Source organism: Paenibacillus sp. J31R109 (genome assembly GCF_059692055.1).
Genome location: NZ_JCAUAR010000012.1, coordinates 1 through 57,671, shown reverse-complemented (window position 1 = coordinate 57,671; position 57,671 = coordinate 1). Strand labels below are relative to the sequence as shown.

Genomic DNA, 57,671 nt, shown 5'->3' with positions numbered 1-57,671 from the left:
CGAGTCATCGTCGAAGATCGTGAGCGCGAGCCTAAGCGAGAGGAACGTGGTTCGGAGAGCCACTTGGAAGCGGAGCGCTTTCAAGTGGACTCGGCGGAGCAAACCATTAGGGCTATGATCAGCGCGCAAGTCGAAGAGCGCGCACAAGCCCTTGAACCTGCGGCGGCTTCGCCTGCCGCAGAGGTCGTGACAGGCACGCGCGTTGCACGCGCGCCAAGGGCTCGCCAGAGCGCAAGCATGACACAACGTGTCATGCCGGTGCTGGCGAGCAGCGCAGGAGCGCTTCGCGCTGCTCCTGCGGGCATAGCTGCGGCTTCGCCCGCCGCAGCGGAACAACGACTGCCCTCCCGTGGGATGGGCAGTCTCATTCAGGCGGCTGCCTCCGGCAGAGCCGCAGCACCAACTGCTGGCGTGCAGCGCGCCGCCAGCCTCACGAACAGCAGCAGCCAAGGCATGCCCGCAATGAGCATGCTCATGCAGGCGCGAACGCAGCAGCCGCCAATCGGCGCGAGCCAGGCAAGCCCGCCAGTGAGGAGCGTGCCTATGCAGTCGCGCATACAGCCAACGGGGCTGTCCGTGCCGGCTGCAGGGCAAGAGCAGCTGGCTTCGCCAATCAGCATGCTGGAGCATAAACAAGCTGTAACTAGTCAGCTTGCAGATACACCGCTGGAGATGGATTGGCTGCGCACCAAAGCGAGTGCGGATCAAGAATCAATACCAGCAGCACCTGTTGAGCAGACACCACCGGAGCTAAGCGAAGAGCAGCTGCAAGAGCTGGTTAAGCAGCTTCCACAGCTGGATATCGCCAAGATTGCGGAGAAAGTCTACCGCGAAATTGAAAAAAAGATGAAGTTCGAGCGGCAACGGCGTGGTGTATAATGAGTAATCATATGAATCGTTAATAACGTTAATTATATACATAATGGCAGAGAGGACGGATACCTATGGCGCTCAAGAAAGCGATGATTATTGTTCATAAAGGCAGCAAAACCGAAAATGTGCAAGTGATGTTCAATCCGGGCGAGTATACGCTCGACACCGGCAACAGCTATTCTTGGAAAACAGTGCCGGGTCTGTCCATGCCGATTGCACAATTTGTGAGTGGAGGCACATCGACGCTCACGATGGATTTTTATTTTGACACCTATGAGAAAGGCACGGATGTTCGTCAGTTGACGACGAAGATTTCAGGTCTTCTGGATGTTGAAAAGGAGATTCATGCTCCGCCACTTTGCCGATTTGTGTGGGGTTCACTGGATTTTAAAGGAGTCGTTGAGAAAGTCAATCAGCATTTCACCATGTTTCTCGATACGGGAGTTCCAGTGCGTGCCAAGCTGAAAGTGACTTTTAAATCAACGCTCAGTAAGAAAGATCAGTTGAAGCAAATTCCACGTCATTCCGCAGATAGAACGAAATTAAAGATGCTTAACCAAGGTGATCAACTGTGGACGATAGCTGCCAATGAGTACGAAGATCCTACGCTTTGGCGGGAAATTGCGAAGGCAAATGGTATCGATAATCCAATGAAAGTGACCACGGGACGCCGCATTTCAGTTCCGAGGTTGGATTAAGCCTATGGCCTTAGATCTAGAAACAAGCTCATTTACATTTGACGATTTGGCCAAGAAGTACGGCGATTTTTATGCCCCTTACTATGATATTAAAGTAGATGGCAGTAAGATTTCGGATGATATCGCACTGGACAACCTGCGGGTGGAGACATCGATTGATGGAACAGCAGACTCCTTTTCTTTTCGAGTAGCCAATGCTTATGATATTACGAAAAATGAATTTCAATGGCTTTCTATCTTCTCACTTGGTAAAGCCATTGATATTGGTTTGGGATATGTTGATAAATTCACCGCCGTCTTTTCAGGCCAAATTACTTCCGTGGTTGTGGATTTTCCAGAAGGCGGTGCTCCTGGTCTCGTGGTACGCGGGATGGATATTTCTTATTTGATGATGAAGGGGACGAAGTCCCGTTCTTGGAATAAGAAGAAATATAGTGATGTTGTTGAAGAAATTGCCAAGACATATGGCTTCAAGACACATATAGATGCAACAACAACCGAATTTCCAGCACTTTCGCAGAGTCAGATCAATGATTATCATTTCATTCAAAACTTAGCGAATTTAGTTAACTATGATTTTTTCATAGTGGGGAAGAATTTATATTTCCGTAAGCCATTAACGGCAATGACAGCCGTGATGACACTGGAGATGGGAAAGACAATCCGCAGTTTAATGATCGATCACAATTTGGCCGAGCAAATTACGGGCGTAACCGTTCGAGCTTGGGATAATAAAGAGTTAAAGGTCATCGAAGGCAAATCAGCCAGCGTGACGAAGCTTGGTTCCAATAGCAAGACGGGCAAGGACATCTTAGCTTCAAAGGGTGATTTCGTCGAGCATATGTATACAAATGTAAGCTCCGTTGAAGAAGCTAAAAGCTACGCGGATGCGATACTGAATCGCCGAGCCATGAAGCTCGTAAGCGGCAGCGGGGAATGCATTGGCATTCCAGAGATTCGCGCGGGGCGCTATATTAAGCTGAGCGGTATAGGCAAGACGTTTGATCAGCCTTATTATGTGACAGGGGCAACCCACATTTTGGATGACGAAGGTTACACGACTCGGTTTTTACTGGGAGGGAATGCAGTCTAATGTTCAAAACTCCCGATATTACAATTGGCGGCATCTCCGATTTTTCCAGCCAGAAGATTGGCGGCGTCATGGTGGCTGTTGTAACGAATAACGCGGATCCCGATAAAATGGGACGAGTAAAACTCAAGCTTCCGATGCAAGAAACGGAAACAGAAACGGATTGGGTGCGCATTGCCACAATGATGGGCGGTAAGGAAATGGGCAGTCTTTTTATCCCTGAAGTAGGGGATGAAGTGTTAGTTGCCTTCCATTTAGGCGAGCTGCGGATGCCTTTCGTCATCGGTATGCTGTGGAATCCGAAGAATATGCCACCTCCACCTGCTGAGAAAAATGATTTGCGCATGATTAAGACACGTTCTGGTCATGAGCTTTCTTTTAATGATAAAAGTGGTGACGAGAGCATCACCTTAAAGACTAAAAAAGGTCAAATTATTGAACTTAAAGATAAGGATCAAAGCATTTCGATTGCTGATTCCAGTGGCAACAATAAGATTCTGATCAAGGGCGGGTCTGCGAATGAAATATCTGTCGTCAGCCAAACATCTAAGATCACATTGAACGCCAAAGGTGAAGTCGGTATTGAAAGCACGAAGGAAATCAAAATTAAATCTACGCAAATTAATATAGAAGCTTCTGCTACGATGGCTTTGAAGGCAGGGGCGACGCTGGATCTGAAGTCAGATGGCATCATTAATATCAAAGGTAGTATGGTGAAAATTAACTAACGTTATGATCAATTAACGAGAGGGCGTGGCGAGATGTCGGAAGCATTTTTGGGACGGGGCTGGAAATTCCCGATTCAGGTTGATCCTGCAACAGGAAGGATCCGAATGTCCGAGTATGAGGAAGACATCGCAGAAGCGATTCGCGTTATCTTGGGAACGACACAAGGAGAGCGCGTGATGCGTCCCTCTTTTGGATGCGGAGTTCAAGAATTTATATTTGGTTTAACCGATGATACAACGCTGCATTTGCTGCAAAGTAATATTGAAGAAGCCATCCGAAACTGGGAGCCACGGGTTCATGAGGTTGAAGTGAAAGCTGTACCCGAAATAGATGATCCCGCTAAAGTGATGATTCATATTGCCTATCAGGTACGTACAACGAACAACTTGTTTAACCAAGTTTATCCGTTTTATTTATTTGAAGGTTCGAAATAGAAAGAGGATGCGGAAGCGATGACGAGACGTGTAGAGAGGAGGTGGAGCTGTGCAACCTCCCAAAATTGATCACAGAGACATACCTGATCTGATCGCTCAAATGAAGGAAATGGCCCCGTATTATACGCCAGAGTGGCGATTTACGCCTGAGAACCCGGATCCAGGTTCAGCGCTATTCCTGATGTTTGCCGATATGTTTCATGACAATATTAAGCGATTGAATCGCGTGCCTACGAAGAATTTGATCTCATTTCTGAATATGTTCGATGTCACGTTGTTACCAGCTAGACCAGCAAGTGGGTATCTAACGTTCGCGTTGAATGAAGGAACGAAAGAGTCGGTGTATATTTCCGCAGGAACACAGATTGCAGCGGCTGTTCTAGCGGATACGGTTCTTTATGAAACGGCACGAAGTGCGCTGTTAACGCCAGCGGTACTTACAAGCATCTACGTAACGAGCCGTAAGCAGGACATTATCGTTCGAGTCGCGGATGAGTTCTTAACCGCCAGCCGTCAAGGCTTATCGATGCCGAAAAAGTTATTCCGTCTGCAAGATGGCGATAATTTACAGGAACATGCCTTGTATTTGGAGCACAGCTCGCTTTTCACCGTCACTCATCCGGCGCAGATTGAGATCGAATTCCGTAACTCGACGAAACGTTTTGAAGAATTTGGGATGTCTAGTCAACTCGCAGATCCTAATCTTACCGAATGGTTATACGCTACAGCGGATGGTTGGAAACAGTTCGACAAGGTAGAGGCGAAGGATAATCGAGTTATTTTGCTCAAAAGTATTCGTGAAGAACTTGCTCCGAAAGAAGTGAATGGCATCACGGGGCGTTGGATTCAATGTCGATTAAAGCCACACGTAACTGATCGCAAAACGCTGGCTGATAGCAGACTTTCCATGGATCACGTCTCCTTCAAAACAGACTATGTGGATACACTCGAGACTGGCGGCATCCCGCCTGATCAAATGTTCTACAATGACATTGATGCTGACCCGTCCGGTTTTTACCCATTCGGAGATCAATTTGCTCTGTATGGCTCCTTTTATATTGGAAGTCAGGAAGTATTTACGAAAACCGATGGCGATATTAAGCTGAGCTTCGGATTGCAGGCGCGAGAGAATCGTTTTGGGGCAGAACAGACGGATCCTATCGATTGGAAAATGGTCATGAAGAAGAGCAAGTTCGATAAAGCACCTGTCGTGCATGTAACGGTTCTTCAAGTGGCTTGGGAATATTGGAACGGTACGACTTGGGTGAGGCTCGATGTGGGCAAGGATGCCGAGAAGCTTTTCTACTACCCAGTGGAACAAAAGGTTCATAAGGAGATTCATTTCAAATGCCCATCTGACTTGCAGCCTACGTATGTGAACGGGAATGAGAATCGCTGGATTAGAGCACGGATTTTGCATATCGAAAATGCGTATATCGCGCAGGCGTTGTATTTGTCACCATGGATAGATGAAGTAGCTTTAACGTATGCGTATGAGGATCGCCTCTACCAAGCGGAACGCTGCTTAGCTTTTAATAATACTGTTTATGAAGAGCGGACGAAGCATAGTCGTCAATTGCAAGGCGGATTTGAGCCTTTTCAGCCATTGGAAGGCAGCCATCCAGCTTTATGCTTTTCATTCGATACACCACCGGTGAGAGGCCCGATCTCCATATTCGTATCCATCAAACAGCAGCGCTTCTCGGAGCATGACGTGCCTATGCTGGAATGGGAGTATTTACGAGCAGGCTTGCTGCCGGGAACCCCGCCAGAGTGGGTGGCACTCAAGGTTATTGATGAAACGAATGGCCTGACGCAGAGCGGAACAGTTCAGTTCGTAGGTCCGTCCGATTTTGCAGGAGTATCGCTGTTCGGGCAGGATGGTTACTGGATTCGCGCTACGAATCGGGACGATATTTACGATGATGTGACGGATCGTGTCCAGATTCCGACCATTCAGGGCGTCTATATGAACACGGTACATGTCCTCCAGCAGGAGACAATTACTGGTGAAGTGCCAGATGTTAAAGGACTGGATGAAACGGAATATCAACTCAGCAGACTAGGCATCGTATCTGAGGAAGTATGGGTGGATGAAACTGATTTTGTAACCGAAGAGGAGATCTCGGAGTACGAGGTATCCGGAGCACCACTGATGGATATCCGTCGCGATTCGGAAGGCAACATTCTACAGGTGTGGGTTCGTTGGACGGCTGTACGGGACTTGACTCTATCGGGTAACCGAGATCGGCATTATCTCATTGATCATACTTTCGGACGTATCAGAGTTGGTGATGGTGTTCATGGGATGCACCCGCCGAAGGGCGGTTTGGAGCAATTGAAGGTCACTTATCAAGTGACAATGGGCAAAATTGGCAATGTTGCCGCCAGGCAGATCAATCAGATGCAGGATTCGATTGCGTTTGTTGGAGAGGTTTATAACCCAGAGCCCGCATCTGGCGGGTGTCAGGCGGAGAAGTTGGAGTCCGCGCTAGCGCGGGGGCCGGAGCTTTTGAAGCACCGTAATCGAGCGGTTTCGTCGAAAGACTACGAGTGGCTGGCTAGAGAAGCCTATCCGAATATCGCGAAGGTGACGTGTATTCCGAATCGGAATGCGTACATGCACAAAGAAATTGGAGCGATGACGCTTGTCATTTTGCCCAAAGAAGGACAACAAGGCAGTTCGACGTTCCCAGAGTTGAAAAAGCAAGTCGAGCGATACATTCTTGGACGTGCCTCAAGCTTGGTTGCTTTCCCTGAGCGCTTGCAGGTTATCGAGCCTGTATATATGGAAATCTCCGTCTCAGCGATTGTTGCTGTGGAGGGGATGGACGCCGTCGTTCAGACAGAAATTCAAGCGTTGGAGAAATTAAATCGATTCCTTGATCCGTTAACGGGCAATTTTGATAACAAGGGCTGGGCGATCGGTCAACAAATTCATCCTTCTGTCTTTTATGCCTTGTTAAAATCGATTCGGGCAATCAGCCATGTCGAGAAGCTGTACATGACCGTTTACAAAATCGAAGACGGCGAACGCGTGGAGTTGGATGTCAATCGTCTGCCGACACTGCCGCATGGCATGATTGTGAGTGGAAAGCACAAGGTTGTTGTGAACGTACTTTAAACGAAGGAGGTGAGCACAAGTGCTGCCTATACCTAATTTAGATGACCGGATGTTCGAACAAATGGTGATGGAGGCGCGGAAGTCGATTCCGAAGCTATTTCCAGAATGGACAGATGAGAATGAGCATGACCCAGGGATTACACTGCTAGAGTTAATGTCCTGGATGACAGAGATGCAGCAGTATTATTTAAATCGGGTGACAGAACGCAGTGAACGCAAGTTTCTGAAGTTGTTGGGGATTCGTCCGCGCGATGCGGTATCCGCCGTTTGCGATGTGACGTTTACAGGCGCCACGCAGCAGCTTGTGCTCCCTAAAGGGACACCGCTGACCGCGATGGATCTACGTTTTGAGACACAGGGAACGATACAGTTTGTTCCTGCTGTTTTGGAGAAAGTGCTGGTGCGTACAGAAACGGCAGCCGCCGATTATACCTCAAACAATCAGGCCAAAATTGCCTACTACGCCTTTGGTGCTGAGGCACGTAAGGGAGCGCATCTGTATCTCGGATTCGATCGGGCACTGCCAATGGACACGGAGATTTCGATCTATTTTAATTTATTTGATCGTTACCCTGTGAGGGTGAGCCATCATGCTGAGAAAACAGCGCCGATGATCTCATCCGCCAAGGTGACTTGGTCATTTGCCGGTGCTGACACGGATGGACAGTCGGAGAGCTGGCTGCCGATTGAACCAACGGTGGATAATACCGTTCATTTATCACAAAGTGGTGAGCTCAAGTTTCTCGTCACTTCCGAAATGAAGCCGATGTCCTTGTATCCGGCAGATGACCGCAGTCGCTATTGGATCTGCTGTACACTGGAGGAGGACGGCTACGAGCTGGCTCCCAAGATTGAAAAGATTACGCTGAACACGGTAAGAGCTGTGGAGCAGGAAACCTTTAGCGAGGTGACTGGTTTCAATAGCTCAGGCGAATCAGGTCAAAGCTACGAGCTGAGCTCTTATCTTGCCTATAACGGACTGCATACTGTCCAGGTGTTGGACGAGCGTGGGCGTTGGCGCGACTGGCACACTGTCGCTGATTTAAGCACCTGCGGGCCTGATGAGCTATGCTGCGAGTTGCAGCAGGATTCGGCCCGTCGGACGACCCGTCTTCGCTTCGGCGACGGGGTACATGGCAGCATCCCGCCGCAGGGCGCGAAGCGGGTCCGGCTAATTGCTTACTCGGCTGAGTTTGATTACAGCCGCTTTGTGGGAGGCAGCAAAGGTCTGCCTGGGCAGACCTTCGAGATCAGTCGCGGACGCGTGTATATACCTAGCAGCATGCTGCTGCAGGTTGGTTATCGTCTGCGCGGCGAAGATAGCGTCGTCTGGGACGACTGGACGGCCGTGGATGACTTCGATAACTCGAAGTCAACAGACCGGCACTACGTCTACGACGCCGCTGCAGGCACGATCCGCTTCGGGAATAACGAAGCGGGGTTGGTGCCGCGCAAGTCCGGGGAACCGAACATTCGGTTCCTGGCCTTGCAGGCAGGCGGGGGCGTACGAGGCAACGTGAAAGACGGCCTCGTGACGGGCTTGGGCTTCGCGGCTGAGCCAGGCGTGAGCGTGACGAATCCGTTCCCGGCGCGAGGCGGCCTGGAGGCGGAGACGCTCGCGCAAGCGAAGCTGCGCGTGCAGCGCGAGCTGGCTGCGCCGACGCGCGCGGTGACCGCCGAGGACTACGAGGCGATCGCGAAGGCGGCGCCGGGGCTCCGCGTCGCGCGGGTGAAGGCCATCCCGCTGTACAAGCCGGGGATGCGGGATTTCCCTCGGGTATCGGCGCCGGCGCAGATGACCGTGGTGGTTGTGCCTTACAGCGAGAGCGATAAGCCTAAAGCTGGCAAGGGTTTCTTGCAGACGATCAAGCAGCATCTGGATCGGCATCGGCTTTTGACAACAGAGCTGCATGTCATTCCAGCGGAGTATATCAAGATTACCGTACACGCAGTTGTGGTGATGGAGCCGAAGTATAAGAACGAGCAGCGGCGCATCGCAATCGAGCTCCGAAATCTGCTTCAACCCATGGATCATGGGCAGGGAGCGGAAGGTTGGCGTTTTGGGCGTACGGTATATAAGGGAGATATTTACGGCGTCATTTCCCGAATTAAAGGTGTCGTGTATGTGCAGGACATTTGGCTGGACGCCGAAGGAACAGGCTTCCACAAGGACGGCGCTGGGGATATTCATATCCCGCCGTATGCGCTAGTGTATTCGGGCGTTCACGAGATCGAAACGATTAGTCAGACGGATTTGTAAGTGCCGGTGAGGCTGTCGGTTGGTGATGTGAGGGAAGCAGTGGTTTTAGATGTTGAAGTACAGAAAAGAGGTGACGAACGATGCAGGATGGACAAACGTTTTTTTCGCTAAACAAGCGGATGGATTGGGAAGAGGGCTTTGAGGCTAATATTCATATGTTGGAGCAGGGATTTTCGATTCAGCAGACGGAGAAGTACAGCATTCATCGCATCGTTCGTACGGATGAGCTTGAAGGTATTCCTCCGATTCATGAGATGACGGTGGGACCTGGGCGAAAGCTAATCTTGTTGGACGAGACAGCGAATGTGTGGATTTATGACGACGAAAGCCGACACAGAGAGTTGCTATTCCGTCAGGGCCATGAATTATTTAGCTCACAAGCGATGCTGGCGTCGATGTCGGATCTTCTTGTGATTGCGGATGCAAGCGAAGGGGTAGAGAGAAGACTTGCTGTCTACTCCATCTCAAACGGTCAGACCATGTGGGCGATACAGTCCTGGGAAGGTTTGAGTTTATATCCGCTCTCCTTGAATACGAAGTTACAAGCTACGAATATGCTGTATATAGCGGTACCTTTGGACATTACGGTTGGTATGAATGGAAGTCCCGAAGTCCCGAAAGACGGGCGGATTGGCATTATACAGTGGAATTCAGCTGGAGAGATGCTGCATGTGTATGAACATGAGGCACACCGTATGACGGAGGCGGTTCCGATTGCGGAGCTGCAGGGGCGTTACTATACGGCGGCCACAGATGGAACCATAGCTCTGCTGGATAATCAGCAACGATCTGTGACGGTTTTCCATGAAGATGGGCGAGAGCCGTTCCATTTCAAGTTGGAGCAAGAGGGCCGATTTGCCGGAATTTCCATTGATACGAATCATAATCTCTATATAGGGGATAGCGGTTACGCGCAACAAGAAGGTGTGACAGAGCGGTTTATTTTAAAATATCGCGGCAATGGCGACCCCTTGGATAAAGTAACGGGCTTCCGAGGACGAACAGATAAATTAGTGCAGGATGGACGCAATCGCCTGTATGTGTTTGATCGGTTAAGTGGGCAGATCAGCTTGTTAGACCTTAGGGCGCGCACGATGCTGCTGGAGGATACCCAGTTGCCAGAGGCGGTGTACTTCTCTGCTGATTTGGATACGACGGAGACGGAGACGACGTGGCACAAAATCCGGCTCGAAGCAGATATTCCAGAGGAGACACAGGTTCGATTCTCGTATTTTGCCTCGGATGAAAGTGAAGGGATGGTTGATGGGGATTATGTGAATCTCACTGACTATTTCACAGATCCGACTATCTCGGTCAAAGAAAAGCTAAGAGCGAGCTGTGACCTGTGGTCTGAACCGATTTTGAATCCAAAGGATGCGTTGCTGATGCATGCGAAGGGGCGTTATCTCTGGTTCAAGATCGAGCTGGTCGGCAGCGAGCAGAAATCACCTTTCATTCGCAAACTGCGAGTGTACTACCCGCGGACTTCGTTGATTGCCTATTTACCGCCGATGTACCAGCAGGATGAGGAGCATAGCCCATTCTTGGAGCGGTTTCTAGCGATGTTTTCTACGTTTTTTGACGACATGGAGGATACGATTGATCAGATTTCAGGTCATTTTGATCCGGATGCTGTGTCGGGGCCGTATTTGGAGTGGTTAGGCGGTTGGCTAGCTATTACGGAGCATGAGGCTTGGGGCGAGAAGAAGCTTAGAGAGCTCATTAAGCGGGCTCCTGAATTATACAAGCTGCGGGGCACGCGTGAAGGCTTGATGAATATGCTTCAGATTTACACCGGTGCAGAGCCGTTTATACTGGAGTATTTTCAGTTCAAGCAAATGCAAGAGACGTCAGAGCTGCGACAGCTTTTCACCCAGTTATATGGTGATAATCCGTATACGTTCTGTGTCCTCCTTAAGCCAGAAAGCGTGCGCACGGATGAACAGCGCTTAGTGATTGAGCAAATTATTGACGATCAGAAGCCAGCCTATACGGAAGGCAAACTGATTGTGCTTCAACCTTGGATGTACGCGGATATGCATACGTACCTCGGTATTAATACGTACTTATCTGAGCCAACCTTATTGACCCTCGATCATCGCTCATCGATGCCTTATAACACGGTGTTGATTGATGTAGATCGTGATAAACGGATGGATATACATACGCGCTTGGGACTGGATTCCGAAATCGAATAATAAATGGTAGAGAAGGTGAGGGTATCCCTATGAAAAAATCACGTTATTACCCGTTTGAACGCAATCGGTATTTCTATGGGAAGCTGCTGACGGTCAGAGATTTCGAGTCTGAGCAGAAGTATTTTAATGATAAACGCCGCATGATGAATCGGTTGCTGCATGGTTCCGGCGTTTTAACCGGATTGCAAGTTGTAGCGGTGGATGAGAAGTCTGTTTCGGTCGAAATGGGTGCTGCTATTGATGCCCTAGGACGTGAAATTGTCGTACCATCTCCGATGACAATGAAACTGTCCATGATGGATGGATTCAGTAACAACCAGTACGCGAAGAACGTATACTTGTGCATTGCCTATGATGAAAAAGAAAAAGAACCCGTTCACGCTGTAGCGAACTCTTCCGTCCGTTCGGACGAAATTAATGATTATAATCGTGTGTTAGAAAGCTACCGTCTATTTATTCGTGAGGATGCGCCGGACCCGGCTTCATTGCCGCTGGCTACGTTATCAGATCAGACGATTGTCCTGTACCAGGATAAACAAGTACGTGTCCTGCAAACGACTCCGCGGTATGTGAATCCAGGGCAGTTGTTCGAGATGACACTGCGCTTCGAGAAAACGTTGAAAGCAGGAAGATTGTCCTTCAAGTATGATCTGGATGCTAACCGCGTCGAGGCGATCAATGGAACGAATATCGTGTTCCAAGAGCCGCAGGATGCGCAAGAGAGTGAGTACGAAATGAAGGTGCTGCTTCGCGCCGATAGCACAGCTTCTGTCAAAGCGACAGTCGGTGTGAAAGCTGGTACAGCGGCTTTGAAACTTGATGATCGACAATTGGAGCTGCAAGCACAATCCATTGGCGAGATTAGCATCGTAACCGAAGCGGTGAAAGAGCGGTTAATGTCGGATTTCGTGAAGCAATCCTTAGAAGCGTCCTTAGAGGCGCCATCGGAGCCATGTATTTATTTGGCCAAAATATGCTTGATTCAAGTTGGACCTACCTATGTCATTGAAAGTGTTGAGCAAGTACCGTTCGGTGAATATGTCTACAATACGTCCGTGATGTATCGACTCGGGCAAGCAGCCCAGTATCGCGAAGAAACAGCAGGACAATTCGTAACGAAGTCGAAGGTAAAAACGTTGGCACCAGGCCAAACACCAGAGCTGAACGTCAACTATAACCCTTTGATTAGTGAGTTGTCTTTCGATTTGGGGATTCCAGCTGGTGGTGGCAGTGGAATTGCAGGCATTGTAAGTGGATATGTGGATATCCCGATTGAACCATTCACGAAGATTGCTGTATCTCCCTTCGGAAGAGCGATGAAGAGTTTCTATTCTGGAGAGATTGTACACGGACTTGGCGAGGGGAATGTGTTGATCATCACGAGCTTAGAAGAGCGAAGCGGCGACTCCTTCTCTGATATTCTTGCTAGCGGAGATCGCGTATATGGCGGTGCTTCCGACGTGTTCAAAGGCAGTGAGTTTGAGCCAGATGCACCTGAGGTGAAGATCGGAACGATCGCGTACCCGCAGAAGGGGACATTCCGTATCGGCGTGAAAGTGCAGCAATCCGGCGAGCAAGGCAATGTGCGCGTGCGCTGGTGGGCGTATAGTGCGGAGATGACGAGCGCGGTTGGCGGCGGTAACGGCGACTCCATCGACGAGGCACTGTCCGCAATGCGTGAAGCAGCATCAGCAGGTAGCGACGCGGAGTAGAGTGAAAAGACCGTCCTGAACAAGTGAAATTGTTCGGGGCGGTCTTTTGTGTTTTTGATGTTGGGAAGGAATAAGCCAATGATTTATCTACACTAAGCAGCAGTTGTAGCCTCTTTCACTACTCCCTTGCGATGTAGCTTTTGTCTGCCAAACGACACATAATAAATCCCTAGAATCAAGAGCTGCGAACCAGCAAGCACGACATAGATATTGCTAAAAATAACACCGGATCCATGACTGTAAAGGGGATTCCAGTTACTCATCGAAGCCGATCCCAGATCGACTGCCTTGCTATACAAACTGATGGCGATGCCTTGCCCAATGAAATTGGCCATCGAGAGCATGCCCATACCCACACCGATCTGATCTGCCGGCAGGGTTCGCGAAACAGAATTATTCACCGCAATGACGATGAAGGACTGACCTACATTGCCAAGAACAAGGAAAACGGCAATGAACAGGGGGGAGCTGCCCGCAAACGTTGCAAGTAGAAGGAAACAGGCGAGCAATAAGCAGGAAGCCATGTAGGCGACATAGGAATTACCTTTGGCATCGGCAAGCTTGCCACCTTTGCGGCCAAATATGGCAGACGCAGCAGCGGCAGGAACCAAGGCAAAGCCAATCCATAAGGAAGGAAGCTGTTGAACATCCGTTAACAACAAGGGACTAAGCACATAGAGTGAGCAACAGCTGCTGCTGATGAGGAAAGAGAGAGTAAGTCCCAATGTATATTTTCGATTTTGGAATAGTTTAGGTGCAATAAAGGGCTCACCCGCGGTGCGAATTCGCGCCATGAATAAACTTAGGACGAGCAGCGCTCCGATCAAAAGCCACAAGCCGTTAGTTACGCTTAGCAGTAGTAAAGCAATGGTGATGCCAAACAATCCGCCGCCAACCCAGTCGAACTTGCTGGATCTTCCAGGCTGCTCATTGCCTAAATAAGTGCGGTAAAAGGGAAGTGCTGCCAGTACAACGAGCGGAACAGCGAATAACCAACGCCAGTGAAGTGTGCTTATAATGAGGGCTGCAATGACGGGCCCAAGCGCGTTCCCAAAAGCTAAGCCGACAGCCGTCATACCAAATGCGGCACCTCGTCGTTCAGGAGCGAAGTAGCGTAGCGGGATAATCATGGAGATCGCAGGGATGACCGCGGCACCAGCAGCTTGTAGGCAGCGTCCGACGAGCGCCATGCCAAAGGTTTGCGACGTCAGACCGATGACAGAGCCTAGTGCGAATAAGAGGAGTCCGAAAGTAACGATATCTTTTAACCTGTAACGATCAGCGAGCTTTCCATATGTAACGGAACCAATGGCGTAAATCATGATATAAGCAGAGGATAACCAGCTCACTTGGGCTATCGTCAGCGCAAATTCCTTACTGATCTTGGGCAGGGCAATGTTGAACATGACGCCGCTCATCATGGAGAAGGTCATGGTGAACATGAGAACACGCATTAATTTGTCAGCGGTTTGCAGTGGTATTTTGGTTGCCATAAAAGGACACTTCCTTTCAAAAAGACTGTCAGTACTTACTGACATTCTGGTGAGAAAAAAACTAAGGCCGTAAAGCCCTAGCAAATAGTTGGATGCTCTCTTGTACGAAAGGTGTTAAGCCGATGCCAGGATAGCTTTTATGTTGATCGAGATCGTTCATGAACGCCCCGAAGTGCATCATGATAAATGAAAATGCCTGCAGTTCAGGATTCGATGTCACGATTTTCCCTTTGTGGGACATCTCAATGAAATAGTTGGTTAATATCTCAAGTAGCTGCTGCGGATGCTTCTGAGTGCGAGCACGAAAGCCGGGCAATTGCCCCTCATCCTCTTTGAGGGAGATTTGAATCATTTTACGATTCCGATTCATGATCTCATGATAGGTCGTGCTCACGAGAAGAAGATCCTTCTCTAAATCCCAGACGAGCTTCTCGGCGAACAGTTTCTTCATCTCTTCCGCATAATGATAACGGTCGAAAGCTGCTTCAAGAAGCTTCTGTTTCGTGCCGAAATGGCGAAATAGGGTCTTCTCGCTGAGGCCAGCCGCGGTGGCAATTTCCAGCGTCGTTACTCCGTTATAGCCTTTTTCCGCGATCAAATGGAGTGCTGCTAATAGCAGTTTATCGCCGCTTCCCATCTTGCTGTTGTCCATAGCGTTATCCCTCTTCCGAACAAAATGTCAGTAGTCACTGACATTTATATTAAACGGGTTAGCCGTTATAGTCAATTGATAGGTTAAAAAAAGTGCATTGCATCGATAGAGAAGCCTGTAACAACGGGGTTCTCTTGTATTTGTCTCCTCCTATTTCCGAAGCAATAATTGGTCATTGTCACTGTAGAAGCGGTCAGGTACGATCGGATATGTGCAAGAAGAATGTGATTACGGGAGGATGAATGGATGAAGAAGGTCAAAAAGAAAGTGAGTATGCTGCTAGCTGTTAATTTGCTTTGGAGTCTAGTTGCCTCATCTGTTCCATTTTATGAAAGCGCAACCAAAAAGGCGGAAGCTGCTGCGGTGAATCTGATGACGAACGGAAGCTTCGAACAGACGGCAACGACCACGGATGCTAATTGGAGCAGTGCGAGTGCTCCTGTGGGTTGGGGGCTATGGATTCCTACGGGAAGCGGGAAGGCGCCCAATAAAACCGTCAATGTCACCCTAGATAACACGACAGCCCATGAGGGAAGTAAGTCCGTATTGGTAGATGCCTTTGCAACAAGCAGAGTTTCGATTAATCAGACGGTAACATCAGTGGCCGCGGGGAAATCCTATCGATTGAAAATGTGGTTGAAAACGGAGAATGTAACAGGTACAGGTGCATACTTCCGAACACAATTTTATAATGCAAGCAAAGTTGGAGATGGTCCCTCAACCCCGAAATTGGTAGGTACGAACGATTGGAAGATGCAACAGGTTTTTATGACGATTCCAACGAATGCAACCAAATTGGTTATCGAACCATTTCTGGAGACAGGTATGGGGAAAGTATGGTTCGATGAAGTGAGTCTGGAGGAATATAACGGCGTAACAGGAATTGCGCTGGATCCAAGCGCGCTCTCCATGACGAAAGATACAACGACTACGCTCACAGCGACGCTCACTCCGACGAACGCAGTGGACAGAACGGTCATTTGGACATCCAGCAATCCGGATGCAGTCCTAGTAGACAGCAATGGAAAAGTGACGGCTGTAGGGGTTGGGACGGCAACGATTACCGTTTCAACACCAGATGGAACGATTTCGGCGCAATGTACAATAAACGTTGATTCAGCGGAAATGGCAGCATCGTATAGTGCGCTTCGACAGAAATGGAACGATAAACTAACGGGCGGTGCCCTGTTCAATCCTGCTGATCCAGATATGGCTGCTAACCTCACTAAACTGGCAGATAGTGTATCGAATGCAGATCAAACCGGCTTGTGGGATCGCGTGAACAAAGCTAGTAATCGCACCCATGTCTGGAGCGATATGACGAGCACAACAGATTCTAGCCAGATTAGCACAGCGTATGCTCGATTAAAAACAATGGCAATCGCCTACAACATGCAAGGGACGCCCTTTTATCACAACACAGCGTTACGCGATGATATCGTGAGCGCGATGGAATGGATGTATACGAATCGATATAACGAAAACAAGAGTCCATATGGGAACTGGTTTGACTGGGAGATCGGTGTTCCGCAAGCCTTAAATGATCTCATCGTGCTCATGTACGGGCAATTGACACAGGGGCAGATCATCATGTTTATCAAACCGATTGATAAATTTTGCCCAGATCCAAAGGCAGGTTCCGTTCTTGGTGTCAAAGGTGTCAAAATGACGGGAGCTAATCTGCTGGATAAAGCACTGGTGGCTACCGTTCGGGGTGTGATCGGAAATAATAGTGCAAGGCTTATACAAGGCCGCGATGCGATCGGTCCGGAATTTGCTTACACCGAGCATGGAGATGGCGTTTATCGAGATGGTTCTCTTGTTCAACACACCAATATTGCGTATACGGCTGGATATGGAGCCGTTTGGTTAAGCCGAGCCGCCGATATGACGTACTTGTTGAACGGTTCCCCTTGGCCAGTAACAGATCCCAACGTCAATAACGTCTACAATTGGGTGTCAGATACATTTGAGCCGGTGATTTATAAAGGTCTCTATATGGATATGGTCAATGGCAGAGGCATGTCGAGGCAAGCTTCAGGCAGTGCTAGAGGTACGATCACAACGCTGCTTCGCTTAGCTGAAGGGGCTCCGGCGAATGTGGCATTATCCATTAAGCGTATGGCGAAGGCGTGGATTGGGTCGGATACGACATATTCCAATTATTTCGATGGATTATCTGTTTATGATTTGAGTATTGTGAAAAATCTCTTGAACGATGCTTCGATTCAGCCTAGAGGCGAATTGATCAAAAACCAAATTTTCGCAGGAATGGACCGTGTTGTTCATTTGCGCGAGGGATATGGTTTCGGAATCAGCATGTTCTCCAATCGGATCTCCGCATTTGAAAAGGGGAATACCGAGAATTTAAAAGGGTGGTATACAGGGATTGGTATGACGTACCTTTACGATCAAGATCTAGGCCAGTATCGCAATGATTTCTGGCCAACAGTAGATTCGTTTCGTTTACCAGGCACGACAACGAATGGCTCTGGCAAAGGCGTGACGCCAGGTGACTGGACCTCTTACATGAATGCGAAAGAATGGGTAGGAGGCACGACGATTGAGGGACTTTATGGTGCATCAGGCATGGACTTTTCCTTGGCGAAAGTGACTGGAAGCGACTTGCAAGGCAAAAAGTCGTGGTTTATGTTCGATGATGAAATCGTTGCATTGGGCGCAGGTATTTCAAGTAACAATGCGGGACCACAGCCTGTTGAAACGATCATTGATAACCGCAAGTTGCGTGATGCAGGTGATAATGTGCTAACCGTGAACGGAGCAGCCAAACCCACTCAGCTTGGTTGGTCGGAAACGATGGAGAACGTTAACTGGGCTCATTTGGCGGGAAATATGCCGGGAACGGATATTGGCTATTATTTCCTAGAAGCGGCCAACGTGTATGGACTGCGTGAAGCCAGAACAGGCAAATGGAGCGACATTAACAGCGGCCAATCGGCCACGCCAATGACTCGGTATTACATGAGCCTGGCCTTTGAACATGGGGCAACGCCTTTGAATGCTGCGTATGCGTATGTGATGCTGCCGCATAAAGACACTCAGGCTACCGCACAATACAGCCATGCGCCTGATGTAGAGATTCTGAGCAATACGGCGGATGTACATGCGGTTAAAGAGAAGAAGCTCGGCATTACCGCGGCGAATTTCTGGCAGCCAGGAACGGTGGATTTGATCACCGCGCATAATCCTGCTTCCGTCATGGTGAAGGAATCCCAATCGGAGTTAACCGTTGCTGTATCCGATCCAACCCAAAAGCAAAGCACAATAACGCTGGAGCTGAACAAGGCTGCGTTATCCCTCATGCGTAGTGACGAGACAGTTACGGTTGTACAAACGTTGCCGACGTTAAAGCTCCAGATCAATGTAGCAGGATCCGTAGGCAAAACGCATGTCGTAACGTTCAGGAAGGACACGACAGCTCCCGTTATCACACCAACCGTTTCGATGGCTGTCTATTGGACAGCAGGCGGCAGCTTGAATTTCGACATTACGGATGTGGAGAGCGGAGTGGCAGAAAGGTCATTAGAACTGAACGGCAATAAAGTAAGTTTACCCTACACGTTCAGTCCTTTAAGTCTATCAATTGGCGATCATCCCATAGTCGTTACGGCAAGGGATATAGCGGGGAACGAAACCAGATCCGTGTACACGCTAAAAGTAATGATGGATGTAGGACACTTGGATGAATTAGTCAGGCATGCCTATGGGCAAGGTTGGATTACGAACCAAGGCATCTATAACAGCTTGTTAGTCATGATTGATGTTCTTCAGAAGCATGCAAATCAGACACAAGTTCAACAAGCATTCAACGCGTTAGAAAATCATATTCGTGCACAATCAGGTAAAAAGATCGACACAGGATTCGCCGAGAAGTTGTTAAACGCTATAGCTTTTTTAAAGTCATAAGACTTTATAAGGGGCTGGTAGTGAGTGTAGTCCGATATTTCCGAACTAAATCGGCGATTTCGTGCGTAAAAGTGTGACTAGTCCGATTTTACCGAACTAAATGACCATTTTTCGGATGTAGCGGTCATTTAAGGGGAATTAGTTCGGCTAATTCGGACTATTGGAGAATCTAGGATGCCGACAGAGGAATTAGTTCGGTCATTTCGGACTAATGGGGATAGGTAGAGAAAGTAAGCAGATAAAGGGACGGTATAGCCGTTTATTTCGAATCATAAGATAGCTAAGATCATTGGAAACAAATACAGCCCGACTTCGTCTACGTGATGAAGTCGGGTCATCCTTATTTCTCGAGATACTTGATTTTATAGGGCTAACCGATTAAAATGCTCAGTATTCAGTTAGCGAGGTGATTGTTCTGCGCAAAATAATAACGAATTTTTGGAAGCGTTTTTTTCGACGCAAAACGATCTTTCGCAATATGGTCACTCTTTCCTTATTCGCTGCGATTATTCCTGTTCTCGTTGTTGGGATTGGGAGTTATTTATATTCAGCATCCGCTGTACAAAGTGAAGTGAACCAATCGAATGTTCGAATCTTAAACAACGTATCTTCGACCATCGATGCCACGTTAGATCGCTTGCAAAACAATGCGATTCAAATGTTGCTGGGTACTTTTTTTAGCTCTAATTTGGTGGAATTAAAGAGCACGAATTACGCAGGTTTCTACTCTGGCATTTCACGTGAGTTATCTGCGCTCATGAATGGGAATAAAGAAGCTAGCGATGTAGCTGTGTACATACCAGATGAAGGTTATTTGATCTCTCCGATCTATGGGGGGAGACGCATTGAGGGCAACGTGGAACGTGAGTCGCTCCTGAAAGAGCTTGCCTCTAATGATCAGCTTAGGTGGGTCAGCGGACCATACCCTTTAATACCAGGCTACAACGACAATGGCATTACGTTAATTGCGAAACTGCCACTGCTGGGTAAACAGCCCATCGGACTCATGTTTATTCGGATTAATGAAGAGCTGTTCCAGAATATTATGACACGGTTTATAAGCTATACAGGTGAACAAATGTTCATCTTGGACGAAAAGGGCGTGCTCGTTACCTCCATGGGTGGGACTGAGGTTCCACAAGGTCTACTCGATCGAGTAGCTCAAAAAGGTTCCGAACAGCGGTTCCAATTCGTCTTCCATGATACTGAATATATGGTGACGCCCATTACTTCTTCTTTAAATCAGTGGCAATATATCAACATGGTTCCCATCGATCAATTAAATGCCAAGTCGAATGGGATTAAGTTAATCACACTGGTCATTGTTCTCATATGCTTGGTGTTCGGTGCACTTATAACGCTGTGGGGCACACGTCGTGTATATCGCCCTATTCAGAATCTTGTCGCCTATGTGAAAGACGGACAAATGGATGAAGTGGAAACCGATGAAGTAGGCTTTGTACATAAACGATGGGCAGAACTCAGTAATACAGCGAATGACATGCAGCAGCAGCTCAGTGACCAATTGCCGCTAATTCGTGAAATCTTTGCTCTACAGCTCTTGCAGGGACGCTTTCTCTATTACTCCGAGGATCAGTTAGCGGCCATGCTGAAAAGGTATAACGTGCCTGCACAAAAGGAAAGCATCGTTATCGTGATTGCCTTTGATTTGCAGTCGGAAGGTAAGGTGCGTTTTCAAGAAAATGACCGTGAGTTAATTGTCTTTGCAGTGAAAAATATCGCGAGTGAACTTTTACAATCCCATGCAATGGAAGGAATAGGCATCAATCTGCTGAATGATCAGGTTGCTGTTTGGCTGTATCGCGATCCGCTGCTAGCTGAAGATGAAGAGTCGGACATCAAACAGTTTGCTGAGAGGCTGCGTTTGCTTGTATCTGACTACTTGCATCTCCAGGTTACGATTGGGCTCAGTGGGAAAAGCGAGCATATCGGGGAGTTACCTGAACTATACGAAGAGGCACTGCTCGCAGTCCGCTCACGAATGATCGTAGGCGGCAATCAGGTCATTTCGCATACGAAGAGTAAAAGTCATTCGGACATGCATTATCGATACCCATTGGAGATCGAGACGCATTTTGAGAATTCGTTGCAACTAGGGGATCGTGATGAAGCCGTCAGGATGATGGACGAGTTTGCGAAAGCGATGGGGGCTGCGATTCAGAAGCCTGAGCTCATTCAAATGTCATATTATCGACTGCTAACCGCTGCGATTCGAACAGCTTACATGCTTGGATTGGATACCGCACAATTATTTGGGGAATCAAATGAGGATCCATATCTCCATATTCGCAATATCAGTACGACTTATGAATTGAATGCCTGGTTTAAAGAACAATTGGTCGAGCCCCTTGTTGCCTATGTGCATGGCAAGCAGCATCAGGAGCATGAGCAGTTAATTGCGAAAGTGGTTCGGTATATGGAGGAGAACTATCACTTTGATTTGTCGCTGGATCAGTGTGCGCAAATTTGTGGATTGAGTCCGCAATATTTAAGCAAGTTGTTCAAAAAGAAAAAAGATGTCTCCTTTATTGAATATTTGACGAAGGTAAGGATTGATAAATCCATTGAGTTGCTTCGAACAACGGACTTATCGGTTTCCGATGTTGCTGAGCGGGTAGGGTACCAGATGAAAAACTTCATTCGGGTATTTAAAAAGCATATGGGCGTGACGCCAGGTCAATTCCGAGGATCTGACGAGGAAAATTAAGGGAATTAGAATGCCCATATCTTGTTTTTAACATTTCATATGAAGGCGAAAAAAGAGGATAAAGTGAGGAGAAACCCCGTCGTTACGGGGTTTCTCCTTTTTTGTCTTTCCCACAAACCGTGGATAAGAATTGGTCATTGTCCCTTCGACTGACGATCAGGTACGATCGTTTCAAGCAAAACAACGAGATGCAATCGTACGAATGAGAGGTGATGACATTGTCACATAGTCAAGTGGAACAGTTTCAGAAAGTGATGCCGAATGGACTCGAAGAAAGAAAGATATCTAAGAAATCATGGGTACACGATTGGCAAGTCGCGCTGAAGCGTGACAAATATCTCTATCTATTGGCAGCGCCAGGATTACTATTTTTCCTCATTTTTAAGTATGTGCCATTATGGGGATTATTGCTTGCTTTTCAAAATTACTCTCCGTATTTAGGTTTCTGGGATAGCGAATGGGTGGGATTGAAATACTTTCATGAGTTTTTCACGAACCCCGATTTTATGATGTTGTTTCGAAATACGATGGCCATCTCGCTTCTGAATATCGTATTTTTCTTCCCTATTCCCATTGTGGTATCCCTATTGCTGAATGAGGTGAAGAGTTTACCTTTTAAAAAAATCGTACAAACGGTCATCTATTTGCCCCATTTCTTGTCCTGGGTGATCATCGTCGGTATTTGCTTCCTGATTCTAGGTCAAAGCAGCGGCATCATTAATCAGTTAATCGTCGAATTTGGCGGGCACAAGATTGAATTCCTTACGGAGCCTAATTATTTCTGGGCCCTGCTTACGGCTCAAAGTATTTGGAAAGAAGCGGGCTGGGGAACGATTATCTTCCTTGCCGCACTGGCTGGAATTAATTCAGAATTGTATGAAGCCGCGCAAATTGATGGTGCGACAAGATGGCAGCAGATGCGCAATGTCACTATTCCTGGTATCAAAAGCACAATCATTGTGTTGCTAATCCTACGGTTAGGCCAAGTGATGGATGTAGGTTTTGAACAAATTTTCCTGATGGCGAGCGGACCTGTATCGCATGTAGCTGACGTATTTGATACGTATGCTTATCGCGTCGGTATTCAACAAGGCCGGTTCAGCTATGCAACGGTTGCCGGATTATTCAAATCAGTTGTAGGACTCATACTGGTTGTTACAGCCAATCGTGTAGCCAAGAAGTTCGGCGAGGAGGGACTTTACTAACATGGATAATCAGCTAGGTTCTAAGATATTTAATGTCCTTAACTACACGATACTCACAATAATTGGACTTGTTACCTTACTGCCTTTCATTTACGTTGTAATCATTTCATTTACCGATCCAACGGAGTACTTGACGAAGTCCTTGGTTCTGATTCCTGACAAATGGAGCTTATCTGCGTATGAATACATTTTCTCTACAAATGCGTTCGTTCATGCGATGGGGATAAGCGGCATACTAGCGGTGTTCGGGACCTTACTAAGCCTAATTGTGACAAGTGCTTTAGCCTATGTGCTCTCTCGCAAACGGTTAAAAGGCAAGAAGTTTTTCCTTGTTGCCATCCTAATGACCATGCTATTCAATCCAGGCATGATTCCGAACTATTTGCTCGTGGATAGCCTTGGTTTAATGGATTCGATCTGGGCACTTATTTTGCCAGCACTGACCAGTGCTTGGTATGTCTTCTTGATGAAAAACTTCTACCAGGAAATTCCTGATGAATTAGAGGAAGCAGCTAAAATGGATGGTTGCTCAGATATCGGCGTGTTCTTACGCATTATGCTGCCGATTTCCGTCTCGGCGCTCGCCGCTTTCGGATTATTCTACGCTGTAGCGTATTGGAACACGTACTTTAGCGGCGTCCTTTACATCAATAGTGATAGCTTGCGTCCGTTGCAGGTACTCCTTCAAATGCTGCTCATTTCCGCATCGCAAATGGCTGATCCTTCGGTGGCCGCCATGCTGGAAAGTGAACGGACCGTGCCTCCACAAGTGATTAAGATGGCAGCAGTCGTGATCTCCTCCTTACCCATTGTTATGGTGTATCCGTTCTTACAAAAGTATTTCGTTAAGGGTATGATGGTTGGTTCCGTGAAGGGGTGAGAGCCATGTACCTGAGAGGGGTGATGCTGGGAAGTACTGGACATGCGGGTTAATCATTCTAATTGTATAATAAGCATATAAACGGGAGGTCTTTACATGAAACCAATGGTAAAAAAATTGGCAGTACTCTTAACAGCAACGGGTCTAGTCGCTTCTTTAGCGGCTTGTGGGAAAGCGAATGAAGCTGCACCTGCAAGTTCGGCAGCGAGTACAACAGGGGCATCAGCAAAACCAGCTGCAAAACCAACCGATATTTCCATTACAACGCTCGCTTTCGCTGCAGCACCTACAGGTGAGTTAGAAGCCGTGAAACAGCTTAATGACAAACTCAATGTCAATCTGAAGCTTAATTGGATTCCAGCAGCTCAAATTACAGAGAAACTAAATGCGCTGCTTGCTTCACGAGATTTACCCGATGTGCTATTCCTAGAAGATTTTAACTATACACCTGCTTTCCTCAATGCCGTTGATCAAGGTGCTTTCTGGGATCTAAGTCCTTACATTAAAAATTACCCTAACCTAGCTAAGTATCCAGATAACGTATATAAAAATGCCTCTTTAAAAGGGAAATTGTACTCCCTTCCACGGGTAAGACCGCTCGATGGCCACGAGTCCATGCTGATCCGCAAAGATTGGTTAGATAAACTCGGCTTACAACAGCCGAAAACAATGGATGAGTTGTCTAAGGTTCTCGAAGCTTTTGCATCGAAAGATCCAGATGGCAACGGGAAAGCAGATACCTATGGCGCTGCTCTTCCAGGAGCAAATGGACCTTCGAGCACGATACTATCTATGTTTGGTACAGGCACAAAGTGGAAAGATGAGAACGGCAGCCTGATCCCGTATTGGTATACACCACAAACCAGAGATGCGCTAGCATTTTGGAATAAATCCTATAAAGCAGGCGGCATTCTTCCGGATTTCCCTGTACTTAAGGCTGCACAGATTAAAGATATGCTCGTTCAGAATAAAGCAGGCGTAGCATTCGCGAACGTTAGTGATGCCTATAAATATAATGTGGAGTTGCAGAAAGTGAATCCGCAAGCAAACCTCATTGCTGTTGAAATACCAAAAGCGCCAGATGGCAAATTCTATTATGAGCAAGCCAGTGGGTATTATGGACAATTCCTAATCAATAAGAAATCCGTTGATGAGGCAAAATTGAAGAAAATTCTAGAAGTTTACGATTTCACAGCTACTGTTGATGGCTATAATTTGGCAACGTACGGCATCAAAGATGTTGACTTCACAGTTAAAGCTGACGGAAGCGTAGAACAAACCGAAGAAGGTAAGAAAAAAGGATATTCTGGCGATACGACAGGCCAATGGGTAACGGGATACTTTGATAAGTATACAAGAGCCAAAACAGCAGGTATGCCAAACGAAATTTACCAAGCCAATGCAAAAGTCATTGATACCATCACCTCCATTCCAGATCCAACTTACGGATTGATGAAGTCCGCACCATTTAAGGAAAAAGGAGCAGACTGGGATAAAAAGGTGAACGATATGATGGTCAATGTGATTGTTGGCAAAAATTCGCTTGAGGATTGGGATAAACTGGTGAAACAGTTTAAAGATGATGCAAGCTTCCAACAGCATATTAAAGAAACAAACGACTTCTACAAAGAGAAATCCAAATAAGTCTGATGAAATGAACGGACCCGATCGTGCCTGTTGATGGCGTGGTCGGGTTTCTTTTAAACTAGAAGGTATGTGGTTCGATGAGCAAACATAGACTTTTCTATTCCTTCTACATCGAAATAAGGGGAGAACAAAATGGTAAAGAAACCAAGTCTCACGTTCGTAGTCTTGACGGATACCCATATTAAAGAAACTTTAGAGAGTACAGAAGCCCTGAATTGGGATCGGGCTCTCAAGGATATTGTGGCAACTTCCCCAGAATGTCACGGGATCATGCATGTTGGTGATATCACAGACAACGGGGAGCGAGCAGAATTTGAAGTTATGGAACAGATTTGGAAAGCTAACATGGAAGGGCTGCCGCCACTCTATTTTACTTATGGGAATCATGATGTACGTTGGAAAAATCTCGATAGGCAGATGTTGTTATTTGCAGAACATGCGGGGATTCACAAGGCCTACTATGATGTGTGGTTGGAAGGCTATCATTTTATATTCCTAGGCACCGAGATTGGCTTGAAAGACTGTGCTTATCTATCAGAGACCCAGCTCAACTGGTTGGATCACAAGTTATCCGAAGATGAAGTGACGGAGAAACCAGTATTTATTTTTGTACATGAGCCTTTGCTGAACACTGTCGCTGGGTCCCAAAGTGAGTTCGGTTGGAATGGGATCAGGCAGGACGCGGAATTAAAGATGATTTTAGCCAAACACCCAAATTCGATTGTGTTTACCGGTCACACGCACTGGGAGCTAGGCGCCAAGGAGACCATGTACAACAGGAAGTATGCGACCCTGTTTAATGCGGCTTCTGTCGCTTATTTATGGACGGATGACGACGTGTTGAAAGAGGGTTCACAAGGTTTTTTTGTGGAAGTGTACGAGGATAGGGTTCTTGTAAAAGGAAGAGATTTTGCCTCGAGATCATGGGTTGCAGATGCCGAGTACACGGTGAATCTGCCAACGATCATTCCAGTTGTCGATCTGACGGTAGAACCGGATGGTGCGCTCCGTAATCCTTCCATGTCTATGAACAAATCTGTCTTTCAGCCCCATGAAGACATTGAGGTTATGTATATAGGCTCGCTAAGAGAAGATGCCTTCGGCATTTATCTAAGAGGAGCTCAACCGAGTGAGACAGAACGCATAAGTCCTATTGTCTCCATGCAGACCAAAACGTTCGGCCAGCCAGACGGTAAGTTAATTTTCAGTGATCTGGATTTACCCGTTGGCAGTTACGATATGATCTATTTGGGTGAAACGTTACATACGGAACTCACTCGAATGCCTTTCGATATAGGAAGTAGCTCTTGAGAATTATAACGGATGAGGAGCATGAATAAGATGGCAGTTTCTATGGAAGAAGCAGTGAAGGTAGTTCCATCTCCTCGTCAGTTGGCGTGGCAGCAAATGGAGTTTTATGCATTTATACATTTCGGAATGAATACGTTTACGGGAAGACAATGGGGATTAGGTGATGAGGATCCACAGCTGTTCAATCCAACAGAATTCGATGCGGCACAGTGGGTAGAGGTTTGCCAATCAGCAGGTATGACAGGGATTATCCTCACTTGTAAGCATCATGATGGATTTTGCCTCTGGCCAAGCGCATATACAGATCATTCAGTCAAAAATAGTTCCTGGCTGGATGGACAAGGCGATGTTGTGCGGGATTTGGCTGAAGCTTGCCGTGCACAGGGTATGAAATTTGGTGTCTATGTCTCGCCATGGGACCGACATGAGCCTAGTTACGGGGATTCACCCGTGTATAATGCCTATTTTCAAAATCAATTGAGAGAGCTTCTTACGCAGTATGGTGAGATTTTTTGCGTGTGGTTTGATGGGGCTTGCGGCGAAGGCAGCAATGGGAAGAGGCAGGTATATGACTGGGAAGCAGTCTACTCAATCATTCGTGAGCTGCAGCCCAATGCCGTCATCAACATCTGTGGCCCCGATGTTCGGTGGTGCGGCAATGAAGCAGGGCATACGCGCGAATCGGAATGGAGCGTTGTGCCTGCGTATTTGCAGGATACGGAGAAGATCCACGCTGATTCCCAACAGGCGGATGACCCGGCATTTGCTCAACGGATCAATACGGAGGTGGATGATTTGGGAAGTCGGGCTATTCTGGCGCAGGTCGATAGCGTCATCTGGTACCCTTCTGAAGTCGACGTATCCATCCGACCACAATGGTTCTACGATCCGGCGGAAGACGATAAGGTCAAAACCGTAGAGGAACTGGTTCATTTATATGAAAGCACGGTAGGGGGCAACAGTGCGCTGCTGCTCAATCTGCCGCCTGATAAGCGTGGACTCATTCATGAGACAGATGCTAGGCATCTGCGTGAGTTGGGACACTGGCTTCGTGGAACGTATGGAACAGATCAGGCTGCGGGGGCGTATGTGAAGGCCTCTCAGACCAGAGATAGTGATGTGGAAGCGCATCATGTCACGGATGGACGTTCTGACACGTATTGGTGTCCACTAGAGGGGACGGAGCGTGCCGAATTGGAGATGGACCTTGGCAAGGTCATGACATGGGATCGTATTGTGTTGAAGGAATATATTCAATCAGGACAACGGATCGAACGTTTTCAGCTGGCTTATAAAGACGGAGAAGAATGGAAGCCGTTATATGAAGGCACGGTGGTCGGGTATAAGAAAATATGCCGAGTGCCGAGGATTACTGCGAGGTATATCCGTCTTGCGATCACAGAATCGCGTGTGAATCCCACAATAAATCACTTCGGTGTGTATGACACGGGAGGGTTTACTTGAAAAAGGAGTTAAGCAGCATGTAGCTGCTTAACTCCTCTTTACTTAGGAATGGTCGTGGAACAATCCATGAGGTAAGGTACCTTCCCAGGAAGCGGGCACATTCAGTCCGAGCGCATGCGCGACGACGGTTGCGGTATCGGCAATGGTGACATTGTCGAGCTTCGTACCAGGTGAGATGCCAGGCCCCATGCAGCTCCAGAAAATGGTTTTATCCCATGGATGGTCACTGCCATGATTGAAGGCATGCTCGCCACCACCACCGTGATCGGTGACGGCGATGATGAGGCTATCTTTTAATAGATCAGCTTGTTCAAGTGCCCCTAGAATAACGCCAGTCTGACGGTCCGACTCCTCAATAACACGATGCTGTTCTGGCATATTGTACCCATACTTATGACCAGCGGCGTCGGGGAGATCGAGTTGCACATAGAGCAGCTTGAAATCCAGGTTCTCCTGTATGTAAGCGGCTATAGCTTGGACGAGTTCATCATCTGGCATGGAGATTTTGTGCACGCCGATCGAAGACTCAATAATCCCGTCGTTAATGGGCTTCCAGGCGCTGTAGGCGGCTAGCTTCGCAAGTGGGAACGCTTCTCTAGCTACGCGGAAAATAGATGGATAAGGTGAGTCGTCAGGGAAGGTTTCTACTTCTGCTTTGGTATTCGTAAGTCCATGTTTCACAGGATTAACTCCGTGCAGTAAAGTTCCCCAACACTCCGCGCTGATGGTAGGGGATGCAGTTTGCGCTTCTAGCGTAGAGGCACCTAGTTGGAACAAACGGTCCAAATTCGGGGTATGCGCATCACGGACAAAGTTGCCTGCGCCATCCCAACCAATAATAATGACACGATTACAATTGCTCATGGTTATTCCTCCCTTTTTTATCCCCAAAAACTGATAACTAGAATCCCAATTAAAATAAGAATAGAGCAAAGAATACGTAAGGTACCTTGTTTCTCCTTGAGAATAAAGATGCCTAGAAGGGTGGCGAAAACTGTTCCAATTTCTCGTAGTGGGGAAATATGGGCAACAGGCGCGTACTTCATGGCGAAAAGAAATAATAAATACGACACTGGATTGAGAATGGCGCCAAGAGCAATCGTTTTGAAGTTGATCTGCCACTCTCTACGCAGTTGTTTGGAAGCAATAACAAGCGGTGTAAGACCTGCGACGAATCCGATATTCGTCACTTCCAGTAAGGCAATAGGCGAGATATGTGCGAGATTCAGCTTATCGACAAGTACGTAGCAAGTCGTGCACAACCCTACACTAAGTGCCATGAGAAAGGGAGTAAGCGATTGGACAGACTTCTGTCCAGAAGATCGTGAACTTGTGAAGATACCGCTGAGCAATAGGAAGCCAATGACCATACATAGCAGTCCCATCCATCCAAGTGGCGATAAGGATTCACGTAGAAATAGGACACCGAAAATTGGGATAAATAACGTGTTGGTTCCTCTCATAATCGGATAGATCTGCGAAAGATCCCCCATATTGTAGGTACGTGATAATAAGAGCGCATAAACGGCTTGTAAGGCGGCAGATAGTAAAAGTAATCCGTATGCAGATAGAGTTAACGGTGTGAACCATAATTCTTTGATTAAGTAAGGAAGCAGGATAACGGTGGTGACCATGATAATGGACCATAGAAAAACGCCTTTGTTCAGGCTGCTTTTCGTAAACAAGCTCCAGATGGCATGGGCAAGTCCTGAAGCAATAACGAGTAAAATTGATGCAGTTAACAAGTGATCAGCTCCAAACGTAAATGGGGTTACAGCGTTGGTGAGTGTTCGGGTTGATCACGAATGACGGTGCCGTCAGCGAGTCGCAGCCAAGTTTCAAATGCTCGCTCGCCTTCACGGAGGCGAATCATTCTTGCGCCGCGATGAAAGCCTTCTTTCCCATAGGTATTGTAGCCTGTCGCTCTGCCATAACAGAGGCGAATCCCGTGCAGCTCTCCCCAGTAATCATTGACATGATCATGGCCACAGAATGTTCCAACGACGTTACCCATTTCAACCATGGCTGCAAAAAGGCCAGAATTTACAGGAGCACAACAAACATTCTCGTGCTTGTTTCCGTAGCAGGTTGCACGCTCCCATACTTGCTGATATTCGGGAAGCGGGATATGGAAAAAAGCAAGAGCGGGCAGCTCGCGCTGCGCGTTACGGGAATGCTCCCTGTACCAATGGATCTGATCGCTGCGAATCCAGTCATAGCCTCGAATATGTGGTACGGTCGAATGACTGCCTGAATCGAAAAAGTATAAGTTCGCTGCAGACTGTCCGTCACGGCCCTGGATGGAGAGACAGTAGTTGCCGACGCCACTAATATCCATAGGACCAAATTGTGTCACCGTGTGAGGATAAGTAAGGACGCTATTCATGAGTTCCTGTCTTGTGATGAGGGTTTCGGTGTCGTGATTACCAAATACCATAGCCCATGGGATTTGGCGAGCTTCTACAGCTTGCACAGCGTCGCGAAAAGCTTGAAGTGGATCTTCACAGTGGTGTTCTCCCTCGGAAACAGGCCCGGTGTATATGATGTCTCCGGTAAAGACAACTAGATTAGGCTGCTCGGCATCGAGTACTTCCTCCATCAGACGAAGAGTCAGTTGATCTTCCTTCCGGGCATCGATCCAGTGTACATCTGTAAACTGCGTGATTGTAAATGTGTGATCCTCACGAAAAGTCAGCGGTTGTTGCTTGAACATGAATATAGCCTCCGATCTGATTAATGTTTGTGGAATCATGTTGATTTCATTAGTTATGTTGTTGTTTGTTGCCAATTGTAAACGGGTTGGGCAGAACTGTCAACGAGCAATTTTTTGTTGAGAGGAGGGATTAGGTTGCCTAGATTGACACACCTAGCGCAAACCCCTAAACTAGTGAAAACAACATAAAACAACAAGATATATTAGAGAACGGTCATATTAGGAGGTTATTATGTCATTAACCTATGAAGATCGCAGGGTGACGATTCTTCATCATTTGGAAATGGAAGGAAAAGTACAGGTGCATCACCTGTCTGAGTTGCTCACGGTTTCGACGGAAACAGTTCGTCGGGATCTGGATCGCTTGGAAAAGGAAGGCAAACTGCGCAAGGTGTATGGCGGCGCCGTCAAAATGCGCATGGAGATGGTCGAGCCTCCTTTTCTGAACCGCGTGCAAATGATGAAACCCGAGAAAGCAGCGATTGGGAAATTAGCGGCGTCCCTGGTTCAAGATGGGGAAACCATCATGTTGGATAATGGAACAACGACAATTGAGATTGTGCCCTTTTTGAGCGATAAGACAAATGTGACAATCATTACGAACTCAATTCCGATTCTCAATTTGGCGATGGAGTCATTCCGCGGACGAATTATTTTTGCTGGCGGGGAAGTTAATCAAGAATGTCAGGCGGTGACAGGTACATTGGCTGATCAAATGCTTGATCAATTTAAAGTAAACAAAGCTTTTATTTCAGCGGGAGGCATTTCGTTTACAGATGGATTAACTGATTTCCATTTGGCTGAAGCGGTGATTTCGCGCAAAATGATGCAAAGAGCGGAAGAGTGTATCCTTGTTGCAGATCATAGCAAATTCGGCCTGTCTACGTTTGCCAGAGTCGCGAAGCTGGAGGAAATATCCATGGTGATCACGGACGTCGGCTGCCCGAAGGAGTGGGTGGACACGATGGAGGGGCTTGGTATTGAGGTGCGGATAGGTGAGTAGGGCCCGCGCGGCGAAAGCACCGAGTAAGTCGAACTTATCGGTGCTTTAGTCCGATTTCTTCGAACTAAATTGAACATTACATGTAAAAACCGTCCAATAGTTCGATTTTACCGAACTATTGGACGGTTTTTCCCATTGGTGTGCTGTTTGGGTTGATTTACTTGGGTAATTGAGACTGTCGATTAATGAATCGAGACTTAATAAATATGCAACTTAGTGAATTCTTATAAGAATTCACGGTTTTAGAGGAGCTTGTCTCTCCTTACAAAGGTACGCTCACATGCGATTTCAAATAAAGGTGTGCCATAACGTTATTTGCTACATTGGCATGTTCTGCGAAGAAATAGCATTACGGAATAACGCTATTTCGACCGAATGGAGTGGTATTTATCCATTTATGGTGAAATAGCGTTATTTTATAACGTTATTCTCTCGTATTCTCTTCTAAACTAACAAATAAGATGTTTTCATAACGTTATTTTGCGAACGAGGTTCATCTCTATGTCATGGGAGCGATAAGTTATCTCGAGTTGCAAAAGTTCCCCGTTGTTTCTCTAAATTTTAAATGATGCATAAGATTATTCAGGATAAACAGTTAATCGACAGTCTCTAATTTCGAACTAATTAACTTTAATGGACAGAGTTACTAGGATTAGTTCGGCGATTTCGGACTAATCGAATGCAGCAGTGGTCGTTTACCGACCCATGTTTATTACAGCTCGCCAAGCTTGCCCCCGAGCCCCGCGCAACATCCTATTGCACCGTATGGTGCTTCGGGCGGAACTCGCTGGGCGACTGGCCAGTCCAGCGGCGAAATTGCCGCGAGAAGTGGCTGGCGGACTGGAAGCCCAGCTTATCGGCAATGATCGTCATCGGCAGATGCGTCGTGACGAGCAGTTCCTTGGCCAGCTTGAGTTTTTGCTGGCTGACGTACTGGCGCGGTGATAAGCCATACACGTTAGAAAAAAGCTTAGAGCACTGGCTGCGGCTAAGGTTCATCTCCTTGGCAATCCCCGCAACGCTCGCTTCCTCGCTAATGCCGAGCGACAGCTTTTCTTCAATGGCATGTGCCACATCCGTACTAAATAAGGACGCATCTTTGCTCTGATCAGATGGGTGATGTTTGGGTGTGGTTTGTTGCTTCAGCTTCAGTAGATAAAGCACATCATGGATGATGAGCAGCGTGTACGATTGCAGCAGCAGCTTGTCTTCAAATCGCAGCGAGTTGTGCTGTCCTTGTTCAGGATCGGAGTCCTTGGCGTGATTGCGCTGCATAACGGCCTCCAGCTCACTCACATAGAACCGCAGCCTGCTGCGTTCCGCCTGTTGCCTAGACATGTGCCGGTAAGCTGCCGCAGCAAGCAGACTGCGAATATCGGCATCATCGAGGTCAAAATGCACATTAAAGTAACCATAATTTGTAGCTGCCTTGTTAGATGAGCGATGCCTAACACTGGATTTGATCAGCAGCCAGTCTCCTTCCCTCATGGTAATCGTTTCACGATTGATTTCGTGAATAACTTCTCCCTCCGAGCAATACAGCAGCTCAAATAAATGATGATGATGCCGTGGATATTCCCAACCTGGAGGCTGTAGTCCGAAGTGGCAGCCTGTCACTTGCAGCGTCTGGATCATGTTTGGAAAACGGTAAATATCCCGGTACAAATCCTCCATTTTAACGTCGCCTCTTTCCGCTCCATATGTTCTGTCTATTGTAACATCTGTTGGCACATTTGGTATAGAATATGCTCCATTTGGAGATTGAGGGGGAGTCGCTTTTCAGCGATGATGAAGAGAGAACAACACGACTTTTATGTGGGTGCTGGAGGGATACATATGGCTATTTTAGCTCTTGGAAATAAACAATTTTTACTAGATAGCGAGCCATTTCAAATGATTTCAGGAGCCATTCATTATTTCCGTGTGGTGCCGGCTTATTGGGAAGATCGCTTGTTAAAGTTGAAAGCCTGCGGTTTTAATACGGTTGAGACATATTTACCTTGGAATTTGCATGAACCGAAGGAAGGTGAATACAACTTCAGCGGTCTCGCGGACGTGGAGGCATTCGTTCAACTAGCAGGAAACCTGGGTCTACATGTGATTGTGCGGCCTAGTCCATATATTTGTGCGGAATGGGAATTTGGTGGATTGCCAGCGTGGCTGCTTCAATATCCCTCTATGAAATTACGTTGTATGGATGCGATGTATTTGCAAAAAGTGGATCGATATTACGATGAGTTGATTCCTCGTTTGAAGCCGCTACTCAGCACGAATGGCGGGCCGATTCTAGCTGTGCAAATTGAGAATGAATACGGCAGCTACGGAAATGATACCGCGTATTTAACCTATTTAAGAGACGGGTTAATCAGTCGCGGCGTGGACGTGTTGCTGTTTACATCAGACGGCCCTGAGGATGGCATGCTGCAAGGTGGTACGGTGCCGGGCACACTGGCTACGGTTAATTTCGGCTCACAGCCGGAAGCAGCTTTCGAGAAATTCCGTCAGTATCGTGAGAATGAGCCGCTTTTTTGCATGGAGTATTGGAACGGGTGGTTTGACCACTGGTTAAAGCCTCATCACACGCGTGAAGCTGGAGATGTCGCAGATGTATTCGATCGGATGCTGCGAGCGGGTGCCTCGGTCAATTTCTATATGTTCCACGGTGGAACGAACTTCGGATTCTACAACGGTGCGAACTATCAAGAGAAGTATGAAGCGACAATTACTAGCTACGATTACGATTCACCCTTGTCCGAATGTGGTGATGTGACGGAGAAATATAACGCTGTTCGTAAGGTGATTGCTAACTATTTGCGCAAAAGTGAAGACGAACTTCCAGCACTGCCTGCACCTAGTAAGAAGAAAAGCTACGGTAAAATTGCTTTGACGGAAAAGGCTGATTTGCTGGACTCTTTGGCGTATGTGTCAAAACCAATTGAGCGGACCTATCCCGTGTCAATGGAGCATCTAGGACAAGATTATGGCTTCATCGTCTATTCGACGCGAGTGTCCGGACCACGTGTGGGCGAGAAATTACACCTTCAAGAGGTACACGATCGTGCGCAAGTATTCTTGGATGGCGTATATCAAGGTACGGTAGAACGATGGGATCCACGTCCACTCCAGATGGACATTCCTGCTGGGGGAGCGAAGCTGGATATCGTCGTTGAGAACATGGGTCGTGTTAACTATGGTCCACGTCTACGAGATTGCAAAGGCATTACGGAAGGCGTGCGAATGAATAATCAGTTCCTTTTTGACTGGACGATACATCCACTCCCACTAGACAATCTAGCGGTGATTCCGTTTGGGCGTGAGGAGGCGGAGGTTGGTGCAGATCGTCCTACGCTCTATCGCGGGGAATTTCTTATAGATGATGCAGGAGATACGTTCGTCAAGTTAACCGGTTGGTCCAAAGGCGTCGTATGGATCAATGGCTTCAACCTCGGCCGCTTCTGGGAAAAAGGCCCTCAAAACACGTTGTATCTGCCAGCCCCGTTACTACAAGCAGGGCGCAATGAGATCATCGTACTGGAACTGCACCACACCGAGAATGCCGTCATTGAGCTAACGGATACGCCTGATTTGGGTTAATTTAAAAGTAGTAAAGGAGGCACCTTCGGCTGCAATAGCGGCTGGAGGTGCTTTTTGCGCGGTCTACGATTCACACATCTACCATGCCTATGTTATCATCATAACAATCATTGCAGAACGCGTGTAACCTGTTACCCAACATCCGAGAGGAGAACTGTCATGTATCGTGTTTTGGTTGTAGAGGATGAGCCTTGGATCCGTAAGGCGACAGTGAAAATGATTGAGAATATCGGTGCTGGCTTTGAAGTTGTTGGCGAGGCAGAGAATGGGGAAGAAGCGTGGAGCATGATCCAGACGCTATGGCCTTCCATTGTGATTGCCGATATTATGATGCCGGAGAAAGATGGGCTAGCGCTCATTGAGCAAATACAAGCTAGAAATTATCCCATTGTCACGATCATCATCAGTGGTTTTGACAATTTTCAATATGCGCAAAAAGCGATTCGTTACGGTGTCACCGAGTATTTATTGAAACCGCTTTCCGAAAGCGATTTGAAGGATGCCCTGCTGCGCTCGATGAACCGTCTCAAGCAGCTTCAGGATGTGTACCAGCATTTTGTCCATATCGAAGATTTCATCTATGAGCTTCCTGAGTACCAACCTGATCAACTGGTGAAGAAAAGCCAGGAATTAGTCCACAATCTTTTACGCCTAAAAGGGAGACATGACGGGATCCGCACGACGCTGTGCGCCATGCTTTTTGAGTAATGGGAACAGATTCTGAAAGATATTTATCCTAAGTGGGAAATCAAAGACATGACCGATAGCTCAGACAGCGCCATCACGGAGCGGATGCAGTGTATTCTGCACCAATGGCTGAATTGCTACCCCGAGATGATGAATTTCAACTCCACAGGCGTTATCCATAAGCTGTGCAAATATATTCAAGAGCACTACAAAGAGGAGCTAACGATCGCGGAATTGGCGGCGAAAGCGAATCTAAGCGTGGCGTACTTCAGTGTTCTTTTCAAAAAGCATGCCGGTGATTCCTTCGTGAACTATCTGAATGCAACTAGGGTGATGAAGGCGAAGGAGCTGCTCATCTCCGATATGAAAATTTATCAAGTGGCCTCCGAGGTCGGCTTCACCACGGTACCGTATTTCAATCGTGTGTTCAAGCAGGCGACGGGTCTGTCTCCGAATGAATACAGAAAGAAGCTGGGCTTATGAATAGTCAGTGGATCTATAAATACTCCGTTCAGCTCAAAATGACAGTTGCCTTCCTTACGCTATGCGTCCTCTCCGTAACGGTGATGGCGTTATTTTCCCATAACTATTACAGCCGTGCGGTGCAAAAGGATTTCACGATGATTTCCAAGGAAGCGACGACGCGCCTGAATTATCATATGGAATTTTATTTTAAACAAATGGCCAAATCGCTATCGACCTTGATCACGGACGCCGAAATTCAGAAGTTCTTAGTCGATAACCGAGAATACTCCCCTTCGGAGAAACAAGGCATTGAGAAGAAGCTGCAATCGTATTTTTCCCTCAACTATTCAGAAATTCAAGTGATGTTTCTCGTATCGAAGGATAATCAGGTGATCTCTCTCTACGATTATGCGATTGGGGCCGAGCAAATTATTAAAGAACAACCCTGGTACTCGATGCCGAATCAAGACACGCTACAAGTTGTTCAGACACATCGCATCCAGCAGGGGATGTCCAACGGCATTCCTGTTATTTCGTTAATCGTGCCGATTACCGGTATCGATGGGATGGCCAATATCGGCAAACTTGTTGTCGAGCTGCAGCTCAGCGAAATCGACCGAACGTTTAACAAATCGACGCTTGGCACGAGCGGTGAGTTTTTTATCGTGTCGTCGGACGACGTGATTGTCTATCATCCGAACCCAGATTGGCTCGGCTTACCGCGTTCGCAAACCTCCTTAGCCACCATTGATCTGAGTCAAAAAGAAGAAGTGACGGTACAGAATTGGCAGAATAAGAAAATGCTCGTTTCCAGCTCGCAGTCGACGATCACCCCTTGGCAAATCGTATCTTTTGTCCCGTTTGAAGAGATGGCGGGCGGACTGAATGCAGCTAGAAACTCAACTTTCTACGCCTTAATTATCATTTTGCTACTGATTATTTTCTTAATCCCTAAGCTGTCCCACCATTTCGTAGAGCCGATCGTCCAGCTGGGTAGGCTGATGCAGAAGGTTTCCAAAGGAGACTTTCAAACGAGAGCGCTGGCTGCTCCAGGTCGAGATGAAGTCCAACAGTTAAATCGGAATTTCAATAAGATGGTCACGCAATTGGATGATCTGGTCACGACCGTGACAGATTTAAGTTTAAAAGAAGCCCATATCCGCCTACAGCAGAAGGATGCCTTCATCCAAGCGCTGCAAAATCAAATCAATCCCCATTTGCTGTACAACACGCTGGATATTATGAAGAGTATCGCCTATTTAGAAGAGGCACCGCTGCTGGAGAAAATGGCTTTAAACTTAGGTGAAATATATCGCTATACAGCGAACATTCAAGGGGTGGAGGTCACCCTCAAGGATGAGCTGAATCATTTGACCAAATATTTGGAGATCACGCATATTCGTTTCCCAGATAGTTTTGAAAGTAAGCTGTATGTGAATGAAAAGTTCCTAAATTGCCGGATTGTAAAGCTATCCCTGCAGCCCATTGTCGAAAATGCGGTGAAGTATGCCATTGAGCGGCAAGGCGGGGATGGGGGGATTTTCGTGAGTGCGTATGATGTAGAAGAGGATTTAATGATTGAAATTGCGGATAACGGCCCTGGCATTCCAGAGGAACGGTTGTTGCGGATACAAGAGACGCTTAGTCGGATTACAGCTAACGTGCAGAATGAATACGTCAAAGAGCAGTCGCTAGGATTAGCCAATGTACATGCTCGTTTAGTGCTGCATTACGGGGAACGTTATGGGCTGCGGATACACTCTTTTACCGGTAAAGGGACGGTCGTGTCGGTGCTTATTCCTCGAAATAGCTAAGAATCGTGTAAGAGCATAGAATCGGATAACAAATCAAAGAGTAGGATAAAGCCTTTGCCATGCCAATTCGGTATCATCATACATGTAAGGGACATTACAAACGAATAGGTGGGTTTCTTCATGAAAAAGAAAGCGATAGGTTTAGTCACGGTGATGACATTAAGCGTCCTAGCAACAGCCTGTGCCTCCACGAAAAATGACAGCCAAAGCACGGATACGAAACAGCCTACTGCTACAGGGACAGCTGCTGCTACGACTGCGGTGCCGGAAAAGGAAGAGAAACTGACGATCACGATGATGTCTCGCTCCTATGCAGGCGGCGGTTGGCCGGACAATCATCCAAGCATCAAATATTTGAACGATAAATTTAACATTGATCTGAAAATGCTGTGGATTCCTTCGGACAATTATGTCGAGAAGTTGAATGTGCTGGCGGCTTCCAATGATCTCCCGGATGCCTTCTATATTGATCCTGAGTTTTTCACGAAATGGTCAACGAAAAATGTTTTCATGGATCTTAAGCCAAAGCTGGCCAAATATCCAAATCTAGCAAAAGTAGTACCTGATCAGTTATGGAGTGCTTTGAATCCGAAAGATAAGTACCTTGGCATTCCGCTTTGGAGTGAAGGCAATCGTGATTCCTTGGTCATTCGGAAGGATTGGCTGGATAAATTGGGGCTGAAGGAGCCGCAAACGGTTGATGAATTCTATGAAGTGGCCAAAGCCTTCACGACCAAAGATCCGGACGGCAACGGCAAGCAAGACACGTATGGCTTCACTTTTTATCCGCAGCAAATGATTATTGGCGGTGTATATGGACCGGATTATCTGGAAGCAGCATTCGGCCTAGCGAATGGATGGAAAGAAGAAGGCGGCAAGCTGGTTCCTGTTCAAGCACAGGCAAATGAATTGAAATCATACGTTACTTTCTTGAATAAAGCGTACAAAGAAGGTGTGCTCGATAAAGATTTCTTTGTGAACAAGCAAAATGATCCAGAGAGCAAATTTTATGCAGGAAAATCCGGTGTATCGTATGTGAATACGAACAATTTGTTTACGACAGTTATCCCTAACGTGAAGAAAGCAGATCCGAAAGCCGAGATCGCACAATTGACGCCTCCGGCGGGGCCGACAGGTCTACGAGGAACGGTAACATTTGATAATGTTGGCGGTCAAAAGATCGTATTCAATGCGAAGAGTAATGCGAAGATTCAAGATCGTTTGCTGAAAATATACGATTGGTTATCTACGGAAGAAGGCTATGATTTTGCGAAGCATGGCGTTCCAGATGTGCATTACAAAAAAGTGTCTGCGAATCAATTCGAGAAGCTGCCGGCAACGGATACAGACATTCCTAAGAAGCTTCGCTGGTTGTGGATTAAACCAGATCCGATGCACCAACTGTACAAGTTTGATAACCCCAAAGATGTTGAAGTAATCACGCAATGGATCAACAACAATGAGAAGTATACTTGGGTAAATAAAGGTGCTGGCCTAGTATCCCCAACGTTAGCGGAAAAAGGCAAAGAAATTAACGGCAAATGGCTGGATGCGCTCGTTCAAGTGATTTACGGGAAAGAGCCGATTGAATTCGTGGACAAAGCGGTAGCGAACTGGAAAGCGGCAGGCGGCGACACGATTATTCAAGAGATGAATGCGGCGTACCAAGCAACGAAATAACGGAAGTTGAAGTAACGAAATGACATGATGCCGGGCACCTTCCTGTGAAGGGGAGGTGTCCTTTAAACAAGGAGAGCAGCCTATGGAAGTCCAAGGGATAACAGTTGGCAAACGAACAACCCCTTCTAGCAAGCTCTGGCAAGATGTGAAACGAGGTTTCCCCCTTTATATCATGATTGCGCCAGGGTTATTATTTTTCATTCTTTTCAAATATTTGCCGATGGGCGGAATTATTATCGCTTTTAAACAATATGACCCATTTGTAGGGTTTATGGATAGTCCATGGGTTGGATTCGATCACTTTGTGAAATTATTCACAGAACCAGATTTCTTCATTTTGCTAAGAAACACGATGCTCGTCAGCTTATTCAATCTGATCTTCTTTTTCCCAGCGCCGGTGGTGCTAGCCTTATTGCTCCATGAAGTGAAGGTTCGCTGGTTCCGCAAAACGATGCAGACAATCGTCTACATGCCCCATTTCTTCTCGTGGGTTGTCGTTGTGGGAATTACGGTTCTCTTGTTTGCCACGCAAAGCGGAGGAATCAATAACTTATTGGCTTCGATGGGGTTAGAGCGAGTTGAACTGTTAACGAATCCGGATTACTTCCGTTCGGTGTATGTGTTCCAAAATATTTGGAAAGAAGCGGGCTGGAACGCGATTATTTTCTTAGCTGCGCTGGCAGCGGTGGATCCGACCCTGTATGAAGCAGCGAGAGTAGATGGAGCAGGGCGGTGGCGCCAGATGTGGAGTATTAATGTGCCGGCGCTCAAATCGACGATTATTATCCTGTTCATTTTACGATTAGGCTCGGTGCTGGAAGTCGGGTTTGAACACATTTATCTGATGCAAAATTCAATTAATATCGGGGTCTCCGATGTGTTCGACTCCTATGTGTACCGCAATGGTGTATTGCAAGGCGCTTTCAGCTATACAACAGCAGTTGGGTTGTTCAAATCCTTAGTCGGCTTAGTATTAGTTATTGGAGCCAACCGTTTATCCAAAAAATTAGGTGAGGAGGGCGTATACTGATGAATTTCCGGATGCAAAAAGCAGATATTCCCTTCCGCATCGTTTTGTATGGTGTGTTGCTAGTCGCTTTAGTCATTGTGAGCTTTCCGTTCTTATATGTGCTATTTAGCTCGTTCGCAACGACCCATGAGATGAATACGAGAGGCTTTTTCCTCCTTCCTAAAGTATGGAGCCTAGACGCCTATAAATATTTATATTTCAATGATTTGTTTACAAAATCAATCCAAAACGCCGTCTACATCACGGTGCTCGGTACGGCCATCAATATGGTCACGACCTGTTTAATGGCGTATGGCTTATCGAAAAGTTGGCTGAGGGGGCGCAAAACGCTCAACTTCCTCGTCGTCTTCACGATGTTGTTCGCAGGCGGCATTATCCCGCAATATTTGGTTGTCAAAGAGTTGCATTTGCTGAATACGTACTGGGCGATCTTCCTGACAACAGCGATTACGCCGTTCAATATGATCGTGATTCGCAGCTTTTTTCAAAACGTGCCTAGCGAAATGGAAGAATCCGCGCGCATCGATGGTTGTGGGGAATGGCGGCTGTTCTGGACCATCATCATTCCGCTTTCGATGCCGGTTATCGCGACGTTCACGTTGTTCTATGCGGTACAGAATTGGAACACATATTTCACAGCGATTCTGTATGTCAATGATCCTGGGAAATGGCCGCTTCAAGTGTTCTTACGTCAATTATTAATCGTGTCCGACACAGGTTTAGAGCTAACAGCAGGCGGTTATGCCTTCGGTCCACCCGTTAAAATGGCAGCTGTTGTTGTAGGTGCTGTACCGATGCTCTTGATTTATCCATTCATGCAAAAATATTTCAATCAGGGCATGCTGCTCGGCTCTGTGAAAGGTTAATGACATGGTGAACGGGATGAAGCTAGCTTTTAGTACTCTTCCTTGTGAAGAATGGAGCGTAGCGCAGCTCATCGGTGCATGCGCTGATTATGGCTATTCAGGCATCGAGCTACGCGAAGGAATCCATGCTTGGGGGAAATTAGAGACAGATCGGGCTATTCGCAGGCAAGCTGGAGAGGCATTAGCTTCTGCGGGAGTCCAAGTAACCGATATTGGATCGGGTCTTTGTGTGAAAGGCTTGGGAGATGCCGAGCGTCAGCAGGTTGAGACGTTATTCCCCAGTTGCTGGCGTTCGCTCAGGACTTTCGGTCAAAGGCTATTCGTATTTTCTTAGGCAATTTCATGCGTAGATTCGATGATCCGATGGTGGCGTTGAATCACGAAAGGATCGTGAAAACGATTCGCTATATGTGCGATTTGGCAAGCGAAGCTTCGGTAAGTGTTTGGATTGAGTCACATAATGAATATGCGACAGGTAAAGTATTACGTGGGTTACTAGATGATGTAAATCGGACGAATTGCGCTGTCATTTGGGATGTGCTGCATCCGCTTGAGGATGGCGAGCAACCGGAAGAAACGCTTAGATCGTTGGGTAAGGATTGTGTGCATGTGCATATGAAGGATGGCAAGCCATGGGCAGATCCGATACATCACGATTGGGCTTATACGCTGTTAGGTGAGGGCTGCAGCCCAAATCAGCGTATTGTTGAATTACTCTTTGCGAGTGGTTATGATGGTTATTTTTCCTTGGAATGGGAAACGAAATGGCGACAGGAATTAAGGATTGCTGGGAGTGAGCCGGATGTTGTGCTGCCTACGTACGTACGTTATATGGCTAATCTGGTAAACAACATTAATCAGGTCTGATGAATCGATAATCGAGGTGTAGATCCATATGAGAGCATTAGTAACGGTGAGTGATCCACATTTACGTAAATTGATTTTCCAACAAGACACCATTCAGCAGTTGAATGCCCTGTGCGAAGTAGATTGGACCGATGAACATTTGGATTCCAGTCAACTGGCAGAGCGTATTGGTGATTATGATATTTGTATCACTTCTTGGGGGTCAGCAAAGTTGGATGCTGGTGTTTTGGAGAAGGCACGGAGGTTAAAATTTATCGGGCATGCGGCAGGTACCCTTGTGCCGATGGTTGATCCCCAAGTGTATGAGTTGGGTATAACGGTAGTCAATGCGAATACGTGTTTGGCCCGTTCGACTGCTGAACTGGCAGTTGCGCTAATGCTGCATGGCAGCTGGGATTTATCCGGGTATAGTCTGCGATTGAAGCAGGGGGGATGGACGCAGAACAATCGCGAGTTCGTGAAGGGGCTGTATCGTCAAACGATCGGGCTTATCGGATACGGAGAAATCTCGCGAGAAGTTATCCGTCTCCTCCAGCCTTATGAGGCAGAGATTCTGCTGTATTCGGGAAACTGCTCGGAGGAAGAAGCGCAGGAGCTTGGTGTCAAACTTTGCTCACTCGAAGAAGTGCTATCGCGCAGCTCCGTGCTCTCCTTACATAATACTTTAACGGAGAAAACGAGAGGGATGCTGGGAGCCCATGAATTGAGCCTGCTGCCCGATGGCGCCTTGCTTGTGAATACGGCCCGGGGTCCGATTATTGAGGAAGCGGCACTGCTGAATGAGCTGACTTCCGGACGCATATCAGCTGCTTTAGATGTATTTGATGTGGAGCCATTGCCTATGGAGCATCCGCTGCTTCAACTTTCCAATGCGTATTGTTTCCCGCATATTGGCGGGTTTAATCACTATTGGAAGAGTAAGCTGGGACTCTTAGTTGTAGAAGATTTGGCGCGCTGGATCGCTGGAGAAGAACTGCAGGGGGAAATTAACCAGGTTAAATTTCAGAGACAAACGTTACCGAGTTAGCAGGAGGGGGAAGGACAAGTGACACAACAAGAGGCGCAACAAGTAGAACAACAAGTAGAACAACAAGTAGAACAACAAGTGACAAAACAGATGGAACTAGTCTATTGGGAGCAGTTGAAATTACGCTTAGAGACGAAAGTCGATAGCATGATTGAGCAATTGGGGGAGAAATGCCCCCATGTGGCTAAAGCAGACGGTGTGTATGATAACACACAGACGGATTGGTGGACGTCCGGGTTTTGGCCAGGCATTCTGTGGATCATGCATGAACTGACGGGGAAGGAGCATTACAAGCAGGTGGCCTGGCCTTGGGATGAACGAATTGAGCGGTGGTTAATTAAACCATCCCAAGAGCTCCACCATGATGTTGGCTTTCAATTTCTACCGACAGCTGTCGTGAAATACGAACTAACTGGCGATGCTGACGGATATCGCCGAGGCATGCAAGCCGCTAATTTCTTAGCGGGCCGGTTTAATACAGAGGGGCAATTCATCCGTGCTTGGAATTTCGATAAGATTGGCTGGGCCATCATAGATTGCATGATGAACCTTTCGTTATTGTTTTGGGCTAGCCGTGAATCGGGTGACCCGCGGTATAAACATATCGCTATTCGCCATGCGGATACGGTATTGAAGCATTTCCTTCGGGATGACGGCTCCGTGAACCACATCGTCAGTTTCGATCCTGAGACAGGCGAGTTCATTGAAGCGCTTGGCGGGCAAGGATTTGGACCCGACTCGGCGTGGAGCCGGGGAGCATCTTGGGCTATTTATGGGTTGGCCAATGCATACAGAAATACAGGCGACCAGCGCTATCTTGATGGGGCTAAGCGAGCGGCCAATTATTTCATCGCTTCGCTGCCTGACGATCATGTGCCATTGTGGGATTTCCGAACGGATTCCGCCGAAGGAGAGCCCAAAGACAGCTCCGCGGGAGCCATCGCGGCATCAGGCCTGCTCGAAATCGCGCGCCATGTCTCGGCACATGAAGCTAGATTGTATCAGGGGAAAGCGGAGCGAATGATTCGCTCGCTAACGGAGAGTTACATGGCGGGCGAAGGGCATGAAGCCATCCTATTACATGGCACAGGATATAAGCCTGCGGGACAGAATATCGATGTTTCGTTGATATACGGAGATTATTTCTACGTCGAGGCCGTTGCCAAGTTGAATGGCTGGCGCCGAGATATATTCTAGGGGAGCATGTCGCAGCAATGGCGAACTGAGAGGAGTTAGTCGATTAAACCGTACTAACTCAGGCGCAGCTATGGCGAAAAGAGAGTAGTAGTGTATTTCATCAAGTCATGAGAGGGGGTGAAATGAAGAAGTTAACGTATCGGGTTGTTAGAATTCTTTGGCGAATCCGTCGACAGCAACACAAAAAAGAAAGGAACATGCGCGATGTCATCCTTTTCGGTATGAATCCGGTTAGCACGGGCATGGTTCGGGATAACACAGTTCTGCAACTTCCTCTGGAGCCAACTGGCGATGCGATTAGTATTCAATAGATGTAGGAAGGAAACCTAAGGAAACCGTCTGGGCATAGCGCCTGGGCGGTTTTTTCGCATGGTTGTATCTGGATAATCCCATGAAATGGGTAAATACTAACGGAAATATAGCAGAACGGGAGGGAAAGCGTATGGAAATCGAGCAGGAGTCATCTCAAATCTCGGAAGAGCTTGAGACGAATATTCGTCATCTTTTCCAGTGCTTTCATTCTTCTGATGATGTGCGATCCAGAGGGTTTACCTTGCATGGCCGCAAGGGTAGCCTCCTTTATCTAACTACAATTACAGATACAGATAAACTGCAATCGGACATTCTCAAACCCTTGCTGCAATCGAGTGAAGGACGTCTTGAAGATATACTTCCTATTCTAGATATTGAGCTTGTTACTGATCTGCAGTCAGCAGCCGCAGGGATGCTTCAGGGTAAATGCGTCATTCTGCTGGAGCAGAGAATGGATATCATATTGGTCGATGCGAGTACAAGAGCCATACAAAGTGTGGGAGAAACGCAAAATGAACAAACGATCCGCGGCTCGCATATCGGGTTCGTAGATGATATTTCTATGAATGCGCAATTAATCCACCAACGGTTGAAGAATGCCAACTTGGTTGAACGACATTTTACTCTTGGTTCTGAAAGCCCGACGGATGTCATGCTGCTGTACATGTGCGATATCGCGGATATGAACGTTGTTGACGATATTATCGCTAATTTACTCACCAATCAAGCTACCTATATCAAATCCCCGGGTCAAATCACAGATCGTTTGGAGAGCAGTCATTTATCGCCATTTCCACAATTGCTTTTCACCGAAAGACCCGACACGACGGTTTCACATTTAATGGAGGGACGTATTGCACTACTCGTGGACGGAAGTGCATTCGCAACGATTCTGCCAGTCACATTCTTTATGTTCTTTCAAGCGGCAGACGACTTTAATGTCAGATGGTGGAATGGCACTTTTTTTCGGTTTCTTCGGTTTATCAGCGTCATGATTGGCGTTGCACTTCCTTCTGTCTATATATCCATTGTCTCCAATCATTTTGATATATTGCCCATAGATTTGGTGTTCTCATTGAAGGCTTCATTAGAAAATATCCCTTTTAATCCACTCATGGAAGCGATGTTCATGATTACTGTACTTGAGCTGCTTAGGGAAGCCGCGATTCGCTTACCCAAATCCATTGCCTCTACGCTGTCCATCGTAGGGGGTCTCGTGATTGGAAGTGAAGTTGTGAATGCCAATTTGGTGTCAACTACGATGATTGTCGTCATTTCACTGACAGCCGTAGCTTCATTCAGCGTGCCTTCACATGAAATGCGCCTTGCCTTACGGCTCATCTCATTTCCAATTATGATTGCGTCCTCACTCCTTGGTTTTGCAGGTATAGCTTTTAGCTTCAGTCTCTTGTTCATGCACCTAAGTAAACTCGAGACGTTTGGCGTGCCCTATTTCTTTCCGTTTACGCCATTCAATCCAAGACGAATTCTGACTACGCTCGTTCAACTGCCCAAACGAATCTTCGGTGGGAAAGCGTCTGATAGGAGGGCATCATGACACGGGTTCAATTATTTGCCTTCATTTTGCAAACGCAGATCGGAATAGCAGTGCTTTCCTTCCCTTATGATTTACATAAAGCTGCCGGGGCAGATGGCTGGATTTCGGTTCTTGTGGCTGGAGCTGCTGTGCAGCTTCTTCTCGTGGGTTACGCCTTGCTCTGCCAAAGGTTTCCACGACAACACCTGTATCAATTCGCACCTCTCATTGTGGGCAAATGGCTAGGGAATCTGGTCAACGTGGTTTATATATTACATTTTGCCATTACGAGCAGTCTGATCTTATTGATGGAAATGATGTTTGTAGAGCTATGGATATTACCTCACACCAACCCCGGACTCATCATCGTTGCGAATTGTATCGTTTGTTTATACATGGCCAAGGAGAATATTCGGGTAATTGCCCGTTACCATGCGTTAATAACCTTATTAATTATTATCATGGTCGCAATCATGTTGACGAACTTTAGCACGATGGATTTCCGCTATCTATTGCCTGTGGGGCAAGAAGGATTCCAAGCTATATTATTGGGGGTAAAAAGTTCTGTGCTTTCCTTTTTGGGTTTCGAAGTGGTTTTGGTGCTGAATTCTGATATTCAAACCCAAGGAAAAAGTATAATCCCTCCCATTTTGTGGGCAAATGGATTGGCAACCGCCTTCTTTTTACTCATCGTTTTCATCTGTTATCTTAATTTTAGTCCGGATTCTCTTGATTTCATTCCGCAGCCTGTGCCGTACTATTTGAATGGGATTTCCCTGCCGTTTCTAGAACGGTTGGATCTGATTTTTCTTTCGATCTGGCTGGTAAAAGTAACGTCAACACAGATCAGTTACCTCTACAGCGCAGGGAAAGGATTAGGATTATTATTTCATCGCAATGAGCACAAGAAAGCGATATATTATCTTGTCCCACTGGTCTGTTTAACGGGGATATTCTGGCGATCGGAGAATCGCGTCCAAATCTTTGAGCATATTACTCAATTTGATAGTTTTATCGTCCTCAGTCTTCCGATTGTGCTCTTACTGTTTGCTTGGTTGAGAGGGAAACGGGGGCAGCTTCCGCTATGAAAAAGCTTATGATCGGATGCCTTAGCCTCCTATTACTCTCAGGATGCAACTATCGAAATGAACTCAAAAACCTGCAACTCATCTATGCTGCCGCGATTGATAGTAACGATCAACAAGAGATTGTTGCTACGGTAACTGTGCAATCGCCTGGTGGGAAGGAACGAACGGCGCCCGTCCATGAGGTGCTAACGGCAGCGGGACCTACGCTGCAAGATGCATTATTTAAACAAATAGGGTTACAAATTGCAGGCCCAATAGGTACCTCCAAAAATCAAGTATCACTGATCGGCGAGAAGCTGGCCAAAAAAGATTTAGCTGAAATTCTGGATGCATCCTTTCGGAGTTCCAATGTGCCTATGCTTGCTAAAGTGGCTATTGTTCGTGGGAAAGCTGCAGATTTGATTCGCCTTGATCGTATTGGGTCTGCAACTGCAGGGGAATATTTGCGGAAAATTCTCAGAAGCGCACACTATGAAACCATTGTTCCATCCATGACGCTGCATTCACTCTACCCTATGCTGCACGATGCGGGGCGCGATCCCGCCATTCCCATTCTGAGGAAGGAGTCCGATAAAGCTGTAGTCGATGGTCTGGCTCTTATGCATGCTCGCAAATTTACAGGCAATTCGTTAACACCCGAGCAATCTATGTTGTATCTATTAATGAATGGTGAAAAAGGTGACATTTGCGTGATTACAAGAAGTATCAAGGAGAAAACTTCCAATGAAAAAAATGACCCTTTAGATTATTTAGCCCTTAACATTTCGAATTTAAAGCGAAAAAAAGAGGTTTGGATTGACGCCGAGGGGCATGTGCAGATTCAGATTAACCTGAAGATGAAGGGGAGAGTCATTGAATATGCGAAGGGAAACCTCGGAGACAAGCAAAAGATGGAACAGTTAAGCAAGCGATTCTCAGAGGTAATTTCAGAAGAAGGCAATGAAATCTGCAAATTGCTTCAGCAGGCAAATTCGGACGCACTCGGCATCGCTCGGGATGTGATGGCTTTTTATCCGAATGAGTGGAAAAGGATGGACTGGGAGACAGACTACGCGAAAGCCAATTTCAAAGTTGTTATGAAAGTGGAGATTATCGGACATGGAATTATCAATTAGCCCGCTAGCAGAAAGTTCATTCGAATACACGAAGTAGGTATCTAAAAGTATACCGGGTATCTTTAAAGTGCCTACTTCCAGTGAGCCCTAATAATCGTTATACTGATGAAGTTACGTTAAGTAAGTAATTCACTTTATTTTAGGAGGTAACAAAGATGTCGAACGAACAATTAAAAATAGGTATTATTCTAGGTAGCACCCGTCAAGGACGTGTTAGCCCACAAGTAGGCGAATACATTAAGCAAGTTGCTGACGAGCGCGGAGATGCTGCTTACGAAATCGTAGATATTGCCGAGTATAAACTTCCTTTCTTGGGTGAAGGTACTGGGGAAGAACCAGGTCTTGCAACATGGAATGCGAAGCTTGATAGCTTAGACGGATTCGTATTTATCGTGCAAGAATACAACCACAGCATTACAGGAGCTTTGAAAAATGCACTGGATTCCGCACGTGAGGCTTGGAATAACAAAGCTGCTGGTATCGTGAGCTATGGTTCAACTGGCGGTGCTCGTGCTGCTGAACATCTACGCGGTATTCTTGGTGAGTTATTGGTTGCTGACGTTCGCGTACACCCGACTTTCTCCTTATTTACAGATTTCGAAAACTACTCCGTTTTCAAACCAGCTGATCTTCACAAAGCAAACGTAAATGCAATGCTAGACCAAGTGAATGCTTGGAGCGGCGCGTTGAAAACATTGAGATAAATATTGGAATAGAAATACCCCACAGGGATGAGCTGTGGGGTTATTTTTATTGATACCAGCGTAGGTTATGGCGTGAGATGTTACTTCTTTCCTTGCATACTCAGTTGAAGCCAACCGTTCCTTAAAGTTTTATATCATTTTTTATTCTATGAAAAACCGTATGTATATGAATTCTTCACTGATCAATACTCAATTCTTATTCTAGATTTAGACTTTGTTTATTTGTAACAGCTTCTAAGTCAGTAGGCAGTTCTTTATTTTTACCAATGATTGCTCTTGACTTATCTAGTTTGAACTTACCTTGATACCATCCCAAGTACAACATAAGCGTAAATACAACATCATTATATTTTTGTGCACGTGCGTTAGAAATATCGACTTCAACAATTACCTCAGCTTTCTGTTTGAGTTCGTCTACTGTTGAAAATGACTCTGATAACTCGCCATGGCTGTTAAATGTTAAAAGAGGAATGTTTAATAAATAGATTAGTAGTGCAGATAGGCATAATGCAATGAAAATGCCAAAAATAATCTTATTTTTCTTTATAGATAATGACATATAAATTCACTCCCTTTTTAATTATATAATAAGCTTATTCCTGTCACGTCATCTGATTGAGGTGTTGTGACTGTTCGTGTAGGATTCCCAGTATTATGCATTATTGTAGCAGTATTATCAATGTCATCAAGTCCAAGAGAGTGACCTAATTCATGACTAAGGGTTGACTTATTCCATTCTCTCAAGCGTCCATCCATGTGTGGCGAGATTCCTACGATTAAAAAGTATAAAACTGAATAACAAGAACATTATCTCATTCACGAAATTGCTGTTGAGCTGACAAAAACAATGTCCTATTTTCCACAGATTCTAACAGACCAAAAGCATCGTAATAGGCTGGGGGAGTATTAAAGAGTAATATGGTATGCTAAAGGATAATTTTTCCTAATGGAGTGTGATTTACTTGAATAAGAGGCCTCGTGTACTATCCTTTTCTGGCGTTTCGGGTGGAGGTAAGACAACGACCATCAAACACTTGATCCATCAATTAGATCATGCTCAAGCTCTCTATTTTGATGATTATGAGTTCGAGAATTGCCCAGATATTTGCGAGTGGCTTGAGGCAGGGGCTGACTACAATACTTGGATGCTTTCTCCTCTCATTACAGATATTCAACTTCTACTAAAAGACGAATCACTAGACTATATTGTCCTTGATTATCCGTTTGCTTACTTGAATGATGCCGTGAAAGACTTTATTGATGTGACATTTTATATAGATACCCCATTGGATATTGCCATGGCTAGACGCATTCTACGCAACGAGCAGGAACATAGGATGAGTGAATTACAAAGTGACTTACATAACTATTTGATCAGGGGAAGAGCTGCTTATCTAGAAATGGAAAAGACGGTAAAGGCCAATTCGGATGTTGTCCTGCAAGGTGAATGGCCTACAGTGTTAATCGTCGATCGGATTATAGATGAATTACGGAAGCGTTCGAGTTAATTTTTTATTTTTTACCACAGGTAAATTCTTGCCTGAATGGGTTCATCATGCGAGAATAGGTGTTGGACAAACCATACTTATTCAAACACAAGAGGAGTTCATTCACATCATGTTGCATTTGAGTTGGGAAATGTTGATTTTCGTTATCGTCGGCGGGTTCTTGGCAGCCTATGTAGATTCGGTTGTTGGGGGAGGCGGGCTTATTTCGGTGCCAGTCCTACTGGCAACAGGAATGCCACCAGCGCTGGCGCTAGGTACGAATAAATTAGCGGGGACGATGTCGTCGCTGACAAGCACGATTTCATTTATGCGGACAGGGAATGTTGATCTCAAAGCGGTACGGGGATTGTTCGTGCTATCCTTGGCTGGAGCGGTGTGCGGCGTATTCGTGCTGCGGCAAATTCCTTCCGATTTTCTAAAACCGCTAGTCGTGGTGATGCTGATTCTGATTACGATTTATACGATATTCCGCAAAAATTGGGGAGACATCTCGACCTTCAGTCAGTACTCGGCGAGGACGGCTTTCCTCATGGGCTGCGCGGCGTTCGTCTTAGGATTCTATGACGGGTTCTTTGGGCCAGGAACGGGGTCATTCCTTATTTTTGTATTTCTGATGGTCGGTTTCGACTTCGTCAAGGCAGCAGGCAACGCCAAAATTCTCAATTTCGGCAGCAACATCGCAAGCTTAATTACGTTCATGGCGCTGGGCTCCATTAATTATTGGATCGGAATTCCGATGGGATTGGCCATGGTGTGCGGCGCACTTCTGGGCTCACGCATGGCGATCCGGAAAGGATCGGCGTATGTGCGGCCGCTTTTTATCGCGGTATGTGTACTGTTGGTTGGAAAGCAGATTTGGAGCTTGATGTAATAGGGAGCATTAGGCCCCTTATGTGCCCAGCCCAGATTTTGCGGGATCCATTGCGAATTGACCGATGGTTATGGTACTATTTTAGCAGAGTGTATATGAAGGAGGTGAAGGTAGGATGAATCGAGAGTTCGTAAACAACCGTGTGAGCCAGTTACCCATTGCGATGGCTGGCATCGTTCATGCAGAAGTCAAAGACGCGAGAGGTCTGTCCACTTATGCGCATACGGTTTACCAACTCACGAAAAGACACCTACCTTAACCCTCTACGGAAATGATCCGAAAGGTCGTAGGAATTTTCCTGCGGCCTTTTTGTGTTAGCTGCGTGCAGGTCAGGGTCTGTCTTCATACCAAGGAGGATCCTTTATTATGTTAATTGTTAATGGCCAAAATATAAAAAAATACCACGGTGCCCAGTTAGTACTCGAAGATGTTACATTTGAAATCCATCAAGGGGAACGTGTCGGACTTGTGGGTCGTAATGGCAGTGGGAAATCGACGCTGCTGCGCCTTATTTCTAAGATAGAAAAGCCTGATGAAGGGCAGTTGACGGTGCGAAAAGATACGGGGATCGGCTATTTGGCGCAAATTCCAACAGCTTGGGAAAGCTACACGGTGTATGATGTGCTCGCTTCGAGCTTTCAGGAGCTGCTGGCTTGCCGCGCAACGATGCGTGAGCTCGAGCGTGAAATGTCGAGTCCAGCGGTGATGAACGACGAGAAAAGGATGGAGCAGCTGCTTGCGCGATATGCTGATCTACAGGAAAGATTTGAACGCGAAGGCGGTTACGAGCTTGATGCACGCATCGATCAGGTAGCGAATGGGCTGCGGATTGCAAAAGGGTTTTATGAGCGAAGTTTCGCCTCGTTGTCTGGGGGGGAGAAGACGAAGATTACTTTGGCCTCTCAGTTAATTGGTAAACCAGACCTGTTGCTGCTGGATGAACCGACGAATCATTTGGATTTGTCGGGCGTGGAGTGGCTCGAGGATTACCTCAAACATTATGATGGCGCTTGTATCATTGTCTCTCATGACCGCTATTTTCTGGACCTCGTTGTTTCGAAAATTGTTGAACTGGAAGATGGCGAGTCGACAACGTATCACAGCTCCTACTCAGGTTATGTGAAGGAGAAGGAAGTACGACTACTTCAGCAGTTCGCGGAATACCAAGAGCAACAGAAGGTTATTAAAAAGATGAAAGAGACGATCAAACAGTTGATCGAATGGGGGCGTATTGGCGGGAATGAGAAGTTTTTCCGCCGGGCATTCTCCATGCAGAAGGCGCTGGATCGGATGGAAAAGCTCAAGCGGCCTGTGTTGGATCCGAAGGCGGCTGATTTTGATCTGAAGCCGGAGGACCGTTCCGGCCGGAGGGTGCTGCGCTTCGAGAATGTCACGAAGCGATATGGCGAGAAGACGGTGCTGGGGCTGGCGAGCGGCGCACTTGAATATGGCGAGAAGGTGATGCTCGTCGGGCATAACGGCTCTGGGAAAACAACGCTGCTGAAAATGCTGCTTGGTGAAGAGCTGCCCGATGGCGGGGAACTGGAGCTGGGTGCTCGTGTCGACATCGGCTATCTGGCGCAGCAAGCATACCCAGCGGATGATAAGAAATCCGTGCTGGCGTATTTCTGCGAGGAAGCGAAGCTGGAAGAAGGGGAAGCGCGGGGGCGGCTAGCAGCTTATTTGTTTTATGGCGCAGATGTGTTCAAAGCGGTAAGCTCCTTATCCGGCGGCGAATGGACGCGATTGCGCTTGGCTTTGCTTGTGTTGCGCAAACCGAATCTGCTCATTCTGGATGAGCCGACGAATCACATGGACATCGCATCGCGCGAAGCGCTGGAGGATGCGTTGGAGGAATTCCCAGGCACGGTGCTGGCGGTGACGCATGATCGGTATTTTATGAATCGGCTAGCGCGTAAAATATGGGAGTTGGATCGGGGGAAGATCACCGTGTATTTGGGTGATTTTGACGCTTATAAAGCGAAGAGCGGCGAGCTTCGCGCGCGGGAAGAATTGAGGGCTGAAGAGCGTCGGGGCGCTGATAAGGTGAAGGAGAAAGCGAAAGAAAAAGTGAGTCAGCCCGAAGTTTCCGGGCCTAAGCAGGGGAAACCAGCAGCGGCTGGGAAGGCCGCTTTAGAGAAGCGGATCGCTGGCGTAGAAGCTGAGTTGGCCGCGTTGGATGAGCGGCTGCAGCAGGCAGGCGAAGCACTGGAACCTGTGGAGCTCGCTGAGCTTTGGGAGAAGCGGGAAGTCGTACAGGCGCAGTTGGATGGTCTGTATGAGCAGTGGATGTTGGAGGAGTAGAACTGACGTATGCAACCTACCTTGTCATTGTCACAAAACTGGCTTCGTTCCGCCACCGATCTGACATGGAGTCCGTCCCCCCAGTATGATAAGCTAGAAGTACTTTAGAAGGAGGCGATTGCTGTGATTCAAGTTTTCCCGGCCAATACACGTAATTCAACTGATTTGGGGTGGCTCAAGAGCCACAAAAGCTTCTCTTTCGGCGACTATTTTGATGAAGAAAATGTAAGCTTTGGTGTCATGCGAGTGTGCAATGACGATGATATCGCAGCAGGACGGGGCTTTGGCCCGCATCCCCATAGCGATATGGAGATCGTCAGTATCGTACTCAGCGGAGCAATTAAGCATGAAGACAGCCTTGGCCATGTAGCCATTACGGCTTCTAATGGTGTACAGCGAATGTCCGCAGGCAGCGGCGTCATTCATGCCGAGTATAATGCATCGGAAACGGAACCGATGAGTCTGTTTCAGCTATGGTTTATGCCTGCGAAACGTGGGATGGAGCCCTCTTTTGAAAATGTGACGTATGAGCCAGAGGCGATGGTTAATCATCTGTTACCGGTTGTAACACCTGAAGGCGGACCTCACATCGCGAAAATCCATCAGGATATGAGCATCTATTTGAGCAAACTGGATGCAGGAAAAGAACTAGTGTTCGAGCAGGGCGAGGGGCGTCGTATTTTCCTCATGCTGGTGAGTGGGAAATGTTCGGCTAATGAATCGCTACTCGAAGCAAAGGACAGTGCGCGTATCCAGGGGGAGTCAACGTTAACCATTCGTGCGCTCGAAGATACACATTTCATGCTTATTGATCTGCCATAAGGCGATAATGGAGAGATAGAGGAGGTTGCAGCGATGAAGGAAACTTTTCTAGTGAAGCATGCGGTTGGCGGTCGTGCTTTTATTGATACAGGTAAGCAGCCTGTGCCCTATACGTGGGAGCAGCAAGGCGAACAGTGGTTATTCCGTGTTCAGATTGATCAGCCGGAGCGGATTGCGGAGCTTTTGAAATGGAAAGAGGAGCTTAATGTATTTGTATTTCAAGAGTTTGAGAATGAGCCTACACGGAAATTATGGTTCTATGTGAGTGAAGATGGTGTTCAATTTACGGAGGATAAAGGCGAGTTAACGATCATCGCAACTTCCCATATCAGCTATATTCCTGACCAATTTAGTGTGAAGTGATTGGAGTTATACCGATGAAAGTTCAGGACCAGCAGCTAGAGAAAGCGATCCCCTTTATACACGAATGCTATACGGAAATGGGCAAAAGTGAGGCGGAAATCGAGAAGCGTATTGCCGAGATTGCGCAAGCGATTCAGTATAACGGGACGTATGAGCATACGATGGAAGAGTTGACGCATGGCGCGAAAATGGCTTGGCGCAATAGCAACCGCTGCATCGGGCGTTTGTTTTGGGAGTCGCTTCGTGTATATGACGCTCGTCATATCGAGACGGAAGAAGCAGCGGCGGATGCGCTGTTCAGGCATATTGAGGAAGCGACGAATGGCGGAAAGATCCGCCCCGTCATTACGATATTCCCGCCTTCGCGTGAAGGGAAGCCTGTTGTTCAGATCAAGAATGAGCAGCTGATACGCTACGCTGGCTATGAGACAGATGATGGCATCGTTGGCGATCCTGTCTCAGTGGAATTCACTAAGGCATGCCAAGCACTCGGTTGGCAGGGTGCGGGCACGCATTTTGATGTGCTGCCGCTCATGCTTCAAGTGGGAGAGCGATCACCGCGGTTGTTCGAGATTCCGAAAGCGTTGATTTTGGAGGTGGCGATCACCCATCCAGAGCTGCCAACCTTCGCTGATCTGAATCTGCAATGGTATGCGGTGCCGATGGTGGCGAACATGTACCTCGAAATGGGTGGGGTGATGTATCCCGCGGCACCTTTTAATGGGTGGTACATGGGAACCGAGATCGGCGCGCGGAATTTTGCCGACGAGGCCAGGTACAACATGCTGCCGCGGGTAGCATCGGTCATGGGGCTCGACACGCGGCGCGAGTCGACGCTGTGGCGGGACAAAGCGCTGGTCGAGCTGAATGTAGCGGTGCTGCATTCGTTCGCGCAGCACGGTGTCTCCATCGTCGATCACCACACAGCGGCGAAGCAGTTCAAACGCTTCGAGGACAACGAAGAGAAAAGCGGGCGAGACGTTACGGGTGATTGGACTTGGCTGATTCCGCCAATGTCCCCGGCGACGACGCACATTTTTCACCAGCATTACACCAATGAAGTGAAGCTGCCTAATTTCTTTTACCGCAGCAAGAAGCGCTAGCTGCGGCGATCAGCCTACTCACGTATTCACATTTGATGTGAATACGTGAGTAGGTTTTTTGGGTTGGGGCCGCAGCTGCGCGGCACAGCGCCTGCTGGGTACCGTAAGTCGAGAAAATCGACTTACGGCGAGCCGAAGCGCCGGTAGGGCACCCGTAAGTCGAAATAATCGACTTACAGCGCGCGGAAGCGCCCGCAGTGCTCCCGTAAGTCGAAAAAATCGACTTACAGCGCGCGGAAGCGCCTGTAGGGCACCCGTAAGTCGAAAAAATCGACTTACAGCGCGCGGAAGCGCCGTTAGGGCTCCCGTAAGTCGAAAAAATCGACTTACGGCGCACGGAAGCGACTGTCGAGCTCCCGTAAGTCGAAAAAATCGACTTACGGCGAGCCAAAGCGCCCGCAGTGCACCCGTAAGTCGAAAAAATCCACTTACAGCGGGCGGAAGCGCCGTTAGGGCTCCCGTAAGTCGAAAAAACAGCCATGACAATGTTCCATTGCCACCCCCTAGAATGAAAATGGTTTTATGCATCACGCAGCTGTTCTTAAAGTCTAGACCTTCTAAGTTCTCTCAATTCTG

General features: G+C 47.2%; 49 protein-coding genes (1 of these 49 running past the window's edge). 40 read left to right on the top strand and 9 right to left on the bottom strand.

Going from position 1 to position 57,671, the window contains the following annotated elements:
• From AC58QT_RS24960 to AC58QT_RS24920, 9 genes are all read left to right on the top strand, one after another.
• Positions 1–879, top strand: partial view of a hypothetical protein gene (locus tag AC58QT_RS24960; RefSeq protein ID WP_497411360.1) — the final stretch only. 4,248 nt of this gene lie to the left of the window's left edge; 879 of the gene's 5,127 nt are visible here — the last part of the coding sequence; its start codon lies beyond the left edge, outside the window; it ends in the stop codon at positions 877–879.
• Positions 880–944: 65 nt separating this feature from the next.
• Positions 945–1,571, top strand: a complete 627-nt coding sequence (locus tag AC58QT_RS24955) for a CIS tube protein (protein WP_497288636.1) — start codon at positions 945–947, stop codon at positions 1,569–1,571.
• Positions 1,572–1,575: 4 nt separating this feature from the next.
• Positions 1,576–2,664: a phage late control D family protein gene (locus tag AC58QT_RS24950; RefSeq protein ID WP_497411359.1), complete on the top strand. Its 1,089-nt coding sequence runs from the start codon at positions 1,576–1,578 to the stop codon at positions 2,662–2,664.
• Positions 2,664–3,389 (top strand): phage baseplate assembly protein V, encoded by a 726-nt coding sequence (locus tag AC58QT_RS24945; protein WP_310500849.1) that lies wholly within the window; start codon positions 2,664–2,666, stop codon positions 3,387–3,389. Before AC58QT_RS24950 ends, AC58QT_RS24945 begins: the two co-directional genes overlap by 1 nt.
• A gap of 33 nt (positions 3,390–3,422) precedes the next feature.
• Positions 3,423–3,824, top strand: a complete 402-nt coding sequence (locus AC58QT_RS24940; protein WP_497288633.1) for a GPW/gp25 family protein — start codon at positions 3,423–3,425, stop codon at positions 3,822–3,824.
• A 49-nt stretch (positions 3,825–3,873) separates the two neighbouring features.
• A complete protein-coding gene (locus AC58QT_RS24935) occupies positions 3,874–6,948 on the top strand; it encodes a baseplate J/gp47 family protein (protein WP_497411358.1) in 3,075 nt (1,024 codons plus the stop codon).
• A 19-nt stretch (positions 6,949–6,967) separates the two neighbouring features.
• Complete coding sequence (locus AC58QT_RS24930; RefSeq protein WP_497411357.1) at positions 6,968–9,208, top strand: putative baseplate assembly protein; 2,241 nt, start codon at positions 6,968–6,970, stop codon at positions 9,206–9,208.
• Positions 9,209–9,288: 80 nt separating this feature from the next.
• On the top strand, positions 9,289–11,406 hold the full coding sequence (locus AC58QT_RS24925) for a phage tail protein (protein WP_497411356.1): 2,118 nt from the start codon (positions 9,289–9,291) through the stop codon (positions 11,404–11,406).
• Between the two features lie 29 nt (positions 11,407–11,435).
• Positions 11,436–13,118, top strand: coding sequence for a hypothetical protein (locus tag AC58QT_RS24920; RefSeq protein ID WP_497411355.1), 1,683 nt, complete (start codon positions 11,436–11,438; stop codon positions 13,116–13,118).
• A 92-nt stretch (positions 13,119–13,210) separates the two neighbouring features.
• Here AC58QT_RS24920 and AC58QT_RS24915 read toward each other — a convergent pair whose 3' ends face one another.
• Positions 13,211–14,611 (bottom strand): MFS transporter, encoded by a 1,401-nt coding sequence (locus AC58QT_RS24915; RefSeq protein ID WP_497411354.1) that lies wholly within the window; start codon positions 14,609–14,611, stop codon positions 13,211–13,213.
• A 61-nt stretch (positions 14,612–14,672) separates the two neighbouring features.
• Positions 14,673–15,263, bottom strand: a complete 591-nt coding sequence (locus AC58QT_RS24910) for a TetR/AcrR family transcriptional regulator (RefSeq protein WP_310500842.1) — start codon at positions 15,261–15,263, stop codon at positions 14,673–14,675.
• 246 nt (positions 15,264–15,509) lie between these two features.
• Here AC58QT_RS24910 and AC58QT_RS24905 point away from each other — a divergent pair, with 246 nt between their 5' ends.
• From AC58QT_RS24905 to AC58QT_RS24875, 7 genes are all read left to right on the top strand, one after another.
• On the top strand, positions 15,510–19,190 hold the full coding sequence (locus tag AC58QT_RS24905) for a polysaccharide lyase family 8 super-sandwich domain-containing protein (RefSeq protein WP_497411353.1): 3,681 nt from the start codon (positions 15,510–15,512) through the stop codon (positions 19,188–19,190).
• Positions 19,191–19,668: 478 nt separating this feature from the next.
• Entirely contained in the window at positions 19,669–21,918 is a 2,250-nt protein-coding gene (locus tag AC58QT_RS24900; protein WP_497411352.1) for an AraC family transcriptional regulator, read from the top strand.
• A 254-nt stretch (positions 21,919–22,172) separates the two neighbouring features.
• Complete coding sequence (locus tag AC58QT_RS24895) at positions 22,173–23,123, top strand: ABC transporter permease (protein WP_497411476.1); 951 nt, start codon at positions 22,173–22,175, stop codon at positions 23,121–23,123.
• A 1-nt stretch (position 23,124) separates the two neighbouring features.
• The gene (locus AC58QT_RS24890; protein ID WP_497411351.1) at positions 23,125–24,003 is read left to right on the top strand and encodes a carbohydrate ABC transporter permease; all 879 of its coding nucleotides are present in this window, start codon (positions 23,125–23,127) and stop codon (positions 24,001–24,003) included.
• Positions 24,004–24,099: 96 nt separating this feature from the next.
• Positions 24,100–25,647: a type 2 periplasmic-binding domain-containing protein gene (locus AC58QT_RS24885; protein WP_497411350.1), complete on the top strand. Its 1,548-nt coding sequence runs from the start codon at positions 24,100–24,102 to the stop codon at positions 25,645–25,647.
• Between the two features lie 135 nt (positions 25,648–25,782).
• A complete protein-coding gene (locus AC58QT_RS24880) occupies positions 25,783–26,961 on the top strand; it encodes a metallophosphoesterase family protein (protein WP_497411349.1) in 1,179 nt (392 codons plus the stop codon).
• 30 nt (positions 26,962–26,991) lie between these two features.
• Positions 26,992–28,425: an alpha-L-fucosidase gene (locus AC58QT_RS24875; RefSeq protein WP_497411348.1), complete on the top strand. Its 1,434-nt coding sequence runs from the start codon at positions 26,992–26,994 to the stop codon at positions 28,423–28,425.
• 42 nt (positions 28,426–28,467) lie between these two features.
• Here the strand turns inward: AC58QT_RS24875 and AC58QT_RS24870 are convergent, their stop codons facing one another.
• Genes AC58QT_RS24870 through AC58QT_RS24860 form a run of 3 tightly spaced genes read right to left on the bottom strand, consistent with a single transcriptional unit; the run spans position 28,468 to position 31,138 of the window.
• The gene (locus tag AC58QT_RS24870) at positions 28,468–29,289 is read right to left on the bottom strand and encodes an alkaline phosphatase family protein (protein WP_497411347.1); all 822 of its coding nucleotides are present in this window, start codon (positions 29,287–29,289) and stop codon (positions 28,468–28,470) included.
• Between the two features lie 17 nt (positions 29,290–29,306).
• On the bottom strand, positions 29,307–30,170 hold the full coding sequence (locus tag AC58QT_RS24865) for a GRP family sugar transporter (RefSeq protein ID WP_310500833.1): 864 nt from the start codon (positions 30,168–30,170) through the stop codon (positions 29,307–29,309).
• Between the two features lie 26 nt (positions 30,171–30,196).
• Positions 30,197–31,138: a metallophosphoesterase family protein gene (locus AC58QT_RS24860; protein ID WP_497411346.1), complete on the bottom strand. Its 942-nt coding sequence runs from the start codon at positions 31,136–31,138 to the stop codon at positions 30,197–30,199.
• Positions 31,139–31,370: 232 nt separating this feature from the next.
• Between AC58QT_RS24860 and AC58QT_RS24855 the strand changes: the two genes are divergently transcribed.
• A complete protein-coding gene (locus tag AC58QT_RS24855) occupies positions 31,371–32,141 on the top strand; it encodes a DeoR/GlpR family DNA-binding transcription regulator (protein WP_497411345.1) in 771 nt (256 codons plus the stop codon).
• Between the two features lie 753 nt (positions 32,142–32,894).
• On the opposite strand, the gene AC58QT_RS24850 is transcribed toward AC58QT_RS24855, so the two are convergent.
• A complete protein-coding gene (locus AC58QT_RS24850; RefSeq protein ID WP_497411344.1) occupies positions 32,895–33,815 on the bottom strand; it encodes an AraC family transcriptional regulator in 921 nt (306 codons plus the stop codon).
• Between the two features lie 162 nt (positions 33,816–33,977).
• Here AC58QT_RS24850 and AC58QT_RS24845 point away from each other — a divergent pair, with 162 nt between their 5' ends.
• From AC58QT_RS24845 to AC58QT_RS24770, 16 genes are all read left to right on the top strand, one after another.
• Positions 33,978–35,735, top strand: coding sequence for a glycoside hydrolase family 35 protein (locus AC58QT_RS24845; protein ID WP_497411343.1), 1,758 nt, complete (start codon positions 33,978–33,980; stop codon positions 35,733–35,735).
• 159 nt (positions 35,736–35,894) lie between these two features.
• The gene (locus AC58QT_RS24840; RefSeq protein WP_497411342.1) at positions 35,895–36,443 is read left to right on the top strand and encodes a response regulator; all 549 of its coding nucleotides are present in this window, start codon (positions 35,895–35,897) and stop codon (positions 36,441–36,443) included.
• A 48-nt stretch (positions 36,444–36,491) separates the two neighbouring features.
• Positions 36,492–36,905: a helix-turn-helix domain-containing protein gene (locus tag AC58QT_RS24835; protein WP_497411341.1), complete on the top strand. Its 414-nt coding sequence runs from the start codon at positions 36,492–36,494 to the stop codon at positions 36,903–36,905.
• Positions 36,902–38,701 (top strand): sensor histidine kinase, encoded by a 1,800-nt coding sequence (locus AC58QT_RS24830; protein WP_497411340.1) that lies wholly within the window; start codon positions 36,902–36,904, stop codon positions 38,699–38,701. The genes AC58QT_RS24835 and AC58QT_RS24830 overlap by 4 nt, the downstream gene beginning before the upstream one ends.
• A 120-nt stretch (positions 38,702–38,821) precedes the next feature.
• Entirely contained in the window at positions 38,822–40,381 is a 1,560-nt protein-coding gene (locus AC58QT_RS24825) for a type 2 periplasmic-binding domain-containing protein (RefSeq protein ID WP_497411339.1), read from the top strand.
• A gap of 82 nt (positions 40,382–40,463) precedes the next feature.
• Positions 40,464–41,411, top strand: coding sequence for an ABC transporter permease (locus AC58QT_RS24820; RefSeq protein ID WP_497411338.1), 948 nt, complete (start codon positions 40,464–40,466; stop codon positions 41,409–41,411).
• Positions 41,411–42,277: a carbohydrate ABC transporter permease gene (locus AC58QT_RS24815; RefSeq protein WP_497288608.1), complete on the top strand. Its 867-nt coding sequence runs from the start codon at positions 41,411–41,413 to the stop codon at positions 42,275–42,277. Before AC58QT_RS24820 ends, AC58QT_RS24815 begins: the two co-directional genes overlap by 1 nt.
• 4 nt (positions 42,278–42,281) lie before the next feature.
• A complete protein-coding gene (locus tag AC58QT_RS24810) occupies positions 42,282–42,611 on the top strand; it encodes a hypothetical protein (protein ID WP_497411337.1) in 330 nt (109 codons plus the stop codon).
• Between the two features lie 8 nt (positions 42,612–42,619).
• A complete protein-coding gene (locus AC58QT_RS24805) occupies positions 42,620–43,144 on the top strand; it encodes a sugar phosphate isomerase/epimerase family protein (protein ID WP_497411336.1) in 525 nt (174 codons plus the stop codon).
• A 28-nt stretch (positions 43,145–43,172) separates the two neighbouring features.
• Positions 43,173–44,171 (top strand): hydroxyacid dehydrogenase, encoded by a 999-nt coding sequence (locus AC58QT_RS24800; RefSeq protein WP_497411335.1) that lies wholly within the window; start codon positions 43,173–43,175, stop codon positions 44,169–44,171.
• Between the two features lie 90 nt (positions 44,172–44,261).
• Entirely contained in the window at positions 44,262–45,368 is a 1,107-nt protein-coding gene (locus tag AC58QT_RS24795; protein WP_497411475.1) for a glycoside hydrolase family 88 protein, read from the top strand.
• Between the two features lie 122 nt (positions 45,369–45,490).
• Positions 45,491–45,679 carry a hypothetical protein gene (locus AC58QT_RS24790; RefSeq protein WP_497411334.1) on the top strand — a complete coding sequence of 63 codons (189 nt, stop codon included), beginning with the start codon at positions 45,491–45,493 and terminating at the stop codon, positions 45,677–45,679.
• 131 nt (positions 45,680–45,810) lie between these two features.
• Positions 45,811–47,238, top strand: a complete 1,428-nt coding sequence (locus tag AC58QT_RS24785; protein ID WP_497411333.1) for a spore germination protein — start codon at positions 45,811–45,813, stop codon at positions 47,236–47,238.
• Positions 47,235–48,305 carry a GerAB/ArcD/ProY family transporter gene (locus tag AC58QT_RS24780; RefSeq protein ID WP_497411332.1) on the top strand — a complete coding sequence of 357 codons (1,071 nt, stop codon included), beginning with the start codon at positions 47,235–47,237 and terminating at the stop codon, positions 48,303–48,305. Before AC58QT_RS24785 ends, AC58QT_RS24780 begins: the two co-directional genes overlap by 4 nt.
• Complete coding sequence (locus AC58QT_RS24775) at positions 48,302–49,420, top strand: Ger(x)C family spore germination protein (RefSeq protein WP_497411331.1); 1,119 nt, start codon at positions 48,302–48,304, stop codon at positions 49,418–49,420. The genes AC58QT_RS24780 and AC58QT_RS24775 overlap by 4 nt, the downstream gene beginning before the upstream one ends.
• A 155-nt stretch (positions 49,421–49,575) precedes the next feature.
• Positions 49,576–50,124, top strand: a complete 549-nt coding sequence (locus AC58QT_RS24770) for an NADPH-dependent FMN reductase (protein WP_310500825.1) — start codon at positions 49,576–49,578, stop codon at positions 50,122–50,124.
• A gap of 196 nt (positions 50,125–50,320) precedes the next feature.
• Here the strand turns inward: AC58QT_RS24770 and AC58QT_RS24765 are convergent, their stop codons facing one another.
• Both AC58QT_RS24765 and AC58QT_RS24760 read right to left on the bottom strand, forming a co-directional pair.
• Positions 50,321–50,683 (bottom strand): hypothetical protein, encoded by a 363-nt coding sequence (locus tag AC58QT_RS24765; RefSeq protein ID WP_497411330.1) that lies wholly within the window; start codon positions 50,681–50,683, stop codon positions 50,321–50,323.
• Between the two features lie 17 nt (positions 50,684–50,700).
• Positions 50,701–50,880, bottom strand: a complete 180-nt coding sequence (locus AC58QT_RS24760; RefSeq protein ID WP_497411329.1) for a matrixin family metalloprotease — start codon at positions 50,878–50,880, stop codon at positions 50,701–50,703.
• A 206-nt stretch (positions 50,881–51,086) separates the two neighbouring features.
• On the opposite strand from AC58QT_RS24760, the gene AC58QT_RS24755 reads away from it, so the two are divergent.
• From AC58QT_RS24755 to AC58QT_RS24725, 7 genes are all read left to right on the top strand, one after another.
• Complete coding sequence (locus AC58QT_RS24755; RefSeq protein ID WP_497411328.1) at positions 51,087–51,632, top strand: nucleoside/nucleotide kinase family protein; 546 nt, start codon at positions 51,087–51,089, stop codon at positions 51,630–51,632.
• 109 nt (positions 51,633–51,741) lie between these two features.
• Positions 51,742–52,503, top strand: a complete 762-nt coding sequence (locus AC58QT_RS24750; protein WP_497411327.1) for a TSUP family transporter — start codon at positions 51,742–51,744, stop codon at positions 52,501–52,503.
• A 115-nt stretch (positions 52,504–52,618) separates the two neighbouring features.
• A complete protein-coding gene (locus AC58QT_RS24745) occupies positions 52,619–52,762 on the top strand; it encodes a hypothetical protein (RefSeq protein ID WP_310500822.1) in 144 nt (47 codons plus the stop codon).
• Between the two features lie 107 nt (positions 52,763–52,869).
• On the top strand, positions 52,870–54,807 hold the full coding sequence (gene abc-f / locus AC58QT_RS24740) for a ribosomal protection-like ABC-F family protein (RefSeq protein WP_497411326.1): 1,938 nt from the start codon (positions 52,870–52,872) through the stop codon (positions 54,805–54,807).
• A 123-nt stretch (positions 54,808–54,930) separates the two neighbouring features.
• Positions 54,931–55,629 (top strand): pirin family protein, encoded by a 699-nt coding sequence (locus AC58QT_RS24735; protein ID WP_497411325.1) that lies wholly within the window; start codon positions 54,931–54,933, stop codon positions 55,627–55,629.
• Positions 55,630–55,662: 33 nt separating this feature from the next.
• On the top strand, positions 55,663–55,992 hold the full coding sequence (locus tag AC58QT_RS24730) for a hypothetical protein (RefSeq protein ID WP_497411324.1): 330 nt from the start codon (positions 55,663–55,665) through the stop codon (positions 55,990–55,992).
• A 14-nt stretch (positions 55,993–56,006) separates the two neighbouring features.
• Complete coding sequence (locus tag AC58QT_RS24725) at positions 56,007–57,095, top strand: nitric oxide synthase oxygenase (RefSeq protein WP_497411323.1); 1,089 nt, start codon at positions 56,007–56,009, stop codon at positions 57,093–57,095.
• Positions 57,096–57,113: 18 nt separating this feature from the next.
• Here the strand turns inward: AC58QT_RS24725 and AC58QT_RS24720 are convergent, their stop codons facing one another.
• Positions 57,114–57,581, bottom strand: a complete 468-nt coding sequence (locus AC58QT_RS24720) for a hypothetical protein (RefSeq protein ID WP_497411322.1) — start codon at positions 57,579–57,581, stop codon at positions 57,114–57,116.
• Positions 57,582–57,671: the final 90 nt, after the last annotated feature.

Excerpts from the sequence above, each read along its gene's own strand:
- AC58QT_RS24790 (WP_497411334.1), top strand. The coding sequence starts at position 45,491 with ATGAAGAAGTTAACGTATCGGGTTGTTAGAATTCTTTGGCGAATCCGT.
- abc-f (WP_497411326.1), top strand. The coding sequence starts at position 52,870 with ATGTTAATTGTTAATGGCCAAAATATAAAAAAATACCACGGTGCCCAG.
- AC58QT_RS24955 (WP_497288636.1), top strand. The coding sequence starts at position 945 with ATGGCGCTCAAGAAAGCGATGATTATTGTTCATAAAGGCAGCAAAACC.
- AC58QT_RS24895 (WP_497411476.1), top strand. The coding sequence starts at position 22,173 with ATGCCGAATGGACTCGAAGAAAGAAAGATATCTAAGAAATCATGGGTA.
- AC58QT_RS24870 (WP_497411347.1), bottom strand. The coding sequence starts at position 29,289 with ATGAGCAATTGTAATCGTGTCATTATTATTGGTTGGGATGGCGCAGGC.
- AC58QT_RS24945 (WP_310500849.1), top strand. The coding sequence starts at position 2,664 with ATGTTCAAAACTCCCGATATTACAATTGGCGGCATCTCCGATTTTTCC.
- AC58QT_RS24850 (WP_497411344.1), bottom strand. The coding sequence starts at position 33,815 with ATGGAGGATTTGTACCGGGATATTTACCGTTTTCCAAACATGATCCAG.
- AC58QT_RS24925 (WP_497411356.1), top strand. The coding sequence starts at position 9,289 with ATGCAGGATGGACAAACGTTTTTTTCGCTAAACAAGCGGATGGATTGG.
- AC58QT_RS24875 (WP_497411348.1), top strand. The coding sequence starts at position 26,992 with ATGGCAGTTTCTATGGAAGAAGCAGTGAAGGTAGTTCCATCTCCTCGT.
- AC58QT_RS24750 (WP_497411327.1), top strand. The coding sequence starts at position 51,742 with ATGTTGCATTTGAGTTGGGAAATGTTGATTTTCGTTATCGTCGGCGGG.
- AC58QT_RS24780 (WP_497411332.1), top strand. The coding sequence starts at position 47,235 with ATGACACGGGTTCAATTATTTGCCTTCATTTTGCAAACGCAGATCGGA.
- AC58QT_RS24890 (WP_497411351.1), top strand. The coding sequence starts at position 23,125 with ATGGATAATCAGCTAGGTTCTAAGATATTTAATGTCCTTAACTACACG.
- AC58QT_RS24880 (WP_497411349.1), top strand. The coding sequence starts at position 25,783 with ATGGTAAAGAAACCAAGTCTCACGTTCGTAGTCTTGACGGATACCCAT.
- AC58QT_RS24900 (WP_497411352.1), top strand. The coding sequence starts at position 19,669 with ATGGTCACTCTTTCCTTATTCGCTGCGATTATTCCTGTTCTCGTTGTT.
- AC58QT_RS24855 (WP_497411345.1), top strand. The coding sequence starts at position 31,371 with ATGTCATTAACCTATGAAGATCGCAGGGTGACGATTCTTCATCATTTG.
- AC58QT_RS24885 (WP_497411350.1), top strand. The coding sequence starts at position 24,100 with ATGAAACCAATGGTAAAAAAATTGGCAGTACTCTTAACAGCAACGGGT.
- AC58QT_RS24795 (WP_497411475.1), top strand. The coding sequence starts at position 44,262 with ATGGAACTAGTCTATTGGGAGCAGTTGAAATTACGCTTAGAGACGAAA.
- AC58QT_RS24950 (WP_497411359.1), top strand. The coding sequence starts at position 1,576 with ATGGCCTTAGATCTAGAAACAAGCTCATTTACATTTGACGATTTGGCC.
- AC58QT_RS24775 (WP_497411331.1), top strand. The coding sequence starts at position 48,302 with ATGAAAAAGCTTATGATCGGATGCCTTAGCCTCCTATTACTCTCAGGA.
- AC58QT_RS24920 (WP_497411355.1), top strand. The coding sequence starts at position 11,436 with ATGAAAAAATCACGTTATTACCCGTTTGAACGCAATCGGTATTTCTAT.
- AC58QT_RS24810 (WP_497411337.1), top strand. The coding sequence starts at position 42,282 with ATGGTGAACGGGATGAAGCTAGCTTTTAGTACTCTTCCTTGTGAAGAA.
- AC58QT_RS24800 (WP_497411335.1), top strand. The coding sequence starts at position 43,173 with ATGAGAGCATTAGTAACGGTGAGTGATCCACATTTACGTAAATTGATT.
- AC58QT_RS24815 (WP_497288608.1), top strand. The coding sequence starts at position 41,411 with ATGAATTTCCGGATGCAAAAAGCAGATATTCCCTTCCGCATCGTTTTG.
- AC58QT_RS24830 (WP_497411340.1), top strand. The coding sequence starts at position 36,902 with ATGAATAGTCAGTGGATCTATAAATACTCCGTTCAGCTCAAAATGACA.
- AC58QT_RS24860 (WP_497411346.1), bottom strand. The coding sequence starts at position 31,138 with ATGTTCAAGCAACAACCGCTGACTTTTCGTGAGGATCACACATTTACA.
- AC58QT_RS24725 (WP_497411323.1), top strand. The coding sequence starts at position 56,007 with ATGAAAGTTCAGGACCAGCAGCTAGAGAAAGCGATCCCCTTTATACAC.
- AC58QT_RS24785 (WP_497411333.1), top strand. The coding sequence starts at position 45,811 with ATGGAAATCGAGCAGGAGTCATCTCAAATCTCGGAAGAGCTTGAGACG.
- AC58QT_RS24825 (WP_497411339.1), top strand. The coding sequence starts at position 38,822 with ATGAAAAAGAAAGCGATAGGTTTAGTCACGGTGATGACATTAAGCGTC.
- AC58QT_RS24730 (WP_497411324.1), top strand. The coding sequence starts at position 55,663 with ATGAAGGAAACTTTTCTAGTGAAGCATGCGGTTGGCGGTCGTGCTTTT.
- AC58QT_RS24805 (WP_497411336.1), top strand. The coding sequence starts at position 42,620 with ATGCGTAGATTCGATGATCCGATGGTGGCGTTGAATCACGAAAGGATC.
- AC58QT_RS24820 (WP_497411338.1), top strand. The coding sequence starts at position 40,464 with ATGGAAGTCCAAGGGATAACAGTTGGCAAACGAACAACCCCTTCTAGC.
- AC58QT_RS24840 (WP_497411342.1), top strand. The coding sequence starts at position 35,895 with ATGTATCGTGTTTTGGTTGTAGAGGATGAGCCTTGGATCCGTAAGGCG.
- AC58QT_RS24845 (WP_497411343.1), top strand. The coding sequence starts at position 33,978 with ATGGCTATTTTAGCTCTTGGAAATAAACAATTTTTACTAGATAGCGAG.
- AC58QT_RS24835 (WP_497411341.1), top strand. The coding sequence starts at position 36,492 with ATGACCGATAGCTCAGACAGCGCCATCACGGAGCGGATGCAGTGTATT.
- AC58QT_RS24910 (WP_310500842.1), bottom strand. The coding sequence starts at position 15,263 with ATGGACAACAGCAAGATGGGAAGCGGCGATAAACTGCTATTAGCAGCA.
- AC58QT_RS24915 (WP_497411354.1), bottom strand. The coding sequence starts at position 14,611 with ATGGCAACCAAAATACCACTGCAAACCGCTGACAAATTAATGCGTGTT.
- AC58QT_RS24765 (WP_497411330.1), bottom strand. The coding sequence starts at position 50,683 with ATGTCATTATCTATAAAGAAAAATAAGATTATTTTTGGCATTTTCATT.
- AC58QT_RS24760 (WP_497411329.1), bottom strand. The coding sequence starts at position 50,880 with ATGGATGGACGCTTGAGAGAATGGAATAAGTCAACCCTTAGTCATGAA.
- AC58QT_RS24940 (WP_497288633.1), top strand. The coding sequence starts at position 3,423 with ATGTCGGAAGCATTTTTGGGACGGGGCTGGAAATTCCCGATTCAGGTT.
- AC58QT_RS24745 (WP_310500822.1), top strand. The coding sequence starts at position 52,619 with ATGAATCGAGAGTTCGTAAACAACCGTGTGAGCCAGTTACCCATTGCG.
- AC58QT_RS24770 (WP_310500825.1), top strand. The coding sequence starts at position 49,576 with ATGTCGAACGAACAATTAAAAATAGGTATTATTCTAGGTAGCACCCGT.
- AC58QT_RS24905 (WP_497411353.1), top strand. The coding sequence starts at position 15,510 with ATGAAGAAGGTCAAAAAGAAAGTGAGTATGCTGCTAGCTGTTAATTTG.